Here is a 46,645-nt window from a genome sequence, read left to right as displayed (position 1 = left end):
CGCTGCGGGATGGCCGTGGCCGCGGCGCCGGTCCGGTCCATCCGAGCCAGGACGACGGTGTAGATCTCGACATCGGTGTGCCGGGTGCGAGTCGGCCAGTTGCGCCAGTGGGCGGCCAGCTCGGCGCGGGCCCGCTCGGTCGCCGGCAGTGGATCGGAGGGCGGGCTGTCCACGCGGTGGGCGCGCAGCCAGGTGTCGCAGTCGTGGACGCATCGGTTCCAGGTATGCCACCACCAGCGGCGGCCGCGGCTGCGGGCCTTCGCGAAGGCGGTGGAGTGGGCGCTTGCGATCGCCGCCCATGCCTCCGGCTCGCTGTAGCCGGCCAGCACCAGCTGGCAGGTGGCCTCCAACTCGAGCTGCGAACGGCTGCCAGGGTCGCGGTCGACTGCGGCCGCGGCTCGTCGCCCACGGGCCAGGTAGGCGGCCCAGACAGGCGGCAGCTCACGGCGCTGTCGGCGGAGCGGGGTTAGCGGACCTTCCGGCCCGCTAGGTGCGGTGGCTGGTCGGGAAGGCGGGGGAGTGGCACGGCGTCGCGCCATGACCCGGCCGGACGGCGGCTGCAGCACCTCCCGCAGCGCAACGGCGGCCTCGGCCAGCTCGGCGGGGAGCGCAGCGGCACCGGTGCGGCGGTGCGGGGCGCACAGCGGCCGCAGCTGGCGCCGGGCGTCGAGCTGGCGGGCGGTCAGACGCAGCTCGCGCCGGACGGCGGCAACGTGGTCGACCAAGTCCTCGGCGTGGACCCCGGGAACGACGAACAGGTGCCAGCGACCCTCGCCCCCACCGGAGGCGCGCTGCAGGTGCCACAACCCGCGGGCTGCGCACCACGCGGCGATGGCGGTGGCTGCCTCAGTCCCGAGCTCACCGCCAGCGTCGATGTCGACTCCGAGCGCTTCTGGACGCAGCTGGCCGACGACCGTGGCCACCGCGGTGTGCCCGATGAGAGCCAGCGCTTGGTCCAGGGTCCCCGGGGTCGCGCCAGGCACGCGGCGGTTGCTCGCGTCGATGCAGAACCAGCCCGCCGGAGCGAAGAGCAGCTCGTCGAGCTGTCGGCAGATGGCCACCGCGGACGGTGATCCGACGTCGGTCAGCATCGAGAGTTGGCCGACACGCCAGACACGCGGGTGATCCTGCCGCTGCAGCCTGGCCTTGGGCCGAGCAGCGTTCTACGATGTGCAGGCAGCACAAAGCCTCCCGTGAGCGCGGGGTGGGATGTGTCGCCGGGGTAGGTGTTGGCGCACCGATCCGGCATCTAGCGGTTAAGGGCGGTCCCTTCGGGGGCCGCCCTTTCCGCGTCTAGGCGGTCCTGCCGAGCGGCAGCACCTCCTGGCCGTTCTGCGCGGGAACCACGGGAGCGAACTGCTCAAGGTTGAGCTGCCGGGCTAGGCACAGCGCGATGAAGTCGCTGCGCGTCATCCCGACGGCAGCCGCTTCCTGATCGACGCGTTCGACGATCACGCGGTGCGGTCTCGACTGCGTCAGCACGCGGTCGCCCTTGTGCTCGCGTCCTCGCTTTCCCGGACCAGCCATGCCACCACCCAACCGGGTGAAAATCTGATTAGCAAGCGCCGCGCGCGTGTCGTCCTGATCTTCTGGAGGTTTTGGCTCCGCGGCTGCGGCCTGTTCCTCGCGGTCCAACCGCGAAGGACCTGCTAGGCGATGAGCCCAAACGTCAGTCCAGCCACGATGGCGCCGGTGATGGTTCCGACGAGGGCCTGGGGGAGTGTGTGGTCGCGGACGTGGACGCGGCCCCAGACGACGACGGGGACGGCGAGGGCGGTCAGCAGCGCCCAAGGGCCGAAGGTGAGGGTGAGCATCGCGGCGATTCCTGCCCAGACGGCGCTGTGCACACTGACCTTCCACCGCCCGATGATGGTGATAACGGCTAGGACGCCGAGGGTGGCGAGCATGGCGGCGTCGACTCCGGTCACCGGCACGGGTGCATCGCCAAGGAGGCAGACGGCCAGGCCGAGCACGAGGCTGGACAGGATCGCGGCCATGATCAGGGGCCGTTCGTCCCGGTCGGTGACATGGTGGTCGCTGATCCGCCGACGGGTCAGGGCCCCAAAGATGATCCCGGCGGGCAACAAGCCGGTGAAGACCGTGAGCAGGGCCGTCCAGCGCCATGAGCCGGTTGAGGCGCCGACAGCGATGGACACCATCGGGTTGGCCAGGATCGGTGAGGAGATCTCGTTGACGACGGCGGCCAGCCGGTCCAGCGGTCTGCGCCGGGTCGTGATCGCGTCGGTGGTCAACGGGTCTCCTTGAGGCGGCTGTCCTGGGCGCCCGTGCGGGTGAGGGATCGGGAGACCTGCACCAGCCATCTGACGGGGTCAATGCCAGCTGGCGGGGCGATCAGGGACTCCTCAGTGTCGCTGGAGGGGCTGCCGCCGACGACGACCCGGGTGCTGTACGGCGTCTGCTCGAGCGCAGCTGCCAGGCGTGCGGCGGCCGGGGCGGAGGTGGCGGGCCGTCCGGCTACCGGCGGAGGGCGATCCAGCCCGGGGGCCAGGACGACCAGCGCGTCCTGGATCTCGATGATCCTGCGGTCCAGCTGCCAGGCGGTGGCGTCCCCGTCGGGGGTGGTCGCGAAGACGACTTGCGGGACGCGCTCGGTGACGAGCGTCCAGAGCGGCTCCAGCTCTGCGTAGGCGCGCCGGGCGCGGTGGCCGGCTACGGCTCGGCCGAGGCGGGGGATCAGGGTGCCGATCGCGATCAGGCCGAGGCCGAGGATTTGCAGGAGGTCCCCGGCGCGGTAGACGGTGGGGAGCAGCGTGTGGCCGTAGTGGGCGACGGCGAAGTAGACGATGCGGGTGAGTGCGTAGGCGACCATGACTCCGCATCCGGTCCCCATGATCCGGACGCCGTTGCCGAGGCTGCCGCTGCCGGTGTGGGTCCAGCACAGCTTCATGACCAAGAACAGGACGGTGCCGGCGTAGACGAGCACCAGCAGCCGGGACTCGGTGATGAACGGTTGTGCGATCCCCGACTCCGGGTTCCGGGCGGTGTCGGGGGAGATGAGCGGGACCAGGTAGATGGCGGTGCTGAGGACGGCGACGGTGATGGCGAGGCGGGCGCGTGTCCGCTCGCTGGTGTTGGTGACCTCAGCACCTCGGGTTAGGTGCAGCAGCAGCGACTGACACGCCCAGGCGCCGGTGACGATCGCGAGCTGCTTGCCGAGGTCGGCGATGTTGTCCGGCGTTCCGGAGCGAAGCGGCCCGGCAGCGAGCACCTGCTGAACGGCGGGCAGGTCCAAGGTCAATGCGACTGCGATGGACAGCAGGGCGATGGCGATCGCGCGCAGCGCAGGCGACTTCGGGGCGCGCCGCCACCGCCAGGCCCGGACGACGGCGGCCAGCCAGAAGACGGCGGTGACGGCCAGCAGCATGGGGCGGCTCAGCCGAGTGCGTCGTCGAAGCGGCGGAGGATCGCGTCCCCGCGGCGCCGCTGGGCGGCGGTCATGACGGCTCGGACCTTCATGGCGAACAGCTCGGCCTCGCGCTCCTGCTCGTCTTCGTAGCTGGAGCGGGCGAGCACCTGGGCGATGAGGTCGGCGTCCAGGTCGGGCAGCAGTCGGGACACCGGGTTGCTGCCGGTGTGGCTGTCGACGGCGACGTGGCCGAACAGCAGGTGCCCGCATTCGTGCAGGGTGGAGTGCAGTTCGTGCTCGGGGCCGGCGCCGGTGCGGAAGAGGATGACGTCGCGGTCCTCGTAGGGCAGGCAGAGGCCGAAGACGTCGCCGGACTCCATGTCCTCGGGCAGTGGCTCCAGCTCCACGCTGCGCCCTCGCTCGTGCGCGACGGCGGTCAGGACGTCGGTGATCGAGGCGACGTCGCTGAGCCCGACGGCGGCGATCAGGTCGTCGACGCGCTGGTGCAGCGCGGCGTCTCCCGTCTCCGTGGGCTCGGTGATCATGGGCGGAACATAACCGCCCGCGGTGAACTCAGTCCTGATCCGCTGGGGAGTCACCCGATGGAGGACCGGGCTCGGTGCGCTTCGGGTTGTCCGCGCGCATCCCGTCGAGGATGACGGTCAGCGCTGCTCGGGCCTCGGGCGTCAGGTTCGCTGCGCGCATGGCCAGGCCGGCGGTGCCGCTGTCGCGGATGGCCTGCAGGAGCTCGAGCTGGTCGACGTAGGTCTGTGCGACGTCGTCGTCGATGAAGTAGGCCGCTGGGACGTTGAAGTACCGCGCCAGGGCGCGGATCAGGTCGATGCGCGGGTTGGACCGTCGCCCCTTGCGCAGCAGGTAGAGGTAGTTCCCGGTGACCGTCGGGCCCCCGGCCGCTGCCACTGCGTCCGCGACTTCCTGGTAGCCGACCTCGTCGCGGCCGGCGGGGTGTGTGGCGCGGAACAAGAGGTCCAGACGCTCCGCGAAGGTCCGGCTCGCCACCTCCTCGTCGCTCACCTCAGTCCCCTCCGCTGTGACCGTCGCGATGCCGGTCCACAGCCTAGTGGCCGTCCACAGAGCTCCGATCGACGTTGACATTCGTCGGACGGTAGACCGAACATGGCTCCAACAACTCGGACTGACAGTCCGAGCAGCGATCTAACGGGGGATGTCGTGGACCTGCGCACTGCCGCCCGTTCCGTCCTGGGACTGGATGCCCGGGACGCCAAGCGCGCCGCCTCGACCGCCGCAGGCGGAGCGGGGAACGGCGAGTCCTTCGGCGGGAGCAACGCGGCCGGCTGGTCGACCAGCCGGCCGGGGCGCCGGACCCACGTCGGCTTCCGCGTCGCCGCCTGGGCCGGGGTGATCTTGCTGCTGGTCGCCGGCATCGTGCAGGTCATCGTCCGGCCGATCGCCAACGCCGTCTCCCGCGACGAGGCCCCGGCCGCGGCCGCGCCGGCGCTGGACCCCGATGCCGCCCAGGCCCTCGCGGTCGCCTACGCCACCGACTACCTGTCCTTCGACTCGGCCAGCCCCGGCACCCGGGCAGCGGCGGTGGCCCGCTGGACCGGTGAGACCAGCGGTCCCGGGATCGCCAACTGGAGCGGGGACGGCCAGCTCCACGTCGACGTCGTCACCGCCGGGACGGTTCTGCCGCTGGGCACCGACGCCGCCGTGGTCGCTGTGACCGCGCGGGTCACCCCGGCCGTGCTCGCCGAGGGCCAGGCAGTGCCCGAGGCCGCCGCGGTGAGCGACGCCGGCGTGCCCGTGGCCGCCGACCCCGGCCCGGCGGTGGCCCCCTGGACCGCGCAGTCGCCGCGGTGGCTGACCCTGCACGTGCCCGTCGTCCTCACCGACGGGGAGCCGACCGTCGCCGGTTCCGGCGCGGTGTTCTCCTCCGGCCGACCGGCGAGCATCCCCCGCCCGGACGCCTCCACCGACAACGCCCTCACCGGCGACACCGGGGACCTGCCCGGGGACGTGTTCACCGCCGTGGCCGACGGGTCCACCGACTACATCGCAGCCTCCGGCGCGACCCTCCCCGACCTCGCCGGGGCCCTGACCGTCGCCGACACCGCCAACTGGTCGGTCTCTGGCGGCAGCACCACCCGCTACGCCGCCGCGACTGTCGACTGGCAGCTGGCCGGCACCACCTTGCAGATCAGCCAGCGCTACGCGCTGCAGCTCACCGACAACGACGGGCGCTGGCTCGTCACCGCCGTCGACGCCACCAACGAGGAGATCCGATGACCACCACCCTGACCGCCGCTGCGATGGACACCCGGGCAGCCCTCGGCGACCTGACCGGCATCCAGACCGACATCTACGCGATCCTGCTGTCGGTCGTGCTGATCGTGCTGGCGGTGCTCGCCGTGCGGGCCCTGATCAAGAGCGACTGGGGGTTCCTGGTCGCCGAGCTGGCCGGTGCGGTCGTGGTCCTGTGGATCCTGCTCAACCCGACCGGCTTCCAGAACGTCCTCGCCGGCATCGGCAACTCGATCTTCGGCGCATGACGTACCCGATGCCGACGGACACGGTGCACGTGCGAATCGAGAGCCGCCAGTACCGGGTCTTCAAGATGGACCTCGGCGAGGGCATCCCCCGGTCCTGGCTGAAGGTCGGGGCCCTGATCTACGCGCCCTGGCTGCTGCTGTGCAACGTCCTCGGCGTCCCCTTCGTCGGTGGGTTCGCCCTGTGGGTCGCCCCGCCTGGCGCGCTCACCTGGTGGCTGATGAGCCGCGACGCCGGTGGCCGGCTCCGCGTCCGCGGGATCGTCGACCTGCTGCGCTGGTACCTGGACCGGCCGGCCCCGATCGTCAACGGCGACACGGCCAGTTCCCGCCCGGTCACCGAGGTCCCCACCGACCTCGCCTTCCTCATCGCCGCGGACCCGCAGGTCACCACCGCTGAGGACCTGGACCGATTGAACGCCCCACTGCGTCCCGACTTCACCCGGCTGGCCCTCACCCGGGCCCGCGAGGAGGCCTCCCGTGCCGAAGCTGTTTAGCCAGTCCCACCGCGACGACTCCGCCCTGGACACCCCCAAGGCGATCGCCGACGGCATCACCGCCTCCGCTCAGGCGGTGTGGGCCTGGGTCGTGCTGCCGACCCGCTCCACCGACGAGCTGAACACCGACGACATTTTCGCCCTGACGTCGGCCGGGGCCTCCACGTTGCGCCGGCTGCTGCCCACCGACGCCGAGTTCCACTTCAAGATCCAGTGGGGGCGGTGGGGTGCGGTGGAGTACCGCGACGCCGAGGCCGCCCGGATCGCCAAGGGCGCCCGTGGCCGGATCACGCAGGGGCAGGAGGAGTACCTGCAGCTGGGTGCTGCCCGCATGGCCGACCACGACTTCCCGCAGCGGCTGGTGCTGCTGGGCATCCAGATCAAGGTGAGTGAGTCCCGTGACCTGCCCGCGCTGCGGCGCACCTCCCGGGTCGTGGGTGGGGAGGCCGCGGAGATCGACGACGCCCGCGGGCTGCTGGTGCGCGCCTCGACCCAGGCGCGCGCCTGGCAGCAGCGCATGGCCGAATCCTCCTTCGGGGCCCGGCCGGCGACGGTGCGGGAGCTGGCCTGGTCGCTGCGGCGGGACCTGCGGCGCACCACCGACTGGCTGCCCTCGGGCCCGATCGCCACCACCGGGGAGATCGCCCGGCTGCACTCCGGCGCGTTCGCTCTCCCGCGCCCGGACCACATGGAGATCGCCACCGACGACGGCATCGCCTACGTCCGGTTCATCACCAGCGCGCAGACCGGGTTCCCCTCCGCGGAGATGGAACTGCCCGGCTCCGAGTGGCTGAAAGACCTGTCCATCGCCGATGAGGACCCCGACGGGCCTGCCAGCCCGGTCGAGGTGTCCATCCGCGGCCGCAACCTGGGCGCGAAGGAGGCAGCGGCCCGACTGTCCAAGGCGCTGGCGCTGACCAAGGAGCAGGAGCGGGAGTCCGCGATCGGTGTGGCCCAGGAGCCGCCGGAGCAGATCCTGGAGGCCCGGGCGGTGCTGCCCGAGCGGATCAAGGAGGTCCGCAAGGGCACCGTCGGCATGGTGCTGGACAACCCCGTCTGGATCGTGGAGGCCCGCTCGCTGGTCGACCTGGACCAGCGCACCGCCGGCATCATCGACAGCTACGGCGACCGCGGCATCACCCTGTTCGTGCCCCAGCACGTCCAGCACGTGCTCTACAAGGAGTCCGTGCTCGGGGACCACCTGCGGTTCTCCGACTGCGAGCAGTTCCGGCCGATGACCACCCTGGTCGGGGGCTGGTTCCACGGCGGCTCCCAGGTCGGCCCCGGTCACGGGCCGTTCCTGGGCGGGGTGCTGGGCTCTACGCCCGGTCCCTTCCAGCTGCGCCTCACCGACGCCTCCATCGAAGGCGACCCGGTGACCACCGCCTTCGTCGGCCGGTCCGGGTCGGGCAAGTCCACCGCGGTGATGCTGGCGATGATCGCCGAGGTCATCTACGGCGCCTACGGGCTGCTGGCCGACCTCAAGGGTGACCTGTCCGGCGTCGTCACCGTCGCCTCCTGGTTCGGGGTGCCCACCACCACGGTGTCCACCAGCGAGCAGGCCAGCGGGTCGATGTGCCCGTTCCGCTTCGTCGCCGACCCCGACGAGGCCGCCTCCCGGTCCGTGGACAACCTGCTGCTGATGCTCCCGCTGGGTCAGGCCGAGCTCGCCGAGGCCCACGTGCGCGCCGCCGGCAACAAGGTCGCCTCCTACCCCGACCCGGCCGATCGCTCGACCTGGGCCGTCATCCTCGAACTCACCCGCTCCACCGACCCGGTGGCCTCCCAGCTGGGCAGCGACCTGGCGGAGATGACCCGGGACCCGCTGGCCCGCCCGGTCGCCGGGTCACCGGCCAAGGACGTCCAGGGCCTGCCCACCACGGCCGGGCTCGTCTACATGCTCTTCGACGGCGTCTACGGCCGGCTGCCCTCCAAGACCGCCGACCCGCGGAACTGGCGGCAGGGGCAGCGGCTGGCCGTGATGCTGGTGCAGGCCGGGTTCTCCTACGCCACCTACGTCGCCGGGCGGGTCAAGGGGCTGCCCAAGGTCGTCGCCCTCACCGAGCTGCACAAGATCACCGGTTTCGACTTCGGGAAGGAACTCGTCGGGGACCTCGCCCGCGTGGGCCGGGCGCTGGACGTGTCGCTGCTGCTGGACACCCAGGCCGTCGCCGAGCTGGTCGAGATCTCCGGGCTGATCGACCAGGTCTCGACCGTGTGCGCCTTCCGGGTCAAGTCCAACGAGGAGGCCACCGCGCAGGCCCAGCTCCTCGGCCTCTCACCCGAGCCGCTGGTGCTCGACCGGCAGAAGCGCTGGCTGCCCGGCCAGTGCGAGGTCCGCGACCGGTGGGGCCAGCTCGCGCCGGTGGAGTTCGACTACCTCACCGGTGAGATCCAGGCCGCGCTCAAGACCACACCCGAGCGCGACGAGGTCGGTGCAGCCGAGGACTTCGACTACTACGACCAGGTCGACCAGCAGGACGACTACGACGACGAGGACCTGGACGACGTCGGGGACGCGGACGACGTCGAGGACGTGGACGACGTCGACGAGCACCTGGTGCCGGCGTGAGCGCCGTGCGGGCGGCCGCGGACCGAGTGGCGGCCGCGGCCCGGTCCCTGACGTGGCCGTTCCGCACGCCGATGCGCCTGATGACCCTCGCCTGGCTGGTGGCCCTGACCCTGGTCGGGTCGGCGAACAACGCCTTGGCCGCGGTCAACGACGGCGGGCTGTTCATCGGGCCCGACCTGGGCAACGCCGGCGGACTCACCCTGTTCGAGCGCTTCGACGTCTCGGCGTTTTCCTACCCCGTCGACACCGACAGCGACCACGACGGCCTGGAGTCCCAGGTCTGGAACGTCGCCAACGCCGTCGCCGGGTTCATCACCTGGCTGGGCCTGTCGATCCTCCGCGGGGCCCTGGTGGCCTTGCAGTGGATGCTGAACCTGGACCTGTACGCCGACCAGTCCGCCGCCGTGGATGCGGCGATGAGCCAGCTCAACACCGGTGTCTTCCTGCCCCTGCTGGTCATCAGCCTGGGCATCGGTGTGGTCGTCGCCTTCACCCGGGGCCGCACCACCGGTGGCGGCAGTTTCGTCGGGGACATGATCTGGCTGGTCGCCGCCAGCGTCTTGGCCATCACCTTCGTCGCCGGGCCCTCCCGGGTGCTCGACACCTTCGATGACGCCCGCTCCAGCCTGGCCGACGCCTCCACCACCGCCTACTCCGCCGCGGCCGGGGTCACCAACTCCTCCACCGGCTACCCGACCCCGAACACCGGCAACGACCCCGACGGGGCGGTCCGACAGCTCACCGACAGCCTGTGGAACGTCTACGGAGTCTCCGGCTGGTGCTACACCGCCTGGAAGTCCGTCGACTCCTGCGAGGTCGTCGGGCAGTCCTACCTCGAGAACCCCGACGCCGAGGACGGGGAGAGCGCCTGGGGCACCGCCCGCGCGCAGCTGGCCGACGACGGCGACGTCGACCCCTTCGGCGATGACACCCCCTGGGTCCGTGGGCAGGACCCCGGCCGCATCGGGGCGGCGCTCATGCTCGGGGCGCTGTCCATCGGCGCCGGTATGGCGCTGCTGGCTATGACCGTCTTTGGGCTCATGGCCCTCATCGGGCTCATCATCTTGATCTTCCTGGGCGTGTTCTTCCTCGCCACCTGGATGATCCCCGGCCGTCCGCGCCAGATCGGGGTGCGCTGGCTGGAGTCGCTGCTGGGCACCTTCCTGCAGACGCTCATCATCACCACGATCCTCGGCGCGGTGATGGTCGTCGGCGCGATCTTCAACAGCGCCAGCGCCACCTACGGGATCTTCATGGTCGCCGTCTTCAACGGCACCGCCCTCATCCTCGGCTTGCGCTACCGCGGCCAGATCGAGCAGATGCTGGGCTTCGGCACCTCGGCCACCGGCACGTCCCTGGTGTCGGGCTACCTGGCCGCCCGCGCGGTCACCAGCGGGTCCCGCCTGGGTAGGCGCGCCCTCGGCGGGGCGGCCCGGGCCGGTGCCCGTGGCGCAGCGGCCGCTCCCGAGGCGATCGGCTCGGCCGCCTCGAGCACGGCCAAGGGGGTGCGGCGGGCTGCTGCCGCGCCCGGCGCGGTGCGTCGCGGCGCGCAGCGCGTCCTTCCGATGCGGATGGGCCACCTGGGCTCCCGTCCTGCGCCCGTTCCCGGATCGGCGCCCGCGACCAGCGGCACCACCACAGCTCCGGTGGCCACCGCTGCCCCGGTGGCCACCGGTCCCACCCCCGCGACGCCGGCCACCGGCCGCCCGGCGGCCAGCTCGCGTCCCGGGCCGGCCAGCGGGGCGGTTCCGGCGTCCTCGTCGGGGTCCGCCCCGGCCGCCACGTCGGGTCCTGGGTCTCGGACGGCGACGCCTTCCACGGCGGCTCCTGCCGCGTCGGCACCTGCCGCGACCGTGGGCGCTGCAGGCGCGTCCACGGCCCGCCCGGCGGGTTCCTCCCGCCCGACCGGCCGGCGGGGCGGGGGTACGCCTGGAACGGGTGCCGGACGTGGCGGCGCAGCGGCCGCAGGTGCCGGCCGGGGTGGCGGGCAACGCAGGCAGGGAGCTGGTCGGCCCGGCGGGGCTTCGGCGGCACCGGTCGGCGCGGGCAGTCCTCGACCGACCGCCAACCCAAGCTCCCCTGGCGGAAACCGGACGGGCGACGCTCCCCAGCGGGCCGCCGGCCGGTCCGGTGGGGGCACCGGCAGCACCAGGTACACCGCGGCACCGCAGGGGACCGGTGGCCGGGCCGGCGGGGCCTCGCGGGGAACACCCGCGGGCGGCACCGGTTCCTCGCGCAACACACCCTCGGGTGGCGGCGGGTCCACCGCGGCGTCGGTGAAGTCCACGAACAAGGGCAGCGGGGGCGGCTCCTCGTCGTCCTCGACCGGCACCCGGCGGTCAGCCGGAACCCCGCAGGCTCCCTCGGGCAAGAGCACGGCCCGGCCGAGCCGGTCCGATGCCTCCGGCGCCTCGGCGGCTGCACCGGCTTCCTCGACCCAGCGGAACCCGGGTCCTCGCCGGCAGTACCGCATGGCTCCGCTGCGCAAGGGGCCTGAGCAGTGACCGATGCCGACGACCGGCCCTTCGTCATGCGGCGCACCGAGCAGGACCTGACCGCCGACCACTACCCGCAGCTGCCGCCCGCGCAGCCTCCTGCGGGCCTGACCCGCAAGGAACGCAGGGAGTGGCGGCACGACGCCCGCCGCGGGCGGTCTGCCGCCCTCACCCGCTGGCGGGACCGGCCGGAGGGCTCCACCGACGGGCTCGGCGTCATCGTCCTGGTCGCCGCTGTGCTCATCGCCGGCTTCGTGTTCCTCGGGCCCGGCCGCGACGATGCCGGGGAGGCTGAGGGCCCGCGGGTCCAGTCCTCCACCGGGACCAGCCAGGCCACGGGATCAGCGGCCCCCCGTTCCACCGCGGCTCCCCGATCGACCACGGCACCGGCCGCCGCCTCCACGTCGGTCACCGCGGCCGCCACGGCGGCGGCGCTGGCACCGGCAGACCCGGCCCGCCCGGCGCCCTTCGACGTGGCGGGCGGGTCGACGGCCGCGGACTTCCTCGCTACCTACCTGACCTTCGACCCCACCGCCGCTGACCCCGTGGGTGAGTGGGTCGGGAGCTGGTCGTCGCTGTCGAGCTCCGAGGTCGCCTCCACCGGCCGGGACAACGCCGCCCGGCTGTGGGACTTCACGATCCAGCAGCAGGTACGGGTCACCCCCGGCCCGGTCACCGGCACCGCCACGGCGGGCTCCCAGCAGGTGGTGTGGCATCTGGAGGCCACGCGCACCCTGACCCCGATCGACGGCAGCCCGTCCTCGACCGACACGGTCACGCTGCTGGTGACCGTCATCGGCGACCAGGTGACCAACGTCCAGAACGGGCTGACCGGGATCTCCGAGTGATCGGCGGGGTGGTCCGCGGCGCGCTGTGGGTGAAGATCGGTCTGCCCGCGCTCCTGCTGGGCCTGGTGGTGGCCGCCGTCGGGCTGATGCTGGTCGGGGCCGCGTCCACCACGACGGCGCAGGCGGCCGCCGGCTGCGGGGTGCAGACCGGGATCGGGTTCACCGGCGACGTCGACGCCGCCCTGCTGCCCTACCCGGTGACCGCGGCCCAGTCCTCCATCACCGTCTCAGCCGAGCAGACCGGCAACGTCACCGTCATCGTTTCCGTCGTCAAGGGCCGCGGGCTGCCGATGCGCGCCGGGGTCATCGCCGTGGCGACCGCGATCCAGGAGTCGGTGCTGCGCAACATCGACTACGGGGACCGGGACTCCCTCGGGCTGTTCCAGCAGCGCCCCTCGCAAGGCTGGGGGTCCCGGGAGCAGATCCTGGACCCGGTCTACTCCACGGGGAAGTTCCTCAACGGCCTGGTCGGGGTCCCCGGCTGGGAGACGATGCCGCTGACCGTGGCCGCTCAGGCAGTGCAGCGCAGCGGCTTCGGAGACGCCTACGCCAAGTGGGAGACCCTGGCCGCCCAGCTGGTCACCGCCGCCGGGGACACCCCGGCACTGGACCCCGGCGAGCTGGACACCGGCGCCGGTGTCGACCCCGCCGCCCCGGCGCCCTCGGTGTGCGGGCTGATCGGTGGCGCGGCCGGGGCCGAGGGCCCGGTCATCCCGGCCGGGCTGGTCACGGTGACCGCCTTCCCCGCTGAGGCCGCGACCCTCGATGACCCGACGACGACCGGGCGGATCACCCCGCGGACCCTCGCGCTGATCCAGGCCACCCAGGGCCAGGGGTACGCCGGCGGTGGGATCACCTGCTGGGACGCCCACGCCTGGAACCCGACCAGCGATCACCCGCTGGGCCGGGCCTGCGACGTCTTCTTCAACCACCTGGACCCCGTGTCGGTCGCGCAGGGCTGGGCGTATGCGAACTACCTGGTGGCCAACCAGGCCGCCCTCGGGGTCAAGTACCTGATCTGGCAGGGCCTGTTCTGGGAGGCCGCCAACCCCGGCTCCTGGGGCCCCTACTCCTCCGACGTCTACGGGTGCCCGAACCCGGCGGAGATCAGCGGTTGCCACTACGACCACGTCCACGTCAGCGTCTACTGACGTCCCGACCGAGCGGAGCCCCGTCATGAGTCGCAGACCCCCCACCCGCCGCGAGCGGACCCTGAACACCTGGGCCGGCATCGTCATCCTCATCGCCGGCGGCACGGGCTGGATGGTGGGCGGGGCGATCCCCAACTGGTTCACCGGAGCGGGCTGGACCGGTCCGTACCCGCGCATCCGGCTGTCGGTGTTCGCCGCCGGTGCTGAGAAGCCGCCGCTGTGGACGGTGATGCAGGCCCCGGCCGACCGGACCTGGTGGGTCATCTGGGGCGTCCTGATCGCCGCGGTGATCATCGCCGTGGTCGCGCGGCCGATCATTCGGGCCGCCAACGTCGACGAGCGCGCCCGCGCCCGCGGCCAGTGGTCAGAGGTCCGCCGGCACGTCTCCGCCCGGTCCGCGCGCCGGGCCGGGCGGTTCACCCGCCCCGACCTCGCCGGGCGCAACCGGCTGCACTCCTGGTGGATCCGCCGCCAGCAGCCCATCACCGCGTTCGGCTACATCCTCGGAGAGCACACCGACGGCGGGCAGCTGGTCGCCAGCTTCGAGCAGCGCGTCCGGGTCATCGCCCGCACCGGCTGGGGCAAGACCGCCCGGCTGCTGACCAAGATCGCCCGCGACGTGCCCGGAGCTGCCCTGATCGGCACCACCAAGGACGACCTGTTCCGGGAGACCGTCCGCGCCCGGCAGGCCACCGGCCGCCCGGTGTGGGTCCTGGACTTCTCCGACCCCGCCAACCGGTACGCCGCCGGCTTCGACCGGCTCTCGTGGGACTTCATCGACGGCTGCGAGGAGGTGTCCCTGGCCTACCGGCGGGCCCGCGGCCTGGTCGCCGGCACCGAGGACGGGGACCGCACCGACGCCCAGGACGGGTTCTTCCGCGACGCCGCCATGCAGGTCATCGCCGCCTGGCTGCACGCCGCAGCACTCGGCGGCCGGAGCGTGGAGGACATCATCCGGTGGCAGCGCAACATCAGCCTGACCGAGCCGCACGACATCATCGACCGGCACACCGCCGCCGAGCAGGCCACCCGGATCGCACTCCTCAAGCACCTCGACGACCGCGCCGAGCGCACCACCTCCAGCGTCGAGCGGTTCGTGGCCAACGCGATGTTCCCCTTCGCCACCAAGGAGGGCGCGGCCTTCGCCCGCGACGGCGGCGTCACCCTCGAATCCCTGATCCGCGACGGGGCCACGGTCTACCTGCTGGCCTCCCCGACCACCGCAGCGAGCGTGTCCCCGCTGCTGACCCTGTTCGCCGACGAGTGGCTGCAGACCGCCCGCGAGGTGGCGATCAGCTCGCCGGGCTCCCGCCTGCCGGTGCCCGCCGTCGCGGTCCTCGACGAGCTGCGCGGGCTGGTGCCCATCGCCTCGCTGCCCCAGGTGGCCTACGAGATGCGGTCCTACGGCGTCGGCCTGGTCTACGGGCTGCAGAACGCCGCCCAGGAGAAGGAGCTCTACGGCGACGCCGCGGAGACCCTGGCCCAGAACGTGCAGGTGACGATGGTCGGTGGCTACGACGCCTCCATCGCCGACGAGCTCACCGAGCAGGCCGGCCTCGCCCGGGTCACCACCGTCAACGTCTCGGGCAACATCGGCAACCGGCAGTACAGCGACAGCCACGAGTGGCGCGACGCGATCAGCGCCGCCGACCAGCAGACCCTCGCCGACGGGCAGTCCGTCGTCCGCGTGCTGGGCTGCAAGCTGTTCATGGCCCGCTCCAAGTCCTACCGGGACTCCCGGCCGCTGCGCCGCCAGATCGGCCGGGAGTCAGCATCCGTGGCCGCCGAGGTCGCCCAGGCCCGGGCGGTGCGCGCCGACGTGCGCGCCACCGAGTACGCCCGCGCCCAGGCCGCCTACGACGCCGGGACCCGCCGGTGACCGGCCCGCTGTGGGTCCGGTGCGGGGTCGACGTCGACCACGAGACACACCCCCACGACGGCGGCATGTGCGACGGCGGTCGCACCGCGTCGGCCGCTGATGCCGTCGGCGGTGACGACCTAAAGGGCCCCAAAGGCATCGCCGGGCTACTGGCGGCCACCGGCGCGCCCCGGCCGTGGTCGCTGGACTCGCTCACCGAGACCCAGCGGGAGGAGCTCGCCGGTCTCCTGGTGGCCTTCGTCGACCACCTCAACACCGACTATGCGGTGTCGGTGACTGACCTGGTGCTGCCTTGCTGGCCGCAGCACCCGCGCTTGGTGCACGACCTGGCCTCGCTCTATAGCGGCTGGGTCGACATCCACCAGACCCTCGTCGCCTCCCCGGAGCGGGGCATGTACTGGCACGACCGGTGGCTGCCCAACTTCCAGCAGCGGCTAAAGACCCTCCACTTCGGGAAGGCGCCCGACGCCTGCACCCCCAACGGGCACAAGACGGGATGGAACGCCGCCGCCGAGCAGCTGGAGACGCTCAAGCCCGCTAATCCCGGCGACGTCTTCGCCCACATCGGGGACAATCCGGCTTGGCTCAACGGCACCTCAAGCTGACCGGCTTCACTGCGGGTCGGAACGGTGGAGAGACGTCCTCCGCGCTCGATGTTCTAAGCCGGCATTGACTGGTCGACAGCGAAGGCGGCCTGGAAGTCGTTTTCCGTCATACTCGATGCAGCCCAGCCACGCGTCGCCGCGGTCCTCGCTCTCTGGCCACTCGTTGAGAGCGCGGGGGCGCACTACTCAACGGACCAGCGGACGCACACCGGTACGGATGCGTCTGGGTAGCGGTCAGCGTCTTCCAGTGAGCGGCAAGAGCGTCGGAGTGTCAGACAATAGATCAGCTGAAGGGTTCACGACACGCCAAAGCGGTACTGCAGCGACACGCTTTGAGGTCTTGTCGCGACCCTGAGTCACTGTCAGAGTCTGCGGCATCAGCGGCCGTACCGGTGAACGTCTGTTGCGTCAGCGGTTCTAGGTCCCCTTCGATGACGGGAAGATCATGAAGCTGAACATGGGTCGCGCTATGAAGAACACTCTCCTGGCCTGCGCACTCGGGACGGGCCTGGTCGCCGTTGGCGGGGGTACAGCGCTTGCCGCTCCCAGTGTCGAGGGAGCCGCTTCCAGCGTGGTGATCGACGCCCGAACCGGGGGACTTAGCGCCACGACCGGTACTGCCGTCGTCCTCGACGCTCAGACAGGGGCGGTGGTGTCAGTCTCGAAGACCCCGACGTCCGGGCTGTCGCTGAACGCCATAAGCAACCCGTGTGGTTCGAGGGACACGTGTTGGAAGCCGATCTCCCTGCCGTACGCCCAAGTCGGCTTTACAAGCGCGCAGACCTACACCGGCACTTGGACCGATCGCGGCACCCTCGTGACTAGCGGCCACTCCGTCAAGGGAATCTGTTGGATTCCTCAGGGCGGCTCTTCGCAGGTGTGCAACAACAACGCCTACGGGACGGGTGTCTCGGTGGGCTTCACACAGGCCGTCACCGGCAAGTCGGTCACCGTCACCAGCTGACACCTTCATCTGAACGCGGACGAGGGCGCCGACATCTTCTGTCGGCGCCCTCGTTCAACACAGAACTGCCGGTCTCGCTGTCTCAACAGGGTTGCTGACTGGCCGCCGTCCTCCCCTCACACCGCACCTAAAAGATGCGACCTAGCGCTCCCGCTCCCGGCCGGTCTCGGTCGGGCGGTACTCGCCCATCTCGACCGGCCGCGGTGAGTCCACCGCGGCGGTGTCGGCACCGATGCGCGCGTGGAGTTCCGTCACGTGGTGGCGGGCCTCGCGCAGCGCGGTCTCCGTCGCCACGCGTCGAGCCTCCAGCTTGGCCGCGCGCCGGGCCCGCTCCGCCACGCCTTCGGCAAGGAGGGTCCGGGCTGCGGCCAGGGTCCGCGCCGCATCGGCTCGCGCGGCATCCCGGGCTGCGGCCGGCGGCAGGCCGATAGCTGCCTTGGCGGCCAGCTCAGCGGCCTTCTGGAGCACCGCGGCGTCGCGTTCCCGCCGCGCTTGCAGGTCGTCGACGACGCCCTGCTTGACCGCCTTCTCCCGGCGTCGGGCTGTCTCCGCCTCGGCCCGGGCGCGGGCCAGCTCACCGGCGGTCTGAGCCTGCTTGGCGGCCAGCTGCTCCCACCGCTGCTCGGCCTCCTCGGCCTCGGCCAGCCGGGCCAGCGTCTTCTCCGCTGCCTCCACCTGACGCTCGGCCGCACCAGCGGCCGCCGGGCCGGGTTCCCGCTGCGCGGCCCAGTAGTCGCTCTCGGCTACCCGCAGCCGCTGCTTCGCGGCCTCCATCTGGATGAGGAGCTCCTGCTCGCCCTGGACGTTGGGCAGCTGCCCGATTGCCTCGCGCAGCTGGTCGTGCGCCTCGTGCTGACGGGGCTCTCGCGGCAGCTCGCCCAGGGGGTCCATCCCGGTCACCTCGTAGGCCTCCCGGTAGGCGGCCACGCGGCCGGCGACCTGCTCCCAGCCGGCCCGGGCCGTGGGCTCGCTGGGGACCGGCGGCAGGCTCATCGTCCAGTCCGGCCGCTCCACCGCAGCGATCGCGCCCAGGTCGGCTGCCCGCGTCTCCATCGACTCCCGAAGCTCCCTCAGGTAGACGGGCAGGGACTCATCCCCGCCCGAGGGGGCTGGCGGCAGCCAGTCCCCGCCCGGGGGACGGGATGCCTCCACCGCCCCTTGCAGCCGCATGTGCAGCACCGCGGCTGGGTCCTCCGCACCGCCCAGGTCGCGCTCGGCCAGCGTCGCCCGCAGCTCGCTGGCGACGTCGACGCCGCGCGCCTCCAGCATCCCGATCCGCTCGGCCAGCGCGTTCCACGCCGGTGCGGCGACGACCTCGGCGGCCGCATCCGGCGCCATGCCGGCGGCCACGACGTCCCGGGCCGGGGAGTCCGCGTGCACGCCGCTGGCGTACTGGTAGCGGGGCAGCAGGGTCCGCAGCGACCCCGCAGCGGCGTACGCCTCGCGCAGCGTCTCCGTCGCCGACCGGTCCCCGGACTCCCGCCGCAGGACCTCACCGAGCACCGACCGAGCCAGCCGCTCGTGCTCCGCGGGCCGCTCGAGGTCGGGGTCCAGCACGTGATCGGTGACCACGTGCGCGGTGTTGCCCAGCCGCCCGCGGGTCATGGCCACGTACAGCAGCTCGCGGGAGTAGGTGTCATCGACCAGCACGTGGCCGGCGTCCACGGTGGAGCCCTGGGCGCGGTGCACGGTCATGGCGTAGCCCTGCTCGACCCGCTCGGCGACGTACTCCGCGGGCAGAGTCACCTCCGCCTCGTGCTGGGTGTGGCGCACGCGCAGGCCGCCGTCGCTGTCCACTGCCTCGACCGTCCAGAGGTCGCCGTTCTTGACGAACTCGCCCCCGGCGCGCAGCAGCCGGTTGTTCTTTCGGGTCACGATCACGTCGCCCACACCGGCCGTCGTGCCGTCGGACAGCTGGACGCCGTCGGCCTCCACCACGCCGGCCGCGACCCGGTCAGCGCGCGCCCGGACGCCGAGGCGGGCGACGACGTCGGCGCGGGAGGCGATCATCACCGCGGTCAGGCCGGCGTCCTGATCGGCCTTCCACGCCGTGTAGAGGTCTTCCAGCAGAACGGCCTCGACGCCGGAGTTGACGCGCCCGTGCTCGATGTAGGGATCGAGTGCGGCCGCATCCCCGGTGCGCAGCAAAAGGGAGGCGTCGGCCTCCCACTGCCGGATCGTCCGGGTGCCGTCGGGGGCCACGTCGGCGAACCGCCAGACCGTCGTCAGCTCCGCCACCGCGGCGGGCTCGTCGGTGGCCAGCAGCCGCAGCGCGCCCCCGGATTCGATCGCGCCGAGCTGCCGGTGGTCGCCGACCAGGACCACCTTGGCACCGGCGCTCTCGGCGGCGTCCACGACGTCCAGCAGCCTGCTGGTACCCACCATCCCGGCCTCGTCGATGACCACGAGGTCCCCGGGAGCGAACGGCACGGCACCCGTGGATTCCACCTGCGCGGCCCACTGGTGCAGGGTCTCGGTCTCCACCATCCCGGTCTCGGCCTTGAGCACCGCGGCGGCGACAGCGGTGGGCGCCAGGCCGTGCACGCGCCGCACCCCGTCGGCCTGCCAGGTCTCCACCAGCCCGCGCACGGTGGTGGTCTTGCCCGTGCCGGCGGGACCGATGAGCAGCTGCAGCCCACGGCTGGAACGGGTCAGCGCCGTCACCGCGGCGAGCTGGTCGCCAGTGAGCGGCATGCCCCGCTGCTGGGCCGCCCAGCGTGCGACGTCGAGGTCCGCCTGGCTGGCCGCCAACCCGTCCTCGCGGCGCGCGTGGGTGAGCAGCGCGTCCTCGGCCTCCAGCTGCGCGGTGGTCGTGTAGCGCTCGCTGGCGTGGGAGTGGAACACCGATTCCCCGGCCGCGCGCTGGAGCTCCGGTGGTGCCGGAATGGCCTCCGGCGGGTCCAGCCGGACGACCTGCTGCCACTCTCCCTGCCCGGTGATGACCCGGGCGACGATGCGGCCGACCAGGGCGTCACGGGCCTCGGGACTGGCCATCAGCAGCTCACGGGAGGCGCGCTGCGCGGCCGCCTGGACGTGCCGCACGGTCCACGTCGACCGGCGGTCGGTGACGTCGGCCAGCGTCGCGGCCGCCAGGTCCTCGACTTCCTCATCGCTCACGTCACGGGCAGTGGCCAGGGCCAGCGGATCGGCCGGCAGCAGCCGCTCCTGCAGCTCGACCAGCCCCTCGGGCCCGAGCAGGCCAGCCGCCTGCGCGGCCCACCGGTCGCGTTCCTCCGCGACGGTCTCCGTCGTCACCTTCGCCGGGCGGAGAGCGAGCGTGGCCTGCTGCGCGAGCTCGTACTGCCTCGCCTTCGACGGGGCCCGACCGTTCTCCCGGTGGTCGGCCTCGACCAGCTTGCCGTGCAGCTCCTCGATCTCGTTGCGCCGCCGGGAGAACCCGCGGATGACCCCCAGGTGCACCCCGGCGACCTCCCGGATCGCCGTCGGTTCGGCCGGGTCCTGGTCGGCGCGGACCTCGAACTCCCAACCCAGCCGACGCGACACCTCCTCCTCCAGCGTGCGGTTGTACCGCTCGGAGGCGGCGACCGCGGCCTTGTGCAGCGCCTGGGAGTCCAGCGTCAGCCAGCGGGTCTCACCGTCGGGCAGGCGGGCCAGCACCTTGTTGGAGATGACCGCGTGGGTGTGCAGATCGGGGTCTCCCGCGCGGGAGGTGCGGTGGTCGAACGCGGCCACCGCGACGCCGTGCACGTCGACCTGGGCGACGCCGGCCGTGCCGGTCCGGGCGAACGCGACGTCGCGCTCCAGCCACCGGATCGTGTGCGCGACCGCCTCGTGGTGGGCGGCCTCGATCTGTGCCACCACGTGCGGATCGGTGGACAGCCCCCAGGCCAGGGAGACCGACTTGACCGGGGAGAACACGTGGTCGAACCCGGAGACGGCCTGCCGCTCCCCCTTCGTGTTCTCTTCCTTCTCGATGACGGCCACGGCCGTCTCCGACAGCAGCCGGCCGCTGGCCTGGGCGGCGTCCAGCCGGTCACGGACGCGCTCGGCGATGGACCGGAACACCTGGAACCGGCGGCCCAGCTGGACCCCGGACTCCGGGTGCAGGCCCAGCCCGTAGAGGTTGTGCATCTGCTTGGTGGCGACCTGACCCTCGACCCCGAGCACGTCGGCGCCGGTGCCCATCCAGCGACCCGGGGGGTTGCCGGTCTGCTGGTAGTAGTCGGTGAGGGACTGCCCTGCCTGGCGCTGCCCGTCCCCGCCGGCCACCTGGTCGGTGAGGTACCGGTAGCCGGTCCCGGCTCCCAGCACGTGCAGCGTCATCATGCGATGCGCCCGCGGCCGGGGGTACCGGCCGGTCCCGGTACCGGGACCTGGCTGGGGGCCGGCCAGGACGGCGCCGGCAGCGGCCCGCACACCGTCGCGCCGGTCACCGCTACCCCTCTCCCTGGCCCCCCTCGGGGCGGTGTCTCCACGCCCCGATCAGGGGCCCTCCGGGCCCCGTCCTGGGGGACGTTATGTCCTCGGCACTAATAGTGCCAGAGGTGTGAGGAAGGTGGACTGGTCGGAAGGTTTGGAGACTAGGACGGCTTTGGCACGGCTGGACAAGGTCAGAAGGTCAGCCGATGAGGACGGGGGACGGATGAGTGAGCTGGTCAGGGAGGGATGCGAGTGGACCAGGGATCAGCCGACAGGAGGGAGGGGCTGATCTTGTTGAGGGAGTGGGAGCGAAGACCGGTGCAACGGGGTCAAGCGCAGGGATCGAGACGGTGAGTGGAGACGGGCTACGCTCCGCGCATGGCAACGGGCAAGAGTGAAGCTCTGGTAGCGCGGCGGCGGGCAGCTCAGCGGGTGCAGGAGCACATGGAGCGCGAAGCGCGCGTGCTCACCGAAGCTGTGACCGCAGTGATGGAGTCAGCCGAGCTGCGTGCAAGCCTCACCGAGCAGATCGCGGCCGCCGATGCGACCTTCCGCGCCAGCATCGGCGCGCTGGCCAATCTCGGGAAGACTCCCGACGAGATCGCCTTACTCTGCGATGTGCCCCTCACCGACGTCCGCGCCGCGCGTCGTGCGCCTCGGGCTCCCCGGGGCGATTCCGACGACACCCCGCCCGGTGCTGACGGTGACCAGGGATCCGAAGAGAGCGTTAGGTCGACCGGGGAGTCACAGCAGGCGGAGCTGGTTGGCTAGAGGGTCGCCGACAGCGATCACCTCGGCCAGAACCTCGGCCAACTGGTCCGGGTCCGACCGGCCCTGCGTGAGTGCTTCCCGGATCGCGGTCTGCACCGCAGCGGCCTGACCGACCGGACCCCGGACGTCGACCAGGCCTGGCCTCGGGCCGGCCATCCTCTGCCGCCTGACCGCCTGGTCGACGTTCTCCGCCTGCGTGCCCGCATGGACGTGTCCCGGCCCGGTGTTGACGCACAACCGCACCTCGCAGTCGTGCATGAGCGTGGCGCCCTCTGGCAGCGGACCGTGGGCCACCTCGAAAGCAACGCGGTGCGCGGAGACGACCCGCTGCCTGCCGTCGGGACGCCGTAGCCACCACTGCCCGTAGCCGCCGGGACGCGACACCGAACCAAGCCAGATGTGACACGTGGCCGTGCGGCAGATGGCCGTCCCGAAGCGCTCTCGGTCAGCTGCGGTGAGGTTGACCGGCTCACCCCTGGACTGACTCACCTGGTGACCCTGGCCAGACCGGCTCGGCGGCGATGGGATGGGCGCGGGTGAGTACGCCACGCCGTTACCGGGAACTCGGCGAACGGGCGTTCTCGGCGCTGGAGACGTTTGACACCGGCGACAGTGAGGACTTCCCCGAACACCTCCGCCGCGGTGGCGTCGGCCCCGGTTTCCTCGCGCCGGATCACCTCAACGATCAAGGCCGCCCAGGCAGCCAGGCCCACGACCCCCAGGACGGCCATCAGGTCGGCGCTGGGACCGGAGCGCGTGAGTCCGGCGTAGCCGGCCACCGTCAGCGCGGCGACCGCAAGGGCCAACAGCGCCCACACGGCGTTGAGCCGGCCACGCGTGAAGGTGACGCGCGTTCCCTCCTGGGCCCGCAGGACGTGGCTGAGCTCGTGCGCGATGGTCCACGCCCGGTCCTCCGGCGCGGTGTCGAGCAGGTCTTGGGCGAGCCGGACCCGCGGGGTGCCGGCGCTGCCGACCGGGTCGGTGAACGCGCGACTGTCCCGCCGACTGTTGGTGGCGATCTCCAGCGTGGGCATCGGGGCCAGCGGTCGCCCGACCGCGGCCGCGCGGGCAGCGATGGTCTCGAACTCCTGGCGCAGTGGCGCGGGCACAGCGGCGGTCACCGCAGATCCTGCCGGTCGCGGCAGGCGGCTTGGCCCGCCCGGGGAAGAGCGGTGCACATGCTGGCCTCCTTGGGCGCATGACGTTCGGTCAGTCGAGTGTGGGGCCGGTGGCCGGCGCAGGGGTCTCCTGGCCGGCCACCCGCTGGTCACCGTGGCTGGGCGTCCACCGCGTCGTCGTAGCTGAACTGCAATCGCCGGAGCGTGTCCAGCTGGGCCAGCACGCCCTCGACCGCCTCGTGCAAGCCCGTCGTCTGCATGCCAGCTCGGCGTGGTCGCCGTCCTTGGGATGGGCGACCATCTCCGCGACTAGCCCCACCGAGTCCAGCAGCGAATAGACCTCCTGCTGCACCAGGTGGAAGGCGTTGCGCACGTTCGCTCGCTCGGTGTTGACGGCCTCGTTGTTCATCAGGGTTCCTTTCGATGGGCCGCCGCTGTGTGCGGCGGGTCGGGAGTCCCGGGGTGCGGAGTTGAGGGTGGGCGGTCCAGGCTCGGCGAAGCCGACCGGCGCAGCCGGCGCGCAGCGGCCTTGACCGGTCGGACCCCCGACCCCGCATGCTGGGACGACCTGCCGCACCCACCAAGCCAGCCACCACGGCGAAGCCACCGGCCGCAGGCCGGTCCGCGCCACCACCACGGCGAAGCCACCGGCCGCCAGGCCGGTCCAGCCCGAGACTGTCGGCGCCGCCGCCGATAGTGGGCGCGGTGCCACCCCGCGATCCCCGCTGGCCACCCCGGCAGCTACCGGTGCCCGATCACCTGACCGTCACCTCTTGGGACGACCTCGCCACCGCCCTCGAGGACGCCGAACGGATGTTGACCCCACCCGTGCCGGTGCGCGTCCGGTGGTCCGGTCAGTGGCACGCGCCAGCCCTGCTCCACGCCTGGACCCGGGACGAGCACCGCGGCGACGGCTGGCTGGGCTGCGTCGAGTACCACCGGGAGACCACGCCCGGGTTCGCCTTCGCCGTCGGCCGCTGGACCCCGGCCTGGAACATCGAACCAGCCGAGCAGAACGCCCCGCCCTTCTAACGGCTACCACTACTGTGCAGCTGCGCCCTGGCGATCACCCCTGTGGCTGCCAGGGCGCCCCTCAAGGCGAGGACCCGCAGATCGTGGTTGCAGCTGACGCCCCAGTGACCCCCCGCGCCGATCAGTTCTCGCGGATGACCAGGTCGACCCTGACCGGGCTGGGTGATACCTGGGGCTAGGCCGCCTCGCGGGCGCTGTGGAGTCGGCTCATGCGCGCCGCCGGCAAACAACCTAGACTGCCGCAGCACTGAGCGACCAGCACGACGATCGACCCCACGACCACCGGTACCCCGACGCCGTTGCCCTTCCCGCTCACCTGCGCCGCGGTGTCCTCTTCGAGCTGCGGAGAGGACGCCGCGGCCGTCTCGGCGGCGCTGGTGGACACCGCAGACCAACCAGCCGCAGAGGGCACAGGCGTGGGCGGCGCGCAGGTGGCCCCGCCGGGAGCGGCGGCCATCGACAGAATCGACGCTGGCTTCGCCGGGGCGGGGACGGCGTCGGTGACCGGTTCGATCCAGGCGTCCTCCCGGCCATCGGAGTACCGCTGCAGGATGGGGAAGGCCAGTTCCGTCGTTCCTGCGGGGAGCTGGGCGACGGTGACGCTGTACTCGGCGTCCACGCCAGGCCCGGTGTCGGCGCTCGCTCCGTGACTGCTGCACCCTGTGGCGCTCGGGTACTGACGGGCGCACTGGCCAGGCTTGGTCGATCCAGGAGACGGCTTTCGGGGCCATCCCCGAGTAGTCAGTCCCCGCTTGCCGCCGGGTCGGGGACGGCGCCGGTCTCGCTCAGCTCACGCGCAACGTCAGCGAGCTTGCGGTTCATGTTCTGAGACACCCGGGCGAGGATGCCGAAGGCCTGGTCGGCGGTGAGCTTGTGCCGCTCCATGAGGATGCCCTTGGCCTGACCGATCAGGTCGCGGTTGTCCAACCCCTTCCGCAGGTTGGACTCGTGCTGGGCGCCGGCCAGCGCCACCGACGCGTGGGCGGCGAGCATCCGCGCGATCTCCTCGCACTCGTCGTCGAAGGCGCCAGGTGTGCGGGAGTAGAGGTTGAGGGCGCCCAGCTGGTCGCCTTCGACGAACAGCTGGAAACACATCATGGCGCCCACACCGAGGTCGGATGCCTTCGCGGCGAACTCCGGCCAGCGCTCGTCGGCGCGGACGTCGTCGACCCGGACGACCTCCTGCTCCCACACCGCATCCAGGCAGGGCCCCTGCCCGATCTCCCCCTGCAGCGCGTCCACCTTGCCAGGCAGCTCACTGCTGGCAGCACGGGGCTCGACCCGCTTGCGGGCGAACACGTAGCTGATGCTGCAGTCCTCAGCGTTGGGCACCGTCCCGACCGCCAGGGCGGTGATCGCCTGGAGCGTGCCCTCGACGTCGCCGTGCTCCTCCTGCAGCGCCCTGGCGGCATGGCTCATCACCTCACCGAGATTCGGCGCAGATGGAACCTCACTCACGGGCTCCCGAGCTGTCATAAGGCAAACCTACAGAGTTGCTGCCTGCACCAGGTCCGGTGTTGACGGCAGCTCCTTCCGCTGCTTGCCTTGCTCCCCGCCCTACGACGACACCCATCCATCCGGCCACACCGAACCTCACCGTCTCCGCCAGTGGCGCACCACAGATGACGAACAGCCGTGCCCGCAGGAGCCCGCAGCGCACCGGCCACGGCGCCCATGCAAGACCGGACGCGCTTGGTCCCCACCGGCGCAGGCAGCTTGACCGCGCGTTCCAGCGACAGTCCCCCTCGTGGGTGAGTCGGCTGTCAGCGTGGCAAGTACGGCTGTGTCCGGGCCGATGGGCGAGGCATGGAAGGAGCTGCCGTGGTACCGGCCGTGGAGCTGACGCAGGCCATCGTCCACGCGACGACGGCGCTGGTCGTCATGATCGGTAACGACGGCGGAATCCTGCTCGTCAACCCGGCCATGGAGCGCTTCACCGGCCAAGCGGAGACCGAACTGCTCGGTCGACCGTTCTGGGAGGTCTACGTCGTCCCAGGGGACGTAGCTCCGGCACAGCAGGCGGTGGCTGAGGCTCTGTCCGGCGGGACGTCCTTCCTCGAAGAGGCTGACTGGCTCAGAGCGGATGGTGCTTGGCGGCGGGTGTCCATGCAAAACAGCGTGGTAACCGACGACGCCGGCCAGCCGTGCGCCATCGCGGTGGTCGCCATCGACGTCACCGAGCACCGCCAGCGCGAGGCCCTCGTACAGCGCAGGGCCACGACCGATGCCCTGACCGGCACATGGAACCGTGGCGTGCTCTTCGACGCGCTGCAGCAACACCTGGACCCCGACACGGGGCGGGGCTGCGCACTGCTGTTCTTCGACGTCGACGACTTCAAAGCGGTCAACGACCAGCACGGGCACGCCCGAGGTGACCAGCTGCTCATCGAGGTCGCCGCACGCCTGCAGGAGTCCGCCGGCCACCACGACCTGGTCGCCCGCTTCGGCGGCGACGAGTTCGTGATGCTGTTCCCAGACGTCGACGAGTCACAGCTGGCGGAACTGGTCAGCCGAGTCCAGGCCCAAATGCAGGAGCCACCCCTCATCCCGAACGCATCGCCGCCCTTCAGCGTCAGCATCGGCGCTGCCCACGGCTCCCCCGGCGAAGACCCAGACCACCTCCTGGCCATGGCAGACCGCTCGATGTACAGCCGCAAGCGGCGCCGGACCGCCCGCTGATGCCGTCGCCTGTCCTACCGTCCGATCAGGTCTTCGCCGGCCTCCGCCAGCGAAGGACCGGCCAGTCCGCGCCAAATTTCAGCCTGCCAGCCTGACGTCTCGAGAGCAGGCATGCGGTAGGGGACGTTAGGTAGCAGCGACCCGGCCAACGCGCCGACCGAAAACGCCGGCGGTCTCAACGGGTCTGTGCAACGACCTCGTTGAATGCTTCGGCGGGAGTCTTCCAGCCCAGGGTTTGTCGGGGTCGTCCGTTGAGGCGTGCGGCGATGGTGTCGAGGTCGTCTTGGGTGAAGGTGCGCAGGTCAGCACCCTTGGGCAGGTATTGGCGCAGGAGCCCGTTGGTGTTCTCGTTGCTGCCTCGCTGCCAAGGACTCTTGGGGTCGCAGAAGTAGACGGTGACGCCGGTGGCGACGGTGAACTGGGCGTGTTCGGCCATTTCCTTGCCCTGGTCCCAGGTCAGAGATCGGCGCAGCTGGGCGGGCACCCGCTGGATCGCGGCGGCCAGTGCGGGGTGGACCTGCTCGGCCTTCTTGCCCTCAGGTAACGCCACCAGCGCGACCAGGCGGCTGGTGCGCTCCACCAGGGTGGCGACCGCGCTGGGCAGCTTGCCCAGCACCAGGTCACCTTCCCAGTGCCCGGGCACGGCCCGGTCTTCGACCTCGGCCGGGCGGGCTGAGATCGGCAGCATGTCCCGCAGCTGCCCGCGGCCGGTGGGCAGCTTGGCGCCGCGCGGGTGGCGGGTGGCCCGCCCGGTGCGCAGCGACCGGGTCAGCTCACGAGCCAACCCACCCCTGGCCTGCACGAACAGGGTCAGGTAGATCGTCTCGTGAGAGACCCGCATGTCCGGGTCGTCGGGAAAGTCCACGACCAAGCGTGCCGCGATCTGCTGTGGAGACCACTCCAAACCCAGCCCTCGCACGACCTCGGCGCGCAGTCGGCCGTGTGCGGCTAGCTTCGCTGGCTTCGGCCGCAGCGCCCGCACATCAGCGGCAGCGTCGGCCGCAGCGGCCCGGTAGGCCTCCCGCCCGCCGTTGCGGGCCAGCTCCCGACTGATCGTGGACGCCTGCCTGCCCAGGCCCCGCGCGATCGCCCGACACGTGGCGCCGGCGGCGATCCCGCGGCTGATCTCCTCCCGCTCGGCCGCCGTCAGCGCCAGCCGGCCCCGCCGACGGGCCGGTGGCCGAACCCCACCGCAGCCCTCCACGTACCTACGCATCGATCCGCGGGACACCCCCATCGACCGGGCGATCAACCGCAGCGACTCACCCGACCGCCACTGCACCCACAACTGCTCCTGCTGCTCCACCGACAACCCGAACGACCTCACCGAACCGCCTCCCAGACCACAACCACATGATCATCCGCAGAGGCTGTTGCGTGCACCCGTTGAGACCGCCCCCGTTTTCGGACGGCCCGATACCCAACCGTTTCGGGCCTACGAACCTCGGCTGATACCGACGAGTCCAAGCCGACAGAACGGCCTTCATCGGCGAAACGCTGCCGGTTCAAGCGTGCGCGTCACAAGGCGAGCGAGCGCCGTAGCGCGCCAGTCGGACTTCGTGGGGCAGCTGGCTGGCGACCACCTGCCCCACGTCGCTGTCAGTAGGTGAACCGGCCCACGGTGGAGCGCAGGTCGCTGGCCATCCGGGACAGCTCGTCGACTGCCAGCCGGGTCTGCCCCAGCGCTTGCGTGGTCGACGAGGCGGCAGCCGACACCGCAGTGGTGTTGGTGGCGATCTCGGTCGACCCTCCGGCGGCTTCCTGCACCGACCGGGACATCTCGTTCGTCGTCGCCGTCTGCTCCTCCACCGCGCTGGCGATGGTCAGCTGGAAGTCGTTGATCTGCCCGATCACCCCGGAGATGCCGCCGATCGCGGCCACCGCGCGGGTCGTGTCGGCCTGGATCGCCTCGACCCGGCGGGCGATGTCCTCGGTGGCCCGGGCGGTCTCCTGGGCCAGCTCCTTGACCTCGTTGGCCACGACGGCGAAGCCCTTGCCCGCCTCACCGGCGCGTGCCGCCTCGATGGTGGCGTTCAGCGCCAGCAGGTTGGTCTGCTCGGCGATGGACGTGATCGTCTTGACCACCGCGCCGATCTCCTGGCTCGAGGTGCCCAGCGCCTGGATGGTCTCCGTCGTCGTCTGCGCCTCGATGACCGCCTGCGAGGCGACCCGGGTGGCCTCGTTGACGCTCTGGCTGATCTCGCGGATCGCCGAGCCCATCTCGTCCGCGCCGGCGGCGACCGTCGCGACGTTGCGCGAGACCTCCTCGGCGGCTGCGGAGACCACCGAGGACTGCACCGAGGTCTCGTCGGCCGAGGCGGAGATCTCCGCCGCCGACGCCGACAGCTCCTCCGACGCCGCCGCCACCGCATCCGAGGAGGCCGCCACCGAGGTCAGCACCGAACGCAGTTGGCCCTGCGCCTCGTCCAGCGCGAGAGCTGTCTGACCGAGCTCGTCGTTCCGGTCGACGTCCGTGCGCGTCGTCAAGTCGCCGGCGGCCAGGGCGCGGAGCCCGTCCCGGATGCGCACCAGCGGACGGGTGACCGCACGAGTGACGGCAACGCCCACCAAGCAGGTGAGCAGCAGCCCGACACTGATGACCGCGAGCAGCACCTTCCGCGAGGTCAGGTAGCCCACGTGCCCGTCGCCCTGGATCTTCGCCGCCGCTGCCTGCTGCGCCTCCTGGGCATCACCGAACGCGGTCAACGCCTGAACGCCCAGGTCCCTGACCTGTGGCAGGGACGCCTGGAAGCCGGCGATGTCGCCAGCCGCCGCTGCGGGGAGCACGGCCTGCGCCCGCGCAGCCCGGTATTGGGCCACGATCGGCTCGATCGCCTCCGCCTCGGGCACCGGGACGCCCTTCTCGCCGTACTGCTGCAGCGCCGCGTCCAGTGCCGCGTCGTCGGCGCTGAGCTTCTCCAGCGCCGCAGCCCGGTTCTCCGGTGCGGCGAAGAGCACGCCGTAGGCGTCCAACCGGGTGTCCAGGAAGGCCACATGGGCTGCGGCGAGGTGCCCGGCGGCAGCCGTTCCCGCCTGCTGCTGTGCGCCAGCGCTATCCATCCCGGCCATCCGGTCGAGGCCGACGCCACCGACGACACCCGCGACCACGAGCCCGCACACGACCGTGGACCCGACCTTCCACCTGACCGACAGGTCGCCCCACCATCTGGTCGGACGACTGTGCTGAACGGCGGTCATGTGTGCTCCTTGGACGAGCGTGCGGCGACAGCGGGAAGGGTCGCGCACAAGGTGACGGGGTGCTCACATACTGACCACCCGGAGCGCTGAGCCCGCGTCGAAGAACGGTGTTTCGCGATGTCAGCGGAAAAGTGCACGTGACCGTGCGCTGGCATTCACATGTCGATATCGGCCGGGAGTCTCACCAGCTGTACCGGTTCTCCCCTGCCGCGTCATGCCAGACGGCGGAGAGAAGCTATGGCCGCTGCACCGCCCGGGGATGGAGGACGGAGCATCGACCACGAGAGTCCGCCACAACCGGCGGAGCGTCCTTCCTCATGAGGAAGGCGCCGAGGCACGCCGCCAGATAACGGATCCAACCGGCCTCCGGCCGGTCCCCGTACAGGTCACCGGGCGGATACCGAAACCCCCCGTTTCTGGGCCTCCCCGTGCTCCTCTTGACTCGTCGGGCGTTTGCCCAGGTCGACTGACGGGTCAACCGGCCCAAAACCCGTGCCCGAAATCAACGGCCCGAATCCTGCGACCCCTGACGTTTGTGGGCCGCTCCCGCTAGCCTGCGCGCGTGGACATGGTCGGCTACGCGCGGGTGTCCACCCTCGAGCAGGACCCGGCGCTGCGGCACGACGCGCTCACCGCCGCCGGGGCGGTGCGGGTCTTCACGGACTACGCCTCCGGCGCCACCGCCGCCCGCCCACAGCTGATCGCCTGCCTGGACTTCCTCCGCCCCGGAGACACCCTCGCCGTGTGGCGGATCGACCGGCTCGGCCGCTCGGTCGCCGACCTCACCACCATCATCAACGACCTCGGCGCCCACGGCACCCAGTTTCGGTCCCTCACCGAGGCCATCGACACCACCACCGTCGGTGGCGAGCTCGTCTTCCACATCTTCGCCGCCGTCGCCTAGATGGAACGACGCCTCATCAGCGAACGCACCCGCGCCGGCCTGACCGCCGCCCGAGCCCGAGGCCGCGCCGGTGGGCGCCCACCGTCATGACCCCCGACCGGCTCGTTGCAGCGCAGGCGATGCGCGCCCAGGGCATGACCCTGATCGAGATCGCGGCCACCCTCTGCGTCGGCCGCAGCTCTCTGGTGCGCGCACTGATGCAGACGACCGACGGCGCACCCGTTCCGCCAGGTATCGGTGCCAATCCTGAGCAGAGCGCCAGAGAGTTGGCGAAACCAGGTAGCCGGCGGACCGAACCGACGCCCGAAGCAACATCGCCCGCGGATCTTCCGGCCATCCAACTTCTGGGGCGGGCGATGCACCGACGTAGGGAAGACCTCGAAGCGCTCACATGGTCGATCGGCCACTCCCCCACCTCTCCGGTCTGCGCAGACCCGACCACCGGCCTGGAGGAGCAGTACGCCCGCGTCGACGGGCAACGCAAACCCGTCGTCGTTACCCTCGCCCAGCCCTGCGGCTACCTCGTCGATGAGCATGTCGCTGCCCTGTAGGCTGCTGCGTTGACCGCCTGACGCTGAGTCTTGCCGGCTCATCAAGGTAAGGAGGTTGTCCGCCGCCGAGGCAGTCAGGCGGTGGTGAGTACGGGGTCAGGTATGGCTCAGGAACGCATTTCCGTCGCCACCGCGGCCCATTTTGCCATGACACCTACGTACCCCACGCCTCTGGCTCGCGCGCTGGGCTCAGTCGGCCTATCCCGGCTGGGCGCGGCCCTGACCCGCGTCCGGTCTACAGCCGAGGACGACACCCGCAGCTGAGCATGCATAGGGCGTCCGTGACGGACGACCTCGACTTGCTGTGCCTGATTCTATTGGTGCGGCCGGGACTGACCACGACACCCGACGAGTCGACCGTCGTCGGGGCAGTCCCGGTCCCAGGACGAAGGTGGCGCCGACGGGGCCGGCTGACCAGCCCGCCGCCGTTAAGGTCGCACGATGCTGCAGCGTCCACTCGGCTCGTCGTCTCTCACCGTCAGTGCGCTGGGCTTCGGCGCCGGTCATATCGATGTCGGGGACATGACGGAGCGGGAGGCGCGTGTCCTCCTGGATGGGGTCCTCGAACTCGGCGTCACGTTCATCGACACGGCGCGGGGCTACGGGGCCTCTGAGGAGCGGCTCGGTCGGTGGATGTCTCCTCATCGGGAGGCGGTCGTCCTGTCCACGAAGGTTGGCTACGACGTGCCGGGGCAGGAGGACTGGACGGCGGGGGCGGTGCGGGAGGGCGTCGAGCGGGCGCTGCGCGTGCTGCAGACCGACCGGATCGACGTGATGTTCCTGCACTCTTGCCCGGTCGAGGTCCTCCAGACAGGTGAGGTCGTGGAGGCGTTGCTTGCCTGTCGTTCGGCGGGGAAGGTCCTGGCGGCCGGCTATAGCGGGGAGAACGTCGCCCTCAGCTGGGCCGGGGAATCAGGTCTGTTCGACGTGCTGCAGACCTCGGTCAACATCGCTGACCAGCACTCCCGTCGAGCAGTGCTCCCCTTCGCTCGCCAGCGCGGCATCGGGGTGGTGGCGAAGCGCCCGTTGGCCAACGCAGCCTGGCGCTACCGCGAGCGTCCGATCGGGGTCTATGGCGAGACGTACTGGCAGCGACTGAGGCACATGAACGTTCAGCCGCAGGCTGACGACTGGGTGGGGACCGCCATCCGGTTCTCGGCGTTCACTCCAGGTGTGAGCACGGCGATCGTGGGGACCTCGAGCCTGAGTCACCTGGCTCATGCGGCCATGGCGGTAGATCGAGGTCCGCTCCCGCTGGAGGAGGCGCATCAATGGGAGGACGCTTTCAGGCCACACGAGGCCGAGTGGTCCGGCGAGGTATGAAGCCGCCGGAGCGACGTGTCGTCCAGACATCTGCGAGCACCAGCCTTCAGGCGGACGGGGTTAGGGCAGGCGCCAGACCTGGAACGTCGGGCCGTCGCCCGGAAGGACCACCTCCGTACCGCCACGGGCGCTGAGAGCTGCTCCGCCGCCGAACACGTTGGGCGCCTCATCGGCGTCCAGCATCCCTAGCCCGCGAGCCGGCAACCTGAGGGGTAGCGCCGGCGCCCGAAGGGCCAGCACCAGGAGCCGCTCGCCGGGGGCCTCGCGCAGATAGGCGAGGGTGTCTCCCGACGTCGCGACCCACCGGAGCCCGCCGTGGCGCAGAGCTTCGGATCCGCGGCGGAGGGCGGCGAGCTCTCGGTAGGTCGCCAGTGTCTGGAAATCCCAGGTGTCCTGCCGGTTCCACGGGAACGGAATGCGAGCGTCCTCACCGAATGTGCCGGTCAACCCGATCTCGTCGCCGGCGAAGACCATGGGGACGCCGGGCATGGTGAAAAGCAGGCCCGCCGCCACCTCCTGCATCTCTCGTGTGCCCACGATGGTGCGGATGTGTGCGGTGTCGTGGCTGGCGAGGATGGACCAGGAGGTCGCGGTTGCTCGCCAGGGACGCCGCGCGTAGTGCTCGCGGATTGTCGCTGCCGCTGCTTCCGCGGGCAGCCGGGGCACCAGCGGTGGCAGACCGGGAGGACGGTGCTCCTGGGTCCCCGGGTCCCGCAGCCACGACCGTACGGGGGTCGTGAAGGCGGAGTAGTCCATGACGCCCTGCCAGCCCTCGCCGCCGAGGTCGGCACTGGCGTCGAAACTGTGCTCGGCGATGAGCGCCGCCTGGTCGCCGACTTCGGCCAACGTGGCCCGCAGTTCGCGCGCGACCTCGGCGTTGTAGTCGTCTGTAGCGCGGCGACCGGTCATGTTCGCGACGTCGATGCGCCAGCCGTCGAGGTGGAAGGGCGGGAGCAGCCATCGGCCGGCCACGCTCTCCGGTCCTTTCAGGAGGCGTCGGCGCAACTCCGCCGACGCGAAGTCGAACTTGGGCAAGGAGGGGTAGCCGAGCCACATCTCGTACTCGTCGGACTCAGGACCGGCAAAGTAGTAGAAGGCCCTCTCCGAAGCCCTGGGGTCCGCCAGCGCCGACCGGAACCAGCGGTGGGTGTCGCCGGAGTGGTTCGTGGTCAGGTCCCCCATCAGCCGCATCCCCCGCCCGTGGACCGCACGGCTGAGCCGCGCCAGCGCCTCGTCTCCTCCCAGGATCGGGTCGACCGCGCCGAAGTCGGTCGCGTTGTAGCGGTGGTTGGACTCAGCCGGGAAGAACGGGGTCAGGTAGAGCGTGTCCGCGCCCAGTCCGGCGATGTGGTCGAGGTGGGCGAGGATGCCGTCGAGGTCACCGCCGTAGAGCTGGGTCGCAACGGTGGGTCCGTGGGCGTCGACGGGATCGTCCCAGCGCGCCGGCGCCGCCCAGGCGGGCACCTGCCGCTCGTCAGCGGCGGCGGATCGGGCGAACCGGTCGGGGAAGACCTGGTAGACGAAAGCGTCGCGCGTCCACTCCGGGGGCGGCGGCGCTGCAGTGAACCGGAAGTCCATCGCGTCGCTCACCTCGTGCTGGTGCAGCCCGGTGCCTGTCAGCCAGCGATAGCCACGGGGGCCGCCCTGCAACAGAAAACGATAGTGAGCTCCGGGGTTCCGCACGGGCACCTCACAGCGCCACCACGTCTCCGTCTCCGTCGTCCGGTCCACCACCCCTCTGGACAACTTCACCTCTGCGTCCGGCGTCGACCGAACATGCACCTCAGTGGCACCGTCCTCACGCGGGACCCGAACGAAGACCGTGGCGGTGCGCCCCAGCTCCGGGGCGTCCTCGGGGACATAGAGCAACGAACCGTCGTGGTGGGGCAGCGACAGACTGTGCGCGTGATCGCCGCCCGCCAGGCCCGATGCGAGCCTGTCACGGCCCGGCACATCCCCGGACTCGGTCATGGGTCTCCTCCGTGACGAATGCGAGCCGGACCTTCCCTCGAGCGGTGGTCCGGCTGGCTGTTGATGGGGCCGGCGCCCCGATCGGGTCCGCCGGGTGACGGACCCGGCTGCCGACGCGCCTCGCGCCAGCGCTATGAACGGACGGCGACACCCGTCACTGGGTCGAAGAAGTGCAGCCGTTCGCGGTCGACGACGATCTCGATCTCGTCGCCGGGCCGGACCCGCGATCGGGGTGCGAAGGAAGCGACGAAGGTGTTGATGGCCTGGTGTGCCGCGAGGAGGCCATCGACGTGGGCGTCCTTCTCCAACTCCTTGGTGTCAGACGTGACCACCTTCGGTGCGTCGATCGCGAAGTGCGCGACGATCTCAGATCCCAGCGCCTCCGTCAGGGTCACCTTCGCCCGCAGGCGTCCCTGTGCGCTGCTGTCGCGAGCCAGGGCGGCGTCCTCCATGTCCTCGGCCCGGATGCCCACCGCCACCTCCCGGCCCGCGTACGCCGCGAGTGCCGGTCGCTCGGCCAGCACGGTGTCCGGAAGCGATAGCACGGCACTGCCCAAGGAGAGCTCGAAGCCCTGGCCGGCTCGGTTCAGCCTGGCGGTGGCCAGGTTCATCGGCGGTGAACCGATGAAACCGGCCACGAAGATGTTGTTCGGGTGGTCATAGAGCTGCTGGGGGACCCCGACCTGCTGGAGGACGCCGGCCTTCATCAACGCGATGCGGTCCCCCATCGTCATGGCCTCGGTCTGGTCGTGGGTGACGTAGAGCGTCGTCGTCTTGAGCTCCCGCTGAATCTGCGCAATCTCTGCACGCATCTGCACACGGAGCTTGGCGTCCAAGTTGGACAGCGGCTCGTCCATGAGGAACACCTGCGGCTCGCGGACGATGGCTCGCCCCATGGCCACCCGTTGCCGCTGGCCGCCGGAGAGCTCCTTGGGCTTGCGGTCGAGGAGCGGGCCGAGCTCCAGCATGTCCGCCGCCTTACGGACCCTCTTGTCGATGTCTGACTTGTCCATGCGCCGCAGCTTCAAGCCGTAGCCGATGTTGTCTGCGACGGTCATGTGCGGATAAAGCGCATACGACTGGAACACCATCGCGATGTCCCGGTCGCGCGAGGACAGCGTGTTGACCACCCGGCCACCGATCCGCAGGGTGCCTGTGGTGATGTCCTCGAGCCCGGCCACCATCCGCAGGGCCGTGGTCTTACCGCACCCGGACGGCCCGACGAGCACCAGGAACTCTCCGTCGGCGATGTCGAGGTCCAGGTCGTGCACGGCGTGGAAGCCGTTGTCATACTGCTTGTTGACCTTTTCGAGCACTACCTCGGCCACCGGAACTCCTTGAGTCTGAAAGCGGGTCGGCGCGCCGACCCGGAACACCGGGTCAACCCTTCACAGCGCCGGCGGTGAGCCCGCCGACGATGTAGCGCTGGAGGAACTGGAAGAGGGCCACCGTGGGGATGGCGAGAATGACCGCCCCCGCAGCGAAGAGGCCAAATCGTGCGTTCTTCGCCTGCTCGTCCGCGAGGAGCCCGTAGAGCCCGACGGCGGCGGTCTTCACCGAGTCGTCGGTCAGGAAGACGCTGGCAATCAGGAACTCGTTGACGGCACCGATGAAACCCAGCAGCCCGGTGACCGCGAGGATCGGCCGCACCAGCGGGAGGATGATCCCGAAGAAGATCTGCGCATGCGTAGCGCCGTCGACCTTGGCTGACTCATCGAGGTCCCTCGGGATCGTGTCGAAGAATCCCTTCATCAGCCACGTGTTCACACCCAGGGCGCCGCCAAGGTAGAGCAACAGCAGGCCCCAGATCGAGTTCAGTCCGATCGCCGGCCACAGTTGCGTGACCTCGGTGAAGATCAGGTACAGGGCGACGATGGCCAGGAACTGCGGGAAGAGTTGGATCAGCAGGATGCCCAGGAGCCCTGGACGCCGTCCGACGAAGCGGAACCTGGAGAACGCGTAGGCAGCACACGCGGAGATGAACATCGACAGCGCGGCGGACAGGACCCCGATGATCAGGCTGTTCAGGAACCAGCGTGGGAACGAGCCGGACAGGATGCTGCCGAAGTTGTCGAAACCGACGTTGCTGGGAATGAGGCTGGAGGAACTCAGCGTTCCGACCGGGTTCAAAGCCGCCGAGACGACGAAGACGATCGGGAAGAGCGAGAAGGCGAGTGCGAGGATGCCGACGAGGTGGCTCCAGCCGACTCGCGTGAACCAGTTGCCTTTGGCGGTGCCAAGACGGACGACCTCGGTTGGTGGGCCTTCACCGACCGCACCGATCATCTGCGGGCCGGCCTGGTTGCCGATGCTGGCCATCAGTTGACCTCCTCCAGAGCTCGGGTACGTGTGAAGCCAACGATCGACACGACGGCGACGATGAGGAAGATGAACACGGAGATTGCCGCTGCAAACCCGTAGTCAGCACCTCCCCCGCCGAACGCGAGCCGATACGTGTAGGTGATGAGCAGGTCCGTTCCCCCAGCCGAGGGGTTGTCTGGCGAGAACGGGCCGCCCCTGCTGACCAGGAAGATGGCGGCGAAGTTGTTGAAGTTGAAGGCGAACGAGGAGATGAGCAGGGGCGCCAGAGACACCAGCAGCAGCGGGAACGTGATGGTCCGGAAGGCGTAGAACGGCTTGGCCCCGTCCACGCCGGCGGCTTCGGTCAGGTCCGCCGGGATGGACTGCAGTGCGCCGGTGATGACCAGGAACATGTAGTTGTAGCCGAGCCACAGCTGCACGAGCAGGATCGCGACCATCGACGTGGCGGTGCCGCCGAACCAGTTGATGTGCGTGCCGAGCAGTCGGTTGATGAGCCCGAAGTCGGTGTTGAACATTTCTCGCCAGACCAGGTACATGGCGACGGCCGGCATGGCGTAGGGGAGGATGATCAGCGACCGGTAGATCTTTTTCCCCTTGACCAGGGGGTTGTTCAACGCAAGCGCTACGAGCAGTCCGAGCGCGAAGTTGATCGCGACGACGATGATCGCGAAGGCGAAGTTCCAGATCACGATCCGGGCGAATGAGTCGCGAATGGTGTCGTTGGTGAGCACGCGGGTGAAGTTGGTGAAGCCGACGTTGACTTTCCAGCCCTGCGCCAGCGCCTCACCACGGTCGTTGACGAACGCACCGTTCTTGTCGTCCGCCGTCCAGACGGCCCCCGTGACTGTGTCGGTGACGCAGTCGCAATTGGCGTCGTAGTTCTGCTGGGGCGCCCCCTCGAAGGCCTGGGACAGACCCTGCGCCTTGATCGCGCCCTGCGAGGTCGGCACGCTGAAGGCGTTGAGGTCGTCTTGGCGGGCACTCGCCTGCTGGATGTTCAGCACGGTGTACCCACCGGCCGCGGTGATCTTGCCCGTGGCTGTCCGGTCGACGTCGTCGGCGGACAACCCTCTCAAGCCGTCGGCCGTCCCGGCGTACATCTCGTTGCTGCTCGGGTCGGTCAGCAAGAACACGATGTCGCCTGTGGCGGGGTCGCCTTGTGTTGCGATGGTGAGGGTGTAGATCGTCGAGTCCGGTACCTGCTGGACGGAGGCGCTCTCGATGGCGGTGACCGCCTCCTCCTTGCTGCCGCGGTGGCCGTCGCTGAAGTTGGTGAAGGCCGTGTTCACGGTATAGATCACCGGCAGGATCTGGAAGACGATCAGGAAGAGCGTGCCCGGGAGCAGGTATTTGAGCGGGATCGTGCGCGGGGAGAGATAGACGTAGAAGGCCAGGACGGTGACCGCGACCAGGATCGCGAGCCCGATCCAGTCCTGCGTCCTGATGAGGGGCAGGGCCCCCCAGACGGCCAGGGCCGCGAAGACGGCGAGGGCGCCGATCTTAAGCACCAGCCCCAGTGGGCTACTGGTGCCGTCTGCCCCGAGCCCAAGGCGGGCACTCCTCTTCCCTGATGGTGGAACGCCATCATGCCGAGCTGTCTCGACGTCCACGGTCGAGCGAGCCATGTCGACCTCCCACGGTCGGTAGTGGAGCTCCGCCTGATCCGAGGCGGCGGCGACGGGGGCTCGCGCCGGCCCGTCACCCCCGCCACTCGACCTGCATCAGCCGCCGGCGACGTCCTGAATAGCGGTGGCTGCACCGGCAATGGTCGCTGCCGGGTCCGCGCCCGAGACGACAGCCGCCTCGGCCTTGCCCAGCGAGTCGAAGACGCCCGCCATGAAGGGGAAGCTGGGCATGATCTGGCCGTTCGCGGCACCGATGTCGACGGACTGCGCGACACGCGGCTGTGAGCCCCGGATCGCTTCGAGCACCCCCTGCGAGGCCGGGACGACCTGCGCCTTCTCCTGGTAGGACGTCTGGATGTCGCTGCGGGACCAGTAGTTGGTCACGAACTCCTGAGCGAGGGTCTTGTTCTTACCCTTGCTGGCCACGTATGTCCCGTCCACCGTGATGAACGGGGTAGCCGGTGCGCCGCCGGCGAAGCCGGGAATCGCTGAGATCTGGTACTCGATGCCGGCCTTGTCGACGGTCGGCAGGTCCCACGGCCCGCTGACCATGTACGCACTCTTGCCTTCGGTGAACAACGCCGTGTGGTTGTCGGTGCTGATGGAACGCTTGAGGACGTTCTCGCCCTTCTCGCCCAGGGCACCGATCTTCTGGTACGAGGCCACGGCCTCGGGCTTGGCCACGCCGACGTCAGCCTTGTCCAATCCGCCGTCGGTACCGGTTCCGAACAAGTAGCCGCCACCGGCCGTGTAGAGCGGCTGGATGAAGTAGGGGTTGCCCGTCTGGCCGACCGGCCAGGCGACCACCTCAGCGACCTTGCCGTCAGCCTGCAGCGCCTTTCCAGCGGCCACCATGTCCTCGACCGTGGCCGGCGCATCTGGGGCGAGCGCGGTGTTCCGGTACAGCACGAGGTTGTTGAACGTGAACGGCATCCCGTACACCTGACCGTTGTAGGTCATGGCCTCAACCGCCTTCGGCTGCAGGTCGTCCTTCACCGTGGCCGGCAGCTGGATCGGGTCGATCGACCCGTTCTGGACGAGGTTGCCGATCCAGTCGTGGGCCCCGAACACGACGTCAGGAGCGTTGTTGCCCTGGGATGCGGTGATGAAGTTGGCCTGCAGGTCGGTGCCGGGGATGAGCTCGACCTCGACGTTGACGCCGTTCTCCTCACCGAAACCCTCGGCGATCTGCTGGATGGCCTCCCCCTGAGGCCCGGTGCCGGTCCAGATGAGCAGGTCGCCGGCGCTGGCGTTCGAGGCGCTCCCCCCACTCTCGCTCGAGGCATCACCGTTGCTGACTCCGCCACTGTCCCCGCCGCCGCAGGCGGCCGCCGTCGTCGCCAGGGCGACCGCAGTGATCGCCATCTTCCATCCACGCGTGCGCATCAGACTCCCTTGAGATCGCCGTTGATCGGTGTGTCGCGCTCAGTTCAGCAGTGATCCATATCACTGCTGAACCGATTCAGCATTAGTGAAGAGGAGCTGATGGTCCGCTGTCAAGGGCGCGTTACATGAGTGAGATCTGACCGTCATCGACCGCCCCGGTGCATGGGAGGATGCCTTTGTGCGCGACCGAGTCACATTGCAGGACGTTGCCGACCAGGCGCGTACCTCGAAGACCACGGCCCACTACGTCCTGACCGGCCAGGACCAAAAGTTGCGCATCGCTGAGGAGACCCGCCGCCGGGTGCTGCGCGCCGCCACCGAGCTCCGCTACCGGCCCAACCTGATGGCCAAGGGGCTCAGGACCCAGGTGACCCGCAGCATCGCGTTCATCAGCGACACCGTCGCCACGGAGGCCTACGCGGGCAACCTCGTCTACGGGGCCATCGCCGCCGCTGCCGAGCACGGTTACCTGCTGTTCGTCTGCGAGACCGGAGGGGACCCGGAGCTGGAGGCGTCGCTGATCGGCGACCTGGCGTCCCGACACGTCGACGCCTACGTCTACGCTAGCCTCTTTACCCGCGAGGTGCAGATTCCTGCGGAGCTGCATTTCGAGCGGACGGTACTGTTGAACTGCCTGGCTGCAGACAACAGCTCGCCCGCGGTGATCCCCGACGAGCGCCAAGCCGGCAGGGACGCGGCGTGCGCTCTGCTCGACCGCGGCCACCGACGGGCCATCTGGCTGGTGGGCGAGCCAGGGGAACAGGTGCTCGCCGGCGCGCAGCGCACCGAGGGCATCCGACAAGCGCTCAGTGATGCCGGCACCGAGTTGGCCGGCACCGTCGACTGCAAGTGGTGGCCCGAACCGGCGTACGAGCAATTCGGCGCTTTCCTGGATGACGGCGGCGACCCGTCGGCCGTGATCTGTCTCAACGACCGGGTTGCACTAGGGGTCTACCAGGCGCTGAAGGCGCGCGGGCGCTCGATACCCACTGACGTGTCCGTCGTCTCGTTCGACGACTCAGACCTGGCGGCCTGGCTGCAGCCGCCGCTGTCGAGCATCGCGTTGCCCCACCGCCAGATGGCCGCCGAAGCGATTCGACTCCTGATGACCGACGGAGCACTCGCGGAACACCCGGTCCACGTTGCTATGCCGGTGCGACTGCGGGAGTCCATCGGACCACCCCGCTCCTGACCCACCCGCCATCTCCCGACCAGAGGACCCGCCGCCTGCTAAGACGTGGTCTCAGCAGGCCAGCCCGCGATGCGCGAGAAAGATGGCCGGGCGGGTCAGTGCGGTCAGGAGCAAGGCCAGCCCCTGACGCACTCCGGTCACCGACCACCTCTCGCCCGCTGCAGGCGTGTGCCTAGCACTCCGCCCGACGCCCGCACAGAGCGGCGAAGCCGCGGTCAAGGCGTCCGCAGGGTCGACGACGAGCAATGGCCTCCTCCGACGCGGATCGGCTGCCATCGCGCCGAGCGCGTCTGAACCGGTACAGTTCCCCCACCTGCTGAACCGGTTCAGCATCAGGTCGCCGATCATCGGGGAGGTGGACGCACCGTGCGCCGAACCACGCTGCAAACCGTTGCCGACCGTGTCGGTGTCAGCCGAGCGACGGTCTCGAACGCCTTCTCCCGGCCCGACCAGCTCTCCTCGCAGCTCCGGCACAAGATCTTGGCGGTGGCGGAGGAACTGGGCTACGTGGGCCCGGACCCGACCGCCCGCATGCTCGCCCGCGGCACCACCGGGGCCGTCGGGGTCCTGCTGCCGGACTCCCTGCGCCATGCCTTCACCGACGAGGTGCTCACCACTTTCCTCGGCGCCGTCGCCGATGCGCTGGCACCCACCGGGCTGGGGCTCACACTCCTGCCACCGGGCGAGCACGGCGATGTCCTGCCCGCCCGTGACGTGCCCATGGACGGCGCGCTCGTCTGCGCCGTCGCCCCGGGGTCCAAGGCCGTCAACTGGCTGGTCCGGCGAGGTGTGCCCCTCGTCCTCATCGATGAGGACCCCGCCGCCGGGATGGCCGGCGTCAACGTCGACGACCGATATGGCGCCCGCACGGCAGCCGAGCACCTCCTCGATCTCGGCCACCGACACGTGGGGGTGTTGACCGCCGGTCTCGGGCCCGGGCCACGACTGGTCGGGCTACCAAGACCCGAGGACGCCGTGGGACACACGTCGCGGCAGCGTCTCAAGGGCTGGCTCGACGCGCTCGTACCCGCCGGAGTGTCTCCCCTGGTGTCCAGCCAGCCCAGCGCCTACGACGACGCGTCGGTGGCCGCGCGGCTGCTTCTTGACATCGAGGACCCGCCGTCGGCGGTGCTGTGCTTCTCCGACGCCATGGCCGCGGAGCTGGTTCGCACCGCCGTGGACCTGGGCGGCCGCGTCCCCGCAGACCTGTCGGTCGTCGGTTTCGACGACAGCCCCCTGGCAAGCCGGCTGCGGCCAACGCTCACCACGGTGCGGCAGGACGTCGACGCCAAGGGCCGGGCAGCCGCAGCCGCGCTGCACAGCGCAATCGAACGATCCCATGCCGGACACCCAGTGGCTGCCGAGCACGTGCAGCTGCCGACAGAGCTCGTGGTCCGGCAGACCACGGCCCTCCTCAGCGCGTAGCCGACGCACCGACCTCTGCGACCAGCCACCCACCCCTCCCCACCCTCCGAAGGAGTCCCGTGCCCGACACCTCTCCTCCCCCTGCCCGCATCCCCGACGCGTCCGCCGACTGGTGGCATCAGGCCGTCGTCTACCAGGTCTACCCGCGCAGCTTCCGCGATCTGAACGGGGACGGCCTCGGCGACATCGCCGGCGTCACCGAGCGGCTCCCCTACCTGCAGCAGCTCGGGGTGGACGCCGTCTGGCTGAGCCCCTTCTACCCCTCGGCTCTGGCCGACGGCGGCTACGACGTTGACGACTATCGCGACGTCGACCCCCGGCTGGGCACCCTCGAGCAGTTCGACGAGATGGTCGCCGAGGCCCACCGCCGCGGCATCAAGGTCATCGTCGACATCGTGCCCAACCACAGCTCCGACCGGCATGCCTGGTTCGCCGAGGCGCTTGCCGCGGCACCGGGCTCCCCAGCGCGTGACCGGTACGTCTTCCGGGACGGCACAGGCCCCGACGGCAGCCAGCCGCCGTCGGACTGGATGTCGCACTTCGGCGGGCCAGCCTGGACCCGGGTGCCCGACGGCCAGTGGTACCTGCACCTGTTCGCCCGCGAGCAACCGGACTTCAACTGGAGCAATCCGGAGGTGCGCGAGGACTTCCTGCACACCCTGCGCTTCTGGTCCGATCGGGGCGTCGATGGCTTCCGCGTTGACGTCGCGCACGCCCTGGCCAAGGACCTCAGCGAGCCGCTGCGCAACTACGGCGGCAGCCACCCCGACTCAGTGACCGGATTGCCGCTGGACGGCAGTCACCCGCTGTTCGACCGGGAAGAGGTGCACGAGATCTTCCGCGAGTGGCGCAAGGTCCTGGACTCCTACGACCCGCCCCGTTCCGCCGTCGCCGAGGCCTGGCTGGCCACCGAACGCCGCGTTCTCTATGCCCGCCCCGACGAGCTGGGCCAGGCGTTCAACTTCGAGTTTCTTATCGCACCGTGGTCGGCTGAGCAGTTTCGAGTGCAGATCGACAGTGCCCTGTCAGCCGCGGCCGTAGCGGGCGCCTCGGCGACCTGGGTGCTGTCCAACCACGACGTCGTCCGCCACCGGTCACGCTACGCACTGCCCGCCGGCACCGACCTCAACGGATGGCTGCGCAGCGGGGGCACCACGCCCGCCCCGGACGACGAAAGAGGCCTCAGACGAGCCCGGGCGGCGACGATGCTCATGCTGGCCCTGCCCGGCTCGGCCTACCTCTACCAGGGCGAGGAACTCGGCCTGCCCGAAGTCGCCGACTTGGCACCGGATGTCCTACAGGACCCGATCTGGGAGCGCACCGGGCACGCCGAAAAGGGCCGGGACGGCTGCCGGGTACCCCTGCCCTGGACGCGTGAGGGATCGTCGTTCGGCTTCGGCGACGCCGGCGCGTGGCTGCCGCAGCCGGCCTCCTTCGGTGAGTGGTCGGCCGAAGCCCAGGACGGCGTCGAGGGCTCCACCCTCGAGCTGTACCGGGCCGCACTCCGGCTGCGCCGTGAGTTAGAGGGCGACGAGTCACTGCAGTGGATCGACGCTGGCCTCACCGCCGCCACACAGGTCCTCCGGCTGCGTCGCTCGACCGGCTGGGAGAGCATCACCAACCTCTCCGACACCGACATCGACCTGCCGGCTGGTGAGGTTCTCCTCGCCAGCGGCCCGCTAGGGGCCGGCACCGTCCCGCCCAACACCACCGTGTGGCTGCAGTTCCGGGCGTCCTGAGGCTGCGCCACCCGTCCGTGAGGGACGGCCGGATCCACCCGTCCCTCACGGGCGGGTGGATCCGGCAGGGTCAATCATCGTATGGCGTAAAGTCAGCGATGGCATCCCCCCGGAGCGGCCAGCAACGGGCAAGCCATGCCTGGGCGACCGGAGACGTTGGTGCACCGCGTGTCATCACGCAATCTGACTGACGGATCTCGTCGAAGAGGCCCTCCGGACGCTGAGTGGAGACGCCCAAGGCGACTACGCACACGACCCGGCGGTCCTCCGGTCTTACGGCATCCTTTGACCCCCAGCCGTCGGCGGGTTTGCGGCACCTCGCCGATGTGCCTCTCCATGAGCCCCTTCACGGTCGAACCGCCACGGACGAGTGCGTCACGAGCCGCTCAACGAGCCTGCTGAGCCTCTAAAGGCAGCGAATGAGCAACGCCACGAGCCGCTCTGCACGGCCTTGAGTGCGCGGAGCCGGTCATTGTGAGCTGGGTGGGTTGTGAGCGACTTCCCGAGATCAGCCGGGAGCGGCGCTCGACGGTGCGTACTGCGCGGAGCACGGCGGCCGGGTCGATCGTGAGATTGCGGTCAACAGATAACTCAGCACGCCTAGACTGCACCTTCGAGTCGGTCTGCGAGACCTGCACCTTCTTCCAGACCTCGATCGCTTTCCGGCCGACCCTGCAAGCCCAGCACGACCACGCCGCCGAGCATGATCAACCGCTCGCCAAGAGTTCTTCACCCGCCTGCTCGACGACCTTGGCCAGTCCGCGTCCTGAGCCCCTTGACACCGATCCCCACATAATTTCGACATGTGGATGATGACAGTCAGGGCCTCAGCGGAGCTGACGCTCACCTGATCGTCCACGCGCGGAGCGTCTAGAAGTCGCCGGACGCATCCCCTCACTCACAGAGGCAGTGCTCGGTCTGCCACGACGGTCTTCATCACCAGAGTCGAGCTCAGCCGGTGCACTCCCGGTAGCTCTGTCAGCTGCTCGTCGTACAGCTGCTGGAACGCCGGTAGGTCACGGGTGAGGACCCGCAGCAGGTAGTCCGGGTCCCCGAACAACCGCTGCGCCTGCACCACGTGCGGCACGGTGCTCACCGCCTGCTCGAAGGCCTCGATGCCGGCCCGGTCGGCGGCAGCCATCGTGACGAAGACCAATGCTTCGAAAGACAAGCCCACCGCCACCGGATCCACTTGCGCCCGGTAGCCGGCGATCACCCCTGAATGCTCCAAGGCCCGCAGGCGCCGATGACACGACGAGACGCTCAGACGCACCCGCTCGGCCAGATCGGTCACGCTCAACCGTCCCTCACCCTGAACCACTGCAAGGATCTGCTTGTCTATGGCGTCCACAAGCTAAAATTACCCCCTTTTAGGCCTCAACGGCTGGATACTTGGCAACACGTTCCGGGCGATCACTTTTATTCTTGCTGTGGCGGGCCTGTAATGACGCGCCGTTGTCGACGCCGTCCTCGCTCGGGAGCCACCACCTATGTCTGCCACCGCCATCGCTGCCTTCTGGGGCGTCTCGCTGTTGTTCGTGCTCACCCCGGGGGCCGACTGGGCCTACGCCATCACCGCCGGGCTACGCGACCGCAGCGTCCTACCGGCCGTCGCCGGGCTGCTGGCTGGGCACCTGGGCGCCACCCTCGTCGTCGCCGCCGGGGTTGCGACGCTGGTGGCGGGCAACCCGCTGGTCCTGACCGCACTGACCGCTGTGGGTAGCGCCTACCTGCTCTGGTTGGGCGTGGCGATGCTGCGCAGCCCTGGCGCCATCCCCAGCGCTGTCCCTATTCCCAGCGCTGTCCCCGTCTCGGTGTCTTCCAGTAGCGGGGGTGCCGGGCTCACCGATGCACCCCGGGACCAGACGATGAGCCAGACACCATGGCCACGGCGCGTGCTCAAGGGTGCCGGGGTCAGTGGTCTGAACCCTAAGGTGTTCCTGCTCTTCTTGGCCCTGCTGCCCCAGTTCACCGACCCCGACGCCGCCTGGCCCCTGGCGGTGCAGATCATCACGCTGGGTCTGGTGCACATCGCCAGCTGCGCGGTGGTCTACCTCGCGGTGGGCTTGGCCGCCCGACGGGTGCTGCGCGCCCGCCCCAGCGCCGCCCGCATCGTCACCCGC

The 46,645-nt window shown here is 70.5% G+C and carries 39 protein-coding genes; 20 read left to right on the top strand and 19 right to left on the bottom strand.

All coding sequences use genetic code 11. From position 1 onward, the window contains the following. From GCU67_RS20715 to GCU67_RS20690, 6 genes are all read right to left on the bottom strand, one after another. Positions 1-1,061, bottom strand: a 1,061-nt coding sequence (locus GCU67_RS20715; RefSeq protein ID WP_211661825.1) for a hypothetical protein, incomplete at its 3' end; no start/stop codon positions are given. A gap of 232 nt (positions 1,062-1,293) precedes the next feature. Further along, entirely contained in the window at positions 1,294-1,635 is a 342-nt protein-coding gene (locus tag GCU67_RS20710; protein ID WP_163613305.1) for a hypothetical protein, read from the bottom strand. A 14-nt stretch (positions 1,636-1,649) separates the two neighbouring features. Next, positions 1,650-2,252, bottom strand: a complete 603-nt coding sequence (locus tag GCU67_RS20705) for a phosphatase PAP2 family protein (RefSeq protein WP_163613304.1) — start codon at positions 2,250-2,252, stop codon at positions 1,650-1,652. Next, entirely contained in the window at positions 2,249-3,385 is a 1,137-nt protein-coding gene (locus GCU67_RS20700; protein WP_163613303.1) for an MAB_1171c family putative transporter, read from the bottom strand. Before GCU67_RS20700 ends, GCU67_RS20705 begins: the two co-directional genes overlap by 4 nt. A gap of 8 nt (positions 3,386-3,393) precedes the next feature. Next, complete coding sequence (locus GCU67_RS20695; protein ID WP_163613302.1) at positions 3,394-3,912, bottom strand: hypothetical protein; 519 nt, start codon at positions 3,910-3,912, stop codon at positions 3,394-3,396. Positions 3,913-3,940: 28 nt separating this feature from the next. Beyond that, positions 3,941-4,402, bottom strand: a complete 462-nt coding sequence (locus GCU67_RS20690; RefSeq protein ID WP_163613301.1) for an XRE family transcriptional regulator — start codon at positions 4,400-4,402, stop codon at positions 3,941-3,943. 156 nt (positions 4,403-4,558) lie between these two features. Here GCU67_RS20690 and GCU67_RS20685 point away from each other — a divergent pair, with 156 nt between their 5' ends. The 10 genes from GCU67_RS20685 (at position 4,559) to GCU67_RS20640 (ending at position 16,906) form a co-directional block, all read left to right on the top strand. Next, a complete protein-coding gene (locus tag GCU67_RS20685) occupies positions 4,559-5,635 on the top strand; it encodes a hypothetical protein (protein ID WP_163613300.1) in 1,077 nt (358 codons plus the stop codon). Then, complete coding sequence (locus GCU67_RS20680; RefSeq protein WP_163613299.1) at positions 5,632-5,898, top strand: hypothetical protein; 267 nt, start codon at positions 5,632-5,634, stop codon at positions 5,896-5,898. Before GCU67_RS20685 ends, GCU67_RS20680 begins: the two co-directional genes overlap by 4 nt. Next, on the top strand, positions 5,895-6,392 hold the full coding sequence (locus tag GCU67_RS20675; RefSeq protein ID WP_163613297.1) for a hypothetical protein: 498 nt from the start codon (positions 5,895-5,897) through the stop codon (positions 6,390-6,392). The genes GCU67_RS20680 and GCU67_RS20675 overlap by 4 nt, the downstream gene beginning before the upstream one ends. Next, on the top strand, positions 6,376-8,964 hold the full coding sequence (locus GCU67_RS20670) for an ATP-binding protein (RefSeq protein ID WP_163613295.1): 2,589 nt from the start codon (positions 6,376-6,378) through the stop codon (positions 8,962-8,964). Before GCU67_RS20675 ends, GCU67_RS20670 begins: the two co-directional genes overlap by 17 nt. Further along, positions 8,961-11,468, top strand: coding sequence for a hypothetical protein (locus tag GCU67_RS20665; protein WP_163613293.1), 2,508 nt, complete (start codon positions 8,961-8,963; stop codon positions 11,466-11,468). Before GCU67_RS20670 ends, GCU67_RS20665 begins: the two co-directional genes overlap by 4 nt. Beyond that, positions 11,465-12,307, top strand: a complete 843-nt coding sequence (locus tag GCU67_RS20660) for a hypothetical protein (protein WP_163613292.1) — start codon at positions 11,465-11,467, stop codon at positions 12,305-12,307. Before GCU67_RS20665 ends, GCU67_RS20660 begins: the two co-directional genes overlap by 4 nt. Further along, the gene (locus GCU67_RS21495; RefSeq protein WP_211661824.1) at positions 12,304-13,458 is read left to right on the top strand and encodes a VldE C-terminal domain-containing protein; all 1,155 of its coding nucleotides are present in this window, start codon (positions 12,304-12,306) and stop codon (positions 13,456-13,458) included. The genes GCU67_RS20660 and GCU67_RS21495 overlap by 4 nt, the downstream gene beginning before the upstream one ends. 25 nt (positions 13,459-13,483) lie before the next feature. Beyond that, a complete protein-coding gene (locus tag GCU67_RS20650; protein ID WP_163613290.1) occupies positions 13,484-15,337 on the top strand; it encodes a type IV secretory system conjugative DNA transfer family protein in 1,854 nt (617 codons plus the stop codon). After that, complete coding sequence (locus GCU67_RS20645) at positions 15,334-15,942, top strand: hypothetical protein (RefSeq protein WP_163613288.1); 609 nt, start codon at positions 15,334-15,336, stop codon at positions 15,940-15,942. Before GCU67_RS20650 ends, GCU67_RS20645 begins: the two co-directional genes overlap by 4 nt. Before the next feature lie 445 nt (positions 15,943-16,387). After that, positions 16,388-16,906 carry a hypothetical protein gene (locus GCU67_RS20640; RefSeq protein WP_163613286.1) on the top strand — a complete coding sequence of 173 codons (519 nt, stop codon included), beginning with the start codon at positions 16,388-16,390 and terminating at the stop codon, positions 16,904-16,906. Positions 16,907-17,047: 141 nt separating this feature from the next. On the opposite strand, the gene mobF is transcribed toward GCU67_RS20640, so the two are convergent. Further along, the gene (mobF, locus tag GCU67_RS22610; RefSeq protein WP_163613284.1) at positions 17,048-21,190 is read right to left on the bottom strand and encodes a MobF family relaxase; all 4,143 of its coding nucleotides are present in this window, start codon (positions 21,188-21,190) and stop codon (positions 17,048-17,050) included. A gap of 474 nt (positions 21,191-21,664) precedes the next feature. Between mobF and GCU67_RS20630 the strand changes: the two genes are divergently transcribed. Continuing rightward, entirely contained in the window at positions 21,665-22,057 is a 393-nt protein-coding gene (locus GCU67_RS20630; RefSeq protein ID WP_163613276.1) for a hypothetical protein, read from the top strand. On the opposite strand, the gene GCU67_RS20625 is transcribed toward GCU67_RS20630, so the two are convergent. After that, positions 22,031-22,441 (bottom strand): HNH endonuclease, encoded by a 411-nt coding sequence (locus GCU67_RS20625; protein WP_163613274.1) that lies wholly within the window; start codon positions 22,439-22,441, stop codon positions 22,031-22,033. The two genes, GCU67_RS20630 and GCU67_RS20625, sit on opposite strands and share 27 nt — an antisense overlap. Before the next feature lie 101 nt (positions 22,442-22,542). Beyond that, on the bottom strand, positions 22,543-23,178 hold the full coding sequence (locus GCU67_RS20620) for a M48 family metalloprotease (protein ID WP_163613272.1): 636 nt from the start codon (positions 23,176-23,178) through the stop codon (positions 22,543-22,545). A gap of 744 nt (positions 23,179-23,922) precedes the next feature. Between GCU67_RS20620 and GCU67_RS20615 the strand changes: the two genes are divergently transcribed. Further along, positions 23,923-24,207: a hypothetical protein gene (locus GCU67_RS20615; RefSeq protein WP_163613270.1), complete on the top strand. Its 285-nt coding sequence runs from the start codon at positions 23,923-23,925 to the stop codon at positions 24,205-24,207. A gap of 175 nt (positions 24,208-24,382) precedes the next feature. Here the strand turns inward: GCU67_RS20615 and GCU67_RS20610 are convergent, their stop codons facing one another. Continuing rightward, the gene (locus tag GCU67_RS20610; RefSeq protein ID WP_211661823.1) at positions 24,383-24,826 is read right to left on the bottom strand and encodes a DUF1775 domain-containing protein; all 444 of its coding nucleotides are present in this window, start codon (positions 24,824-24,826) and stop codon (positions 24,383-24,385) included. A gap of 122 nt (positions 24,827-24,948) precedes the next feature. Further along, a complete protein-coding gene (locus GCU67_RS20605; RefSeq protein ID WP_246215475.1) occupies positions 24,949-25,626 on the bottom strand; it encodes a GAF and ANTAR domain-containing protein in 678 nt (225 codons plus the stop codon). 402 nt (positions 25,627-26,028) lie between these two features. Between GCU67_RS20605 and GCU67_RS20600 the strand changes: the two genes are divergently transcribed. Beyond that, on the top strand, positions 26,029-26,886 hold the full coding sequence (locus GCU67_RS20600) for a GGDEF domain-containing protein (RefSeq protein ID WP_338105190.1): 858 nt from the start codon (positions 26,029-26,031) through the stop codon (positions 26,884-26,886). A 175-nt stretch (positions 26,887-27,061) separates the two neighbouring features. Here GCU67_RS20600 and GCU67_RS20595 read toward each other — a convergent pair whose 3' ends face one another. Together GCU67_RS20595 and GCU67_RS20590 are read right to left on the bottom strand one after the other, a co-directional pair. Further along, on the bottom strand, positions 27,062-28,213 hold the full coding sequence (locus GCU67_RS20595) for an IS30 family transposase (protein ID WP_163613260.1): 1,152 nt from the start codon (positions 28,211-28,213) through the stop codon (positions 27,062-27,064). 272 nt (positions 28,214-28,485) lie between these two features. Further along, the gene (locus tag GCU67_RS20590) at positions 28,486-30,084 is read right to left on the bottom strand and encodes a methyl-accepting chemotaxis protein (RefSeq protein ID WP_163613258.1); all 1,599 of its coding nucleotides are present in this window, start codon (positions 30,082-30,084) and stop codon (positions 28,486-28,488) included. A gap of 568 nt (positions 30,085-30,652) precedes the next feature. Between GCU67_RS20590 and GCU67_RS23145 the strand changes: the two genes are divergently transcribed. The 3 genes from GCU67_RS23145 to GCU67_RS20580 all read left to right on the top strand — a co-directional run bounded on the left by GCU67_RS23145 (position 30,653) and on the right by GCU67_RS20580 (position 32,862). Further along, positions 30,653-30,988 carry a recombinase family protein gene (locus GCU67_RS23145; RefSeq protein ID WP_246215479.1) on the top strand — a complete coding sequence of 112 codons (336 nt, stop codon included), beginning with the start codon at positions 30,653-30,655 and terminating at the stop codon, positions 30,986-30,988. 86 nt (positions 30,989-31,074) lie between these two features. After that, positions 31,075-31,539 carry a hypothetical protein gene (locus GCU67_RS23140; RefSeq protein ID WP_211661822.1) on the top strand — a complete coding sequence of 155 codons (465 nt, stop codon included), beginning with the start codon at positions 31,075-31,077 and terminating at the stop codon, positions 31,537-31,539. A gap of 441 nt (positions 31,540-31,980) precedes the next feature. After that, positions 31,981-32,862, top strand: a complete 882-nt coding sequence (locus GCU67_RS20580) for an aldo/keto reductase (protein WP_163613256.1) — start codon at positions 31,981-31,983, stop codon at positions 32,860-32,862. A gap of 60 nt (positions 32,863-32,922) precedes the next feature. Here the strand turns inward: GCU67_RS20580 and GCU67_RS20575 are convergent, their stop codons facing one another. The 5 genes from GCU67_RS20575 to GCU67_RS20555 form a co-directional block, all read right to left on the bottom strand. Beyond that, the gene (locus GCU67_RS20575) at positions 32,923-34,833 is read right to left on the bottom strand and encodes a glycoside hydrolase family 13 protein (protein WP_211661821.1); all 1,911 of its coding nucleotides are present in this window, start codon (positions 34,831-34,833) and stop codon (positions 32,923-32,925) included. A 131-nt stretch (positions 34,834-34,964) separates the two neighbouring features. After that, positions 34,965-36,161: a sn-glycerol-3-phosphate ABC transporter ATP-binding protein UgpC gene (locus GCU67_RS20570; protein ID WP_163613254.1), complete on the bottom strand. Its 1,197-nt coding sequence runs from the start codon at positions 36,159-36,161 to the stop codon at positions 34,965-34,967. Between the two features lie 52 nt (positions 36,162-36,213). Next, on the bottom strand, positions 36,214-37,152 hold the full coding sequence (locus GCU67_RS20565; RefSeq protein WP_246215474.1) for a sugar ABC transporter permease: 939 nt from the start codon (positions 37,150-37,152) through the stop codon (positions 36,214-36,216). Continuing rightward, complete coding sequence (locus tag GCU67_RS20560; RefSeq protein ID WP_211661820.1) at positions 37,152-38,663, bottom strand: ABC transporter permease subunit; 1,512 nt, start codon at positions 38,661-38,663, stop codon at positions 37,152-37,154. The genes GCU67_RS20565 and GCU67_RS20560 overlap by 1 nt, the downstream gene beginning before the upstream one ends. A gap of 213 nt (positions 38,664-38,876) precedes the next feature. After that, complete coding sequence (locus GCU67_RS20555; RefSeq protein ID WP_211661819.1) at positions 38,877-40,145, bottom strand: sugar ABC transporter substrate-binding protein; 1,269 nt, start codon at positions 40,143-40,145, stop codon at positions 38,877-38,879. A gap of 199 nt (positions 40,146-40,344) precedes the next feature. On the opposite strand from GCU67_RS20555, the gene GCU67_RS20550 reads away from it, so the two are divergent. The 3 genes from GCU67_RS20550 to GCU67_RS20540 all read left to right on the top strand — a co-directional run bounded on the left by GCU67_RS20550 (position 40,345) and on the right by GCU67_RS20540 (position 44,522). After that, on the top strand, positions 40,345-41,358 hold the full coding sequence (locus GCU67_RS20550; protein WP_211661818.1) for a LacI family DNA-binding transcriptional regulator: 1,014 nt from the start codon (positions 40,345-40,347) through the stop codon (positions 41,356-41,358). 366 nt (positions 41,359-41,724) lie between these two features. Further along, positions 41,725-42,783 (top strand): substrate-binding domain-containing protein, encoded by a 1,059-nt coding sequence (locus GCU67_RS20545; RefSeq protein WP_163613248.1) that lies wholly within the window; start codon positions 41,725-41,727, stop codon positions 42,781-42,783. A gap of 59 nt (positions 42,784-42,842) precedes the next feature. After that, entirely contained in the window at positions 42,843-44,522 is a 1,680-nt protein-coding gene (locus GCU67_RS20540) for an alpha-amylase family glycosyl hydrolase (RefSeq protein ID WP_163613246.1), read from the top strand. Between the two features lie 898 nt (positions 44,523-45,420). Here GCU67_RS20540 and GCU67_RS22945 read toward each other — a convergent pair. Next, positions 45,421-45,873, bottom strand: coding sequence for an Lrp/AsnC ligand binding domain-containing protein (locus GCU67_RS22945; protein ID WP_163613244.1), 453 nt, complete (start codon positions 45,871-45,873; stop codon positions 45,421-45,423). 139 nt (positions 45,874-46,012) lie between these two features. Here GCU67_RS22945 and GCU67_RS20530 point away from each other — a divergent pair. Continuing rightward, on the top strand, positions 46,013-46,645 hold a 633-nt coding region (locus tag GCU67_RS20530), incomplete at its 3' end, for a LysE family translocator (protein WP_163613242.1).

The organism is Modestobacter muralis (genome assembly GCF_010682105.1).
GTDB lineage: Bacteria > Actinomycetota > Actinomycetes > Mycobacteriales > Geodermatophilaceae > Modestobacter > Modestobacter muralis.
This window is presented reverse-complemented; position numbering and strand designations above follow the sequence as displayed.

Excerpts from the sequence above, each read along its gene's own strand:
- GCU67_RS20575 (WP_211661821.1), bottom strand. The coding sequence starts at position 34,833 with ATGACCGAGTCCGGGGATGTGCCGGGCCGTGACAGGCTCGCATCGGGC.
- GCU67_RS20590 (WP_163613258.1), bottom strand. The coding sequence starts at position 30,084 with ATGACCGCCGTTCAGCACAGTCGTCCGACCAGATGGTGGGGCGACCTG.
- GCU67_RS20680 (WP_163613299.1), top strand. The coding sequence starts at position 5,632 with ATGACCACCACCCTGACCGCCGCTGCGATGGACACCCGGGCAGCCCTC.
- GCU67_RS20700 (WP_163613303.1), bottom strand. The coding sequence starts at position 3,385 with ATGCTGCTGGCCGTCACCGCCGTCTTCTGGCTGGCCGCCGTCGTCCGG.
- GCU67_RS23140 (WP_211661822.1), top strand. The coding sequence starts at position 31,075 with ATGACCCCCGACCGGCTCGTTGCAGCGCAGGCGATGCGCGCCCAGGGC.
- GCU67_RS20640 (WP_163613286.1), top strand. The coding sequence starts at position 16,388 with ATGAAGCTGAACATGGGTCGCGCTATGAAGAACACTCTCCTGGCCTGC.
- GCU67_RS20675 (WP_163613297.1), top strand. The coding sequence starts at position 5,895 with ATGACGTACCCGATGCCGACGGACACGGTGCACGTGCGAATCGAGAGC.
- GCU67_RS20555 (WP_211661819.1), bottom strand. The coding sequence starts at position 40,145 with ATGGCGATCACTGCGGTCGCCCTGGCGACGACGGCGGCCGCCTGCGGC.
- GCU67_RS20630 (WP_163613276.1), top strand. The coding sequence starts at position 21,665 with ATGGCAACGGGCAAGAGTGAAGCTCTGGTAGCGCGGCGGCGGGCAGCT.
- GCU67_RS20605 (WP_246215475.1), bottom strand. The coding sequence starts at position 25,626 with ATGAGCCATGCCGCCAGGGCGCTGCAGGAGGAGCACGGCGACGTCGAG.
- GCU67_RS20565 (WP_246215474.1), bottom strand. The coding sequence starts at position 37,152 with ATGGCCAGCATCGGCAACCAGGCCGGCCCGCAGATGATCGGTGCGGTC.
- GCU67_RS23145 (WP_246215479.1), top strand. The coding sequence starts at position 30,653 with ATGGTCGGCTACGCGCGGGTGTCCACCCTCGAGCAGGACCCGGCGCTG.
- GCU67_RS20650 (WP_163613290.1), top strand. The coding sequence starts at position 13,484 with ATGAGTCGCAGACCCCCCACCCGCCGCGAGCGGACCCTGAACACCTGG.
- mobF (WP_163613284.1), bottom strand. The coding sequence starts at position 21,190 with ATGACGCTGCACGTGCTGGGAGCCGGGACCGGCTACCGGTACCTCACC.
- GCU67_RS20580 (WP_163613256.1), top strand. The coding sequence starts at position 31,981 with ATGCTGCAGCGTCCACTCGGCTCGTCGTCTCTCACCGTCAGTGCGCTG.
- GCU67_RS20695 (WP_163613302.1), bottom strand. The coding sequence starts at position 3,912 with ATGATCACCGAGCCCACGGAGACGGGAGACGCCGCGCTGCACCAGCGC.